Annotated in this window: 52 protein-coding genes, 1 other RNA gene and 1 pseudogene (1 of these 54 cut by a window edge); 21 read left to right on the top strand and 33 right to left on the bottom strand. The window is 65.3% G+C overall.

Annotated features, from left to right (window positions below):
* The 5 genes from Y887_RS10515 to Y887_RS10495 form a co-directional block, all read right to left on the bottom strand.
* Positions 1 to 259: the start of an NADP-dependent isocitrate dehydrogenase gene (locus Y887_RS10515; RefSeq protein ID WP_046964280.1), read on the bottom strand. It extends 1973 nt beyond the left edge of the window; 259 of the gene's 2232 nt are visible here — the first part of the coding sequence; its start codon is at positions 257 to 259; the stop codon falls past the left edge of the window.
* 372 nt (positions 260 to 631) lie between these two features.
* The gene (locus Y887_RS10510) at positions 632 to 1186 is read right to left on the bottom strand and encodes a hypothetical protein (RefSeq protein WP_046964279.1); all 555 of its coding nucleotides are present in this window, start codon (positions 1184 to 1186) and stop codon (positions 632 to 634) included.
* A gap of 102 nt (positions 1187 to 1288) precedes the next feature.
* Positions 1289 to 1582 carry a LysM peptidoglycan-binding domain-containing protein gene (locus Y887_RS10505; RefSeq protein WP_046964278.1) on the bottom strand — a complete coding sequence of 98 codons (294 nt, stop codon included), beginning with the start codon at positions 1580 to 1582 and terminating at the stop codon, positions 1289 to 1291.
* A gap of 103 nt (positions 1583 to 1685) precedes the next feature.
* Positions 1686 to 2501, bottom strand: coding sequence for an NADPH-dependent 7-cyano-7-deazaguanine reductase QueF (gene queF, locus Y887_RS10500; RefSeq protein ID WP_046964277.1), 816 nt, complete (start codon positions 2499 to 2501; stop codon positions 1686 to 1688).
* A 186-nt stretch (positions 2502 to 2687) separates the two neighbouring features.
* Positions 2688 to 4004 (bottom strand): M20 family metallopeptidase, encoded by a 1317-nt coding sequence (locus Y887_RS10495; RefSeq protein ID WP_046964276.1) that lies wholly within the window; start codon positions 4002 to 4004, stop codon positions 2688 to 2690.
* A 257-nt stretch (positions 4005 to 4261) separates the two neighbouring features.
* Here Y887_RS10495 and Y887_RS10490 point away from each other — a divergent pair, with 257 nt between their 5' ends.
* From Y887_RS10490 to Y887_RS10475, 4 genes are all read left to right on the top strand, one after another.
* Complete coding sequence (locus Y887_RS10490) at positions 4262 to 5503, top strand: efflux RND transporter periplasmic adaptor subunit (protein WP_046964275.1); 1242 nt, start codon at positions 4262 to 4264, stop codon at positions 5501 to 5503.
* Positions 5504 to 5597: 94 nt separating this feature from the next.
* Positions 5598 to 8846 (top strand): efflux RND transporter permease subunit, encoded by a 3249-nt coding sequence (locus Y887_RS10485; RefSeq protein ID WP_046964274.1) that lies wholly within the window; start codon positions 5598 to 5600, stop codon positions 8844 to 8846.
* 166 nt (positions 8847 to 9012) lie between these two features.
* The gene (locus tag Y887_RS10480) at positions 9013 to 12153 is read left to right on the top strand and encodes an efflux RND transporter permease subunit (protein WP_046964273.1); all 3141 of its coding nucleotides are present in this window, start codon (positions 9013 to 9015) and stop codon (positions 12151 to 12153) included.
* Between the two features lie 103 nt (positions 12154 to 12256).
* Positions 12257 to 12655 (top strand): VOC family protein, encoded by a 399-nt coding sequence (locus Y887_RS10475; protein ID WP_046964272.1) that lies wholly within the window; start codon positions 12257 to 12259, stop codon positions 12653 to 12655.
* A 221-nt stretch (positions 12656 to 12876) separates the two neighbouring features.
* Here Y887_RS10475 and Y887_RS18280 read toward each other — a convergent pair whose 3' ends face one another.
* The 10 genes from Y887_RS18280 to Y887_RS10425 all read right to left on the bottom strand — a co-directional run bounded on the left by Y887_RS18280 (position 12877) and on the right by Y887_RS10425 (position 20179).
* Entirely contained in the window at positions 12877 to 13308 is a 432-nt protein-coding gene (locus Y887_RS18280) for a DUF3592 domain-containing protein (RefSeq protein ID WP_052764990.1), read from the bottom strand.
* Between the two features lie 234 nt (positions 13309 to 13542).
* Complete coding sequence (gene hglS, locus Y887_RS10465; protein ID WP_046964271.1) at positions 13543 to 14910, bottom strand: 2-oxoadipate dioxygenase/decarboxylase HglS; 1368 nt, start codon at positions 14908 to 14910, stop codon at positions 13543 to 13545.
* Between the two features lie 148 nt (positions 14911 to 15058).
* A complete protein-coding gene (locus tag Y887_RS10460; RefSeq protein WP_046964330.1) occupies positions 15059 to 15676 on the bottom strand; it encodes a hypothetical protein in 618 nt (205 codons plus the stop codon).
* A gap of 29 nt (positions 15677 to 15705) precedes the next feature.
* On the bottom strand, positions 15706 to 16281 hold the full coding sequence (locus tag Y887_RS10455) for a hypothetical protein (RefSeq protein WP_046964270.1): 576 nt from the start codon (positions 16279 to 16281) through the stop codon (positions 15706 to 15708).
* Positions 16282 to 16538: 257 nt separating this feature from the next.
* Positions 16539 to 17297 carry an HAD family hydrolase gene (locus Y887_RS10450; RefSeq protein WP_046964269.1) on the bottom strand — a complete coding sequence of 253 codons (759 nt, stop codon included), beginning with the start codon at positions 17295 to 17297 and terminating at the stop codon, positions 16539 to 16541.
* A gap of 36 nt (positions 17298 to 17333) precedes the next feature.
* A complete protein-coding gene (locus Y887_RS10445; RefSeq protein ID WP_046964268.1) occupies positions 17334 to 17771 on the bottom strand; it encodes an EF-hand domain-containing protein in 438 nt (145 codons plus the stop codon).
* A 202-nt stretch (positions 17772 to 17973) separates the two neighbouring features.
* Positions 17974 to 18333, bottom strand: a complete 360-nt coding sequence (locus Y887_RS10440) for an EF-hand domain-containing protein (RefSeq protein ID WP_046964267.1) — start codon at positions 18331 to 18333, stop codon at positions 17974 to 17976.
* Between the two features lie 224 nt (positions 18334 to 18557).
* Complete coding sequence (locus tag Y887_RS10435; RefSeq protein ID WP_046964266.1) at positions 18558 to 18935, bottom strand: hypothetical protein; 378 nt, start codon at positions 18933 to 18935, stop codon at positions 18558 to 18560.
* 190 nt (positions 18936 to 19125) lie between these two features.
* Positions 19126 to 19320 carry a CPXCG motif-containing cysteine-rich protein gene (locus tag Y887_RS10430; RefSeq protein ID WP_046964265.1) on the bottom strand — a complete coding sequence of 65 codons (195 nt, stop codon included), beginning with the start codon at positions 19318 to 19320 and terminating at the stop codon, positions 19126 to 19128.
* 133 nt (positions 19321 to 19453) lie between these two features.
* On the bottom strand, positions 19454 to 20179 hold the full coding sequence (locus Y887_RS10425; RefSeq protein ID WP_245879419.1) for a M15 family metallopeptidase: 726 nt from the start codon (positions 20177 to 20179) through the stop codon (positions 19454 to 19456).
* Between the two features lie 155 nt (positions 20180 to 20334).
* Between Y887_RS10425 and Y887_RS21330 the strand changes: the two are divergent.
* A pseudogene (locus Y887_RS21330) lies at positions 20335 to 20745 on the top strand (hypothetical protein); the annotation flags it as partial.
* 206 nt (positions 20746 to 20951) lie between these two features.
* On the opposite strand, the gene Y887_RS20980 reads toward Y887_RS21330, so the two are convergent.
* From Y887_RS20980 to Y887_RS10405, 3 genes are all read right to left on the bottom strand, one after another.
* A complete protein-coding gene (locus Y887_RS20980) occupies positions 20952 to 21503 on the bottom strand; it encodes a lysozyme inhibitor LprI family protein (RefSeq protein ID WP_169749484.1) in 552 nt (183 codons plus the stop codon).
* 106 nt (positions 21504 to 21609) lie between these two features.
* Positions 21610 to 22527, bottom strand: coding sequence for a hypothetical protein (locus tag Y887_RS10410; RefSeq protein ID WP_046964262.1), 918 nt, complete (start codon positions 22525 to 22527; stop codon positions 21610 to 21612).
* Between the two features lie 167 nt (positions 22528 to 22694).
* Positions 22695 to 23495, bottom strand: a complete 801-nt coding sequence (locus Y887_RS10405; protein WP_046964261.1) for an N-acetylmuramoyl-L-alanine amidase — start codon at positions 23493 to 23495, stop codon at positions 22695 to 22697.
* Between the two features lie 485 nt (positions 23496 to 23980).
* Here Y887_RS10405 and Y887_RS10400 point away from each other — a divergent pair, with 485 nt between their 5' ends.
* From Y887_RS10400 to Y887_RS10375, 6 genes are all read left to right on the top strand, one after another.
* Complete coding sequence (locus Y887_RS10400; RefSeq protein WP_046964328.1) at positions 23981 to 25387, top strand: SH3 domain-containing protein; 1407 nt, start codon at positions 23981 to 23983, stop codon at positions 25385 to 25387.
* Positions 25384 to 26481: a dipeptide epimerase gene (locus Y887_RS10395; RefSeq protein WP_046964260.1), complete on the top strand. Its 1098-nt coding sequence runs from the start codon at positions 25384 to 25386 to the stop codon at positions 26479 to 26481. Before Y887_RS10400 ends, Y887_RS10395 begins: the two co-directional genes overlap by 4 nt.
* Positions 26482 to 26784: 303 nt before the next feature.
* Complete coding sequence (locus Y887_RS10390) at positions 26785 to 27561, top strand: L,D-transpeptidase family protein (RefSeq protein WP_046964259.1); 777 nt, start codon at positions 26785 to 26787, stop codon at positions 27559 to 27561.
* Entirely contained in the window at positions 27558 to 28865 is a 1308-nt protein-coding gene (locus Y887_RS10385) for an APC family permease (protein ID WP_046964258.1), read from the top strand. The genes Y887_RS10390 and Y887_RS10385 overlap by 4 nt, the downstream gene beginning before the upstream one ends.
* Before the next feature lie 86 nt (positions 28866 to 28951).
* Positions 28952 to 29449, top strand: a complete 498-nt coding sequence (locus Y887_RS10380; RefSeq protein WP_046964257.1) for a hypothetical protein — start codon at positions 28952 to 28954, stop codon at positions 29447 to 29449.
* Between the two features lie 161 nt (positions 29450 to 29610).
* Complete coding sequence (locus Y887_RS10375; RefSeq protein ID WP_046964256.1) at positions 29611 to 29943, top strand: hypothetical protein; 333 nt, start codon at positions 29611 to 29613, stop codon at positions 29941 to 29943.
* A 50-nt stretch (positions 29944 to 29993) separates the two neighbouring features.
* On the opposite strand, the gene yiaA is transcribed toward Y887_RS10375, so the two are convergent.
* Positions 29994 to 30428, bottom strand: a complete 435-nt coding sequence (gene yiaA, locus Y887_RS10370) for an inner membrane protein YiaA (RefSeq protein ID WP_046964255.1) — start codon at positions 30426 to 30428, stop codon at positions 29994 to 29996.
* Positions 30429 to 30610: 182 nt separating this feature from the next.
* Here yiaA and Y887_RS10365 point away from each other — a divergent pair, with 182 nt between their 5' ends.
* Positions 30611 to 31789: a PQQ-dependent sugar dehydrogenase gene (locus Y887_RS10365; RefSeq protein ID WP_046964254.1), complete on the top strand. Its 1179-nt coding sequence runs from the start codon at positions 30611 to 30613 to the stop codon at positions 31787 to 31789.
* Between the two features lie 419 nt (positions 31790 to 32208).
* On the opposite strand, the gene Y887_RS10360 is transcribed toward Y887_RS10365, so the two are convergent.
* The 3 genes from Y887_RS10360 to tsaD form a co-directional block, all read right to left on the bottom strand.
* Positions 32209 to 34380, bottom strand: coding sequence for a glycoside hydrolase family 3 N-terminal domain-containing protein (locus Y887_RS10360; RefSeq protein ID WP_046964253.1), 2172 nt, complete (start codon positions 34378 to 34380; stop codon positions 32209 to 32211).
* A gap of 214 nt (positions 34381 to 34594) precedes the next feature.
* Positions 34595 to 34951 (bottom strand): dihydroneopterin aldolase, encoded by a 357-nt coding sequence (gene folB, locus Y887_RS10355; protein ID WP_046964252.1) that lies wholly within the window; start codon positions 34949 to 34951, stop codon positions 34595 to 34597.
* 73 nt (positions 34952 to 35024) lie between these two features.
* On the bottom strand, positions 35025 to 36089 hold the full coding sequence (tsaD, locus tag Y887_RS10350; protein ID WP_046964251.1) for a tRNA (adenosine(37)-N6)-threonylcarbamoyltransferase complex transferase subunit TsaD: 1065 nt from the start codon (positions 36087 to 36089) through the stop codon (positions 35025 to 35027).
* A 278-nt stretch (positions 36090 to 36367) separates the two neighbouring features.
* Between tsaD and rpsU the strand changes: the two genes are divergently transcribed.
* The 3 genes from rpsU (at position 36368) to Y887_RS10335 (ending at position 38666) form a co-directional block, all read left to right on the top strand.
* Entirely contained in the window at positions 36368 to 36583 is a 216-nt protein-coding gene (gene rpsU / locus Y887_RS10345; RefSeq protein WP_002808376.1) for a 30S ribosomal protein S21, read from the top strand.
* Between the two features lie 241 nt (positions 36584 to 36824).
* A complete protein-coding gene (locus Y887_RS10340; RefSeq protein ID WP_046964250.1) occupies positions 36825 to 37271 on the top strand; it encodes a GatB/YqeY domain-containing protein in 447 nt (148 codons plus the stop codon).
* 432 nt (positions 37272 to 37703) lie between these two features.
* Positions 37704 to 38666 carry a YihY/virulence factor BrkB family protein gene (locus Y887_RS10335; RefSeq protein ID WP_046964327.1) on the top strand — a complete coding sequence of 321 codons (963 nt, stop codon included), beginning with the start codon at positions 37704 to 37706 and terminating at the stop codon, positions 38664 to 38666.
* A 50-nt stretch (positions 38667 to 38716) separates the two neighbouring features.
* Here Y887_RS10335 and Y887_RS19020 read toward each other — a convergent pair.
* A non-coding RNA gene (locus tag Y887_RS19020) (sX9 sRNA) lies at positions 38717 to 38792 on the bottom strand.
* A gap of 75 nt (positions 38793 to 38867) precedes the next feature.
* Here Y887_RS19020 and dnaG point away from each other — a divergent pair.
* From dnaG to Y887_RS10315, 4 genes are all read left to right on the top strand, one after another.
* Complete coding sequence (gene dnaG / locus Y887_RS10330; protein WP_046964249.1) at positions 38868 to 40616, top strand: DNA primase; 1749 nt, start codon at positions 38868 to 38870, stop codon at positions 40614 to 40616.
* Positions 40616 to 41113, top strand: a complete 498-nt coding sequence (locus Y887_RS10325; RefSeq protein ID WP_046964248.1) for a fused DSP-PTPase phosphatase/NAD kinase-like protein — start codon at positions 40616 to 40618, stop codon at positions 41111 to 41113. Before dnaG ends, Y887_RS10325 begins: the two co-directional genes overlap by 1 nt.
* A gap of 64 nt (positions 41114 to 41177) precedes the next feature.
* Positions 41178 to 42224 carry a bile acid:sodium symporter family protein gene (locus Y887_RS10320; RefSeq protein ID WP_046964247.1) on the top strand — a complete coding sequence of 349 codons (1047 nt, stop codon included), beginning with the start codon at positions 41178 to 41180 and terminating at the stop codon, positions 42222 to 42224.
* Positions 42225 to 42392: 168 nt separating this feature from the next.
* The gene (locus tag Y887_RS10315) at positions 42393 to 43973 is read left to right on the top strand and encodes a thioredoxin family protein (RefSeq protein WP_046964246.1); all 1581 of its coding nucleotides are present in this window, start codon (positions 42393 to 42395) and stop codon (positions 43971 to 43973) included.
* Between the two features lie 242 nt (positions 43974 to 44215).
* On the opposite strand, the gene cyoE is transcribed toward Y887_RS10315, so the two are convergent.
* Genes cyoE through Y887_RS10295 form a run of 4 tightly spaced genes read right to left on the bottom strand, consistent with a single transcriptional unit; the run spans position 44216 to position 47617 of the window.
* Positions 44216 to 45112 carry a heme o synthase gene (gene cyoE / locus Y887_RS10310; RefSeq protein ID WP_046964245.1) on the bottom strand — a complete coding sequence of 299 codons (897 nt, stop codon included), beginning with the start codon at positions 45110 to 45112 and terminating at the stop codon, positions 44216 to 44218.
* Between the two features lie 2 nt (positions 45113 to 45114).
* Positions 45115 to 46278, bottom strand: coding sequence for a COX15/CtaA family protein (locus Y887_RS10305; protein ID WP_046964244.1), 1164 nt, complete (start codon positions 46276 to 46278; stop codon positions 45115 to 45117).
* A 10-nt stretch (positions 46279 to 46288) separates the two neighbouring features.
* Positions 46289 to 46864: a redox-active disulfide-containing membrane protein gene (locus Y887_RS10300; protein WP_046964243.1), complete on the bottom strand. Its 576-nt coding sequence runs from the start codon at positions 46862 to 46864 to the stop codon at positions 46289 to 46291.
* A gap of 27 nt (positions 46865 to 46891) precedes the next feature.
* Positions 46892 to 47617 (bottom strand): SURF1 family protein, encoded by a 726-nt coding sequence (locus tag Y887_RS10295; protein WP_046964242.1) that lies wholly within the window; start codon positions 47615 to 47617, stop codon positions 46892 to 46894.
* 60 nt (positions 47618 to 47677) lie between these two features.
* Between Y887_RS10295 and Y887_RS10290 the strand changes: the two genes are divergently transcribed.
* A complete protein-coding gene (locus Y887_RS10290; RefSeq protein ID WP_005996896.1) occupies positions 47678 to 47896 on the top strand; it encodes a twin transmembrane helix small protein in 219 nt (72 codons plus the stop codon).
* Positions 47897 to 48007: 111 nt separating this feature from the next.
* Here Y887_RS10290 and Y887_RS10285 read toward each other — a convergent pair whose 3' ends face one another.
* From Y887_RS10285 to Y887_RS10260, 6 genes are read right to left on the bottom strand one after another with little or no spacing between them, the layout of a single operon-like run.
* The gene (locus Y887_RS10285) at positions 48008 to 48883 is read right to left on the bottom strand and encodes a cytochrome c oxidase subunit 3 (protein WP_046964241.1); all 876 of its coding nucleotides are present in this window, start codon (positions 48881 to 48883) and stop codon (positions 48008 to 48010) included.
* A gap of 37 nt (positions 48884 to 48920) precedes the next feature.
* Positions 48921 to 49517 (bottom strand): cytochrome c oxidase assembly protein, encoded by a 597-nt coding sequence (locus tag Y887_RS10280; protein ID WP_046964240.1) that lies wholly within the window; start codon positions 49515 to 49517, stop codon positions 48921 to 48923.
* Positions 49514 to 49648 carry a hypothetical protein gene (locus tag Y887_RS21440; protein ID WP_260287821.1) on the bottom strand — a complete coding sequence of 45 codons (135 nt, stop codon included), beginning with the start codon at positions 49646 to 49648 and terminating at the stop codon, positions 49514 to 49516. Before Y887_RS21440 ends, Y887_RS10280 begins: the two co-directional genes overlap by 4 nt.
* A gap of 19 nt (positions 49649 to 49667) precedes the next feature.
* Positions 49668 to 51272, bottom strand: a complete 1605-nt coding sequence (gene ctaD / locus Y887_RS10270) for a cytochrome c oxidase subunit I (RefSeq protein ID WP_046964238.1) — start codon at positions 51270 to 51272, stop codon at positions 49668 to 49670.
* A gap of 41 nt (positions 51273 to 51313) precedes the next feature.
* Entirely contained in the window at positions 51314 to 52270 is a 957-nt protein-coding gene (gene coxB, locus Y887_RS10265; protein WP_046964237.1) for a cytochrome c oxidase subunit II, read from the bottom strand.
* 16 nt (positions 52271 to 52286) lie between these two features.
* Positions 52287 to 52763 carry a DUF2244 domain-containing protein gene (locus Y887_RS10260; protein WP_046964236.1) on the bottom strand — a complete coding sequence of 159 codons (477 nt, stop codon included), beginning with the start codon at positions 52761 to 52763 and terminating at the stop codon, positions 52287 to 52289.
* Between the two features lie 278 nt (positions 52764 to 53041).
* Here Y887_RS10260 and putA point away from each other — a divergent pair, with 278 nt between their 5' ends.
* Positions 53042 to 56242 carry a bifunctional proline dehydrogenase/L-glutamate gamma-semialdehyde dehydrogenase PutA gene (gene putA / locus Y887_RS10255; protein ID WP_046964235.1) on the top strand — a complete coding sequence of 1067 codons (3201 nt, stop codon included), beginning with the start codon at positions 53042 to 53044 and terminating at the stop codon, positions 56240 to 56242.
* Positions 56243 to 56893: the final 651 nt, after the last annotated feature.

Genomic DNA, 56893 nt, shown 5'->3' with positions numbered 1-56893 from the left:
TGTTGGGCAGCTTGATGATGTTGGCTTCCGGCGTGGTGGCCAGCTCGCCCAGTTCGGCGAGGTCGTCGGCGATCTTCTGCTCCTCGCTCAGGCTTTCGGGAAACAGCGCAAGGATGCGACCGGCGAGCGAGATGTCGCGCGTTTCGACCACGATCCCGGCGGTATCGGTGTAGGCATCGATGATCGGCAGCAGCGACTGCGTGGCCAGGAAGGGAGCTTCGTCGGTGAGCGTGTAGAGGATCTTCGGTGTCTTCGACATGAGGTGCGATGGCTCTTGTGGTCGGGAGGAGCGCCGATGCCCAGCAACGTTGACGTTGGCGTGCGCGACGGGGGTCGCTGGCGGCACGCCGATTGGCCAGCGCGATGGACGCGGCATTGGATCAGCACGGCATTGTCGCGTCTGAGCCGCGCCCGGGTAAAGCGACCACAGGCGGACGCTTCATCCCGCCACACGGCCAATCGACATGGATGCAGCTGTAACGAATCCATTGCCGAATCGACGCACAGCAAAAAGGCGCAACCACGTGGTCGCGCCTTATCTGCAACGTGATGCAAGCAGACGTCACCAATTGCAGATGGGACGATGCCAGGACGAGGCGTCGTCGCTACCGATGGCGACCGCCTACGCCAGCTACTTGACCGTAATGGTCTGTGGACTGCCCGCAGGCTTACCGTCGACCATGGCCTGCGCGGTGTAGGTCCCGGCAGGCCAGCCGTCGGGCTTGCTGAAGCTCAGGTTGGTGGTTTCTGCGCCAGTGGTGGTCAGCGTGGCGTTCTGCTCGCCGGCAACCTGACCATCCTGATAGGTGAGCTTGGCCGACACCGACACATTGCTCGCACTGCCCTCGGTCTTGACCGACACGATGATGGTGTCCTTGCTGCCGATGGTGGCGGACGGGGTCACTGTCTTGTCGACGGCGGCACGGGTCCCGACGGCGACGCTGGACACGCTGACGGCAGAACCCGTCGCCGCAGCGGTGTCGGTGCTGGCCGCGCCGGTCGCAGTGCTCTGGCCAGCCTGATCGCTGGCCGGCGGCGTGGCGGCCGGGCCTGGCATCGCCTCAGTGGCAGCGCCGGAGGTAGGGTCTTTCGACACGCTGGCGTCTTCGTCCTTCTTGCAACCGGACAGAGCGAGTACGCCGGCAAGCGCAATCACGAGCGTGCTTGAAACGGATTTGGTACGCATGGATCAATCTCCGACTATCCAAAAGGGCATTGTTTCTGAGGTGTCCTGCAAGGTCCCCACGCGGTGCGCCACGAGCCTTGCAAGATAATGACTCGCCCGCAGCTAGGCTTTATGCGGCAAACGCAGCACCTGACCCGGAAAGATCTTGTCCGGGTCCTTGAGCGTTTCGCGGTTGGCTTCGAAAATGCGCGGCCACAGTGCGCCATCACCCAGATGACGTTTGGCGATGCTGGACAGGCTGTCGCCTGCCTGCACAGTGACCGATTCCTCGACCAGTTCTGCGGTGCTCTGCACACCGGTGCGCACGTTGGAAAAATCCGCAGCGGGCGTCACGTCGGCGGTAGTCTCCACCGATGCGCTCACATTGGAGAAATCTGGCTTTTTATCGGCACTCATTGCTGCGTTCCTTCGTGCATCACGAAGGTTGCAGGGTGCGTGCAGCGCTGTTAAGCATGGATCGCGCCGCCGTGAAGCTGGCGCGATACTTCCATACGACGACTTACTGGCGCAGGTCGCGAAAGATCGACAGCGGGGTGGGCACGCTGGGGGAGCTGCGCAGCGGATTGATATCCAGCCCGCCACGCCGGGTATAGCGCGCTTCGACCACCAGCCACTCGGGCGCGCAGCGGAGAAGCACGTCACTGAAAATGCGCTCCACGCATTGCTCATGAAACTCGGCGTGGTCGCGGAAGCTCACCAGATAACGCAGCAGACCCTCGCGATCGATCGGCGCGCCGCGATAACGCAACGTGACGCTGGCCCAATCCGGCTGACCGGTGACCGGGCAATTGGATTTGAGCAATGCCGAGGTCAGCACTTCTTCCACGACGGGTTGTGCGTGCGCCGACAGGTACGCGGCATTGGGCGGGCCGTAGTCGTCGATGCTGACATCCAGCGCGTCGATCGATTCGCCCTCGCCCACCGCATCGATCGGCGGCAGGCCGAATTCCACCGCCACATCGGCGCCGGCGCGCGTGGACAGGTCGGTGGCGATGCGCGTGCGCACTGCTTCGGCACTGTTGAAGCGCGTGGCATTGAGCGAGTTGAGATACAGCTTGAGCGACTTGGATTCGATCAACGACGGCGACTCGCAGGGCACATGCAAGGTGGCCGTGGCCACGCACGGCTTGCCCTGTGCATCGAGCCAGCTCAGCTCGTAGGCGTGCCAGCGGTCGCGCCCGATGAAGGGCAAGGCGCCGGTCAGGCCGATCGCCTCGCGCCCGGCCGCGCGCGGAATCGGAAACAGCAGCGAGGGGTCGTAGCCGCTGGGATAGGCAACCTCACGGCCGAGGGTGGACTCTTCTGGGGTATTCATCGCGCCATTTTAGGCCGAGCCGACTGGCCGTGAGCTATATGGCGGACGCTGGAGCGAGCTGGCGACAGAAGCAGGGGGCCGTCAAGCGGCCCGCCGCCCCATACGATCACCAACGCTCAGCGGAACAGCGCAACTACACACGATTCCCAATTCCCAATTCCCGATTTCCAATTCCCGATTCCCGAATCAGCCAGCCTCGCCCTGATGCAGGTAATCCAGCGACACCTGCAACAACGCGCGCAAGCCCACATCCAGCGACGATTCGTCGAGCAGGAACTGCGGCGAGTGATTGCTGGGCGCGGTGGCCGGGTCGATGCCCTTGGCGGTGGAGCCGACGAAGAAGAACATCGACGGCACCTGCTGGGCGTAGAACGAAAAGTCTTCGGCGCCCATCTGCAACGGCGGCTCGTAGACATTGTCGGCGCCCACCACGGCCTGCAGGCTGGGCAGCATCTTCGCAGTCAATGCAGGGTCGTTGACGGTGGCCGGATTGCCGGGCTGATCCGGCACCTGCGCCTGGACCTTGGCGCCATGCGCGGCGGCAGTGTGTTCGGCCACGTTCTTGAGATCGGCAAAGATCTGCTGGCGCATGGTTTCGTCGAAGGTGCGGATGGTGCCGACCATTTCCACGTCGTCGGGGATGATGTTGTAGCGGATGCCGCCCTTGATCGCGCCGAAGCTCAACACCGCCGGTTGCTTGGACAGGTTGGCGCGGCGGCTGATCACGGTCTGCGCGGCACCGATCATGTCGGCACTGGCCACGATCGGGTCGATGCCGTTCCACGGCGCCGAGCCATGGGTCTGGCGCCCGATCATCTTGATCGCAAAGCGATCCGACGCTGCCATCAGCGGGCCGCTGCGCACCGCGATCTTGCCGGCCTGCACGCTGGAGAACACATGCAGGCCGAACACCGCCTGCGGCTTGAAGTCGGCAAACAGGCCTTCCTTGAGCATCAGCGACGCGCCGCCTTCTTCGTTGCCGGGTGCACCTTCTTCGGAGGGCTGGAAGATCAGCATCACCTCGCCGGGCAGCTGCTCGCGCATGCCGACCAATGCCTCGGCCACGCCGAGCAGGATGGCGGTGTGGGCATCGTGGCCGCAGGCGTGCATCACCCCGACCTGCTCGCCGCGGTACTCGGCAGTGGCCTTGGAGGCGAACGGCAGGCCGGTCTGTTCGGTGACAGGCAGCGCGTCCATGTCCGCACGCAGGGCGATCTTCGGACCGGGCTTGCCGCCCTTGATGATGGCCACCACGCCGTGATGGGCAATGCCCGTGCGCGGCTTGAGGCCGAGCTTGCGCAGCTGCGCGGCCACCGTGGCGGCGGTGCGCTCCTCGCGGTTGGACAGTTCCGGATGCTGGTGGAAGTCGCGGCGCCACTGCACCACCTTGGGCTGCAACGGCGCGGCAGCGGCCTGCACTTCCGGCCGGGGCGTGGCCTGGGCGGCAGCGAGCGTGGGCAGGGCGAGCAGTAACGCGCTGGTCAGCAGGCGGGAGTGGCGCATCGAGAATCCTCTAAAGATGGTTGCTTAATGTAGTGCACCCGCGCAGCTGGCGGGTTGCGGTGGGGCCCGATTCAGTCCGGCGGTCAACCGCCGTCGCAGTGATACGTTGCCGCTGCACTGCGCCCATGAATGGCGCAGATGTCGCGTCCGACGGCCCGTTACTTCAGTAACGTTCAATCCGTCAGGCACGACGATATGCTTCGCATAGCCGCCCCACGGTCGCCCCAGGCGCCCGGCCCGCCCTCAGGAGTTGTCGCATGTCGCGTTTTTGGAAGATCACACTGCTGGTCGTAGCGGTGCTCGTCGTGGTGTTTGTCGCAATGCGGATGATGGGCGGGGGCAATCACGGCAAGCGGGCGGATGCACCGGACGGCAATGGCACCGAAAACAGCGGCCCGGTGCCGGTCACGGTCGTGGCTGCCACCACCCAGGACGTACCGGTCTATGCCAGTGCGCTGGGCACGGTCACCGCGCTCAATACGGTCACGGTCAGCCCGCAGGTCGGCGGCCAGCTGATGAGCCTGAATTTCAAGGAAGGCCAGGAAGTGAAGAAGGGCGAGCTGCTGGCGCAGATCGACCCGCGCACGCTGCAAGCCAGCTACGACCAGGCGCTGGCGGCCAAGCGCCAGAACCAGGCGCTGCTGGCGACCTCGCGGGTGAACTATCAGCGCTCCAATGACCCGGCCTACAAGCAGTATGTCTCACGCACAGACCTGGATACCCAGCGTAACCAGGTGGCGCAGTACGAGGCGGCGGTGTCGGCCAACGATGCGCAGATGCGCTCGGCGCAGGTGCAATTGCAGTTCACCCGCGTCACCGCGCCGATCGACGGCATCGCCGGCATCCGCGGGGTGGACGTGGGCAACATCGTCAGCGCCAGCTCGACCATCGTCACCCTGACCCAGATCCGCCCGATCTACGTGTCCTTCAACCTGCCCGAACGCGAGCTGCAGGCCGTGCGCAGCGGCCAGGCGGCGGCGCCGCTGGGCGTGGCGGCACTGGATCGCGGCGATGCGCATGTGATCAGCGGCGACGGCAAGCTGGATGTGATCGACAACCGCATCGCCGCCGACAGCGGCACCTTTGGCGCCCGCGCGATCTTCGACAACACCGACAACGCCTTGTGGCCGGGGCAGTTCGTCAACGTGCGGCTGCAGCTGCGCACCATCGCCGGCGGCACCGTGGTGCCGACCCAGGCCGTGCAGCGTGGCCCGGACGGCGACTACGTCTACGTGGTGGGCAACGACAACACCGCGCAGATGCGCACCGTGGTGCAGGGCGTGGAGGTGGACGATAGCCATGTGCAGGTCACCAAGGGCCTCAAGCCCGGCGAGCGCGTGGTTACCGAAGGCCAGTTCCGGCTCAAGCCGGGCAGCAAGGTCAGCGCGCTCAAGCCGGGCGAAACCCCGCCCGAGCCCACCGAGGCCGAGCTCAAGGCAGCGCAGGACAAGCAGAAGGGCGGCGGCGGCGGTGGCCGTCGCGGCGGCGGCCCGCGCTAATGCCTGACCACTGGCGGCGGGACATCCCGCCGCCAGTGCGCGTCGGCGCCCTGCGCGCCGGCACCGATTGACGTCTTCAGCAAGGATTCCCCCCGTGGGCTTTTCGACCATCTTCATCCGCCGCCCCATCGCCACCTCGTTGTTGATGGCGGGCGTCCTGCTGCTGGGCATCCTGGGCTACCGGCAATTGCCGGTGTCGGCGCTGCCGGAAATCGACGCGCCCAGCCTGGTCGTGACCACCCAGTACCCCGGTGCCAACGCGACCACCATGGCCTCGCTGGTGACCACGCCGCTGGAGCGCCAGTTCGGGCAGATCTCCGGCCTGCAGATGATGACCTCCGACTCGTCGGCCGGCCTGTCGACCATCATTCTGCAGTTCTCGATGGACCGCGACATCGACATCGCGTCGCAGGACGTGCAGGCGGCGATCCGCCAGGCCACCCTGCCCTCGTCGCTGCCGTACCAGCCGGTCTACAACCGGGTCAATCCAGCCGATGCGGCGATCCTCACGCTCAAGCTCACCTCCGACTCGCTGCCGCTGCGCGAGGTCAACCGCTACGCCGATGCGATCCTGGCCCAGCGCCTGTCGCAGGTGCCGGGCGTGGGTCTGGTGTCGATCGCCGGCAACGTGCGCCCGGCCGTGCGCATCCAGGTCAACCCGGCGCAGCTGTCGAACATGGGCCTGACCATGGAGTCGCTGCGCAGCGCGCTGACCCAGACCAATGTCAGCGCGCCCAAGGGGTCGCTCAACGGCAAGACCCAGTCCTACAGCATCGGCACCAACGACCAGCTCACCGACGCGGCGCAGTACCGCGAGACCATCATCAGCTTCGCCAACGGCCGCCCGGTGCGCCTGGCCGATGTGGCCAACGTGGTGGACGGGGTGGAAAACGACCAGCTCGCCGCCTGGGCGGATGGCAAGCCGGCGGTGCTGCTGGAAATCCGCCGCCAGCCCGGCGCCAACATCGTGCAGACGGTGGAGCAGATCCGCAGCATCCTGCCGCAGCTGCAGGCGGTGCTGCCTGCCGACGTGCATCTGGAGGTGTTCTCCGACCGCACCGAAACCATCCGCGCCTCGGTGCACGAGGTGAAGTTCACCCTGGTGCTGACCATCGCGCTGGTGGTGGCGGTGATCTTCGTGTTCCTGCGCCGGCTGTGGGCCACCATCATTCCCTCGGTGGCGGTGCCGTTGTCGCTGGCCGGTACCTTCGGGGTGATGGCGTTCGCCGGCATGTCGCTGGACAACCTGTCGCTGATGGCGCTGGTGGTGGCGACCGGGTTCGTGGTCGACGATGCGATCGTGATGATCGAAAACATCGTGCGCTACATCGAACAGGGCAAGAGTGGGCCGGAAGCGGCCGAAATCGGCGCCAAGCAGATCGGCTTCACCGTGTTGTCGCTGACCGTGTCGCTGGTGGCGGTGTTCCTGCCGCTGCTGCTGATGCCGGGCGTGACCGGGCGGCTGTTCCACGAGTTTGCGTGGGTGCTGTCGATCGCGGTGGTGATCTCGATGCTGGTGTCGCTGACGCTGACGCCGATGATGTGCGCCTACCTGCTCAAGCCCGACGCACTGCCCGAAGGCGAGGATGCGCACGAACGCGCAGCAGCGGCCGGCAAGCGCAATCTGTGGACACGCACGGTGGGCACCTACGAGCGCAGCCTGGACTGGGTGCTTGCCCATCAGCCGCTGACCCTGGCGGTGGCGATCGGCGCGGTGGCGCTGACCGTGGTGCTGTATGTGGCGATCCCCAAGGGCCTGCTGCCCGAACAGGACACCGGCCTGATCACCGGCGTGGTGCAGGCCGACCAGAACGTGGCCTTCCCGCAGATGGAAGAGCGCACCCAGGCGGTGGCAGCAGCGCTGAAGAAGGACCCGGCGGTGACCGGCGTGGCCGCCTTCATCGGTGCCGGCACCATGAACCCGACGCTCAACCAGGGCCAGTTGTCGATCGTGCTGAAGACGCGCGGCGACCGCGATGGCCTGGATGAGGTATTGCCGCGGTTGCAGAAAGCCGTGGCCGGCATTCCGGGCGTGGCGCTGTTCCTCAAGCCGGTCCAGGACGTCACCCTGGACACCCGCGTGGCGGCCACCGAATACCAGTATTCGATCTCGGATGTGGACAGCACCGAGCTGGCCACCTGGGCCGGGCGCATGACCGAGGCGATGCGCAAGCTGCCCGAGCTGGCCGATGTGGACAACAACCTGGCCAACCAGGGGCGTGCGCTGGAGCTGAGCATCGACCGCGACAAGGCCAGCATGCTCGGCGTGCCGATGCAGACCATCGACGACACGCTGTACGACGCCTTCGGCCAACGCCAGATCTCCACCATCTTCACCGAGCTCAATCAGTACCGGGTGGTGCTGGAAGTGGCGCCGGAATTCCGCAGCAGCACCGCGCTGATGAACCAGCTGGCGGTGGCCAGCAACGGCAGCGGCGCGCTGACCGGCACCAATGCCACCAGCTTCGGCCAGGTGACCTCGTCCAACTCGTCCACCGCCACCGGGGTGGGCAACCAGAACACCGGCATCGTGGTCGGCGCCGGCAGCATCATTCCGCTGGCCTCGCTGGCCGAAGCCAAGGTCACCAACACGCCGTTGGTGGTGAGCCACCAGCAGCAGCTGCCGGCGGTGACCATCTCGTTCAATCTGGCGCCGGGACACTCGTTGTCGCAGGCAGTGGCGGCGATCGAGAAGGCGCGCGAAGACCTCAAGATCCCGACCCAGGTGCATGCGCAATTCGTCGGCAAGGCCGCCGAATTCACCGGCAGCCAGACCGATATCGTGTGGCTGTTGCTGGCCTCGATCGTGGTGATCTACATCGTGCTGGGCGTGCTGTACGAAAGCTACATCCACCCGCTGACGATCATCTCCACGCTGCCGCCGGCCGGCGTCGGTGCGTTGCTGGCGTTGATGATGTGCGGGCTCAGCCTGTCGGTGGACGGCATCGTCGGCATCGTGCTGCTGATCGGCATCGTCAAGAAGAACGCGATCATGATGATCGACTTCGCCATCGACGCACGCCGCGAAGGCGCCAACGCGCACGAAGCGATCCGCCGCGCCTGCCTGCTGCGCTTCCGCCCGATCATGATGACCACCGCCGCCGCGATGCTGGGCGCGTTGCCGCTGGCGCTGGGCACCGGCATCGGCTCGGAATTGCGGCGCCCGCTCGGCATCGCCATCGTCGGCGGCCTGCTGCTGTCGCAGCTGGTGACGCTGTACACCACCCCGGTGATCTACCTGTACATGGAACGCGCCGGCGAGCGGCTGCGTGCCTGGCGCGCGCAGCGTGCGGCACGCCGTGACGGCCTGAACCCGGCGCCGACCTCGGAGCGCCCGGCATGAGGACCGCTAGCGGCATCGCAGATCGGCGCGCAGGCCCGCGGCTTAGCTGGCGCGCCTGCGCCAGTGGCATCTGCTTTGGCTTTGGCTTTGGCTTTGGCCTTTACCGATTCCCGATTCCCGAATCCCAATTCCCGAATCCCGAATCCCGACTCCCGGCCCCGCAGCCATGAACATCTCCGCGCCCTTCATCAAGCGCCCGATCGGCACCTCGCTGCTGGCGATCGGTTTGTTCGTGATCGGACTGATGTGCTACCTGCGGCTGGGCGTGGCGGCGTTGCCGAACATCCAGATCCCGGTGATCTTCGTGCACGCCACGCAGTCCGGTGCCGATGCCAGCACCATGGCTTCCACGGTCACCGCGCCGCTGGAACGCCACCTGGGCCAGTTGCCCGGCATCGACCGCATGCGCTCGTCCAGCTCGGAGAGCAGCAGCCTGGTGGTGCTGGTGTTCCAGAGCAATCGCAACATCGATTCGGCCGCGCAGGACATCCAGACCGCGATCAACGCATCGCAATCGGACCTGCCTTCCGGGCTCGGCACGCCGATCTATTCCAAGGCCAATCCGAACGACGACCCGGTCATCGCCATCGCCTTGACCTCGGACACCCAGTCGGCCGATGAGCTCTACAACGTCGCCGATTCGCTGCTGGCGCAGCGCCTGCGCCAGATCACCGGGATCAGCTCGGTGGACATCGCCGGCGCCTCCACGCCGGCGGTGCGCGTGGACGTGGACCTGCGCGCGCTCAACGCGCTGGGCCTGACCCCGGACGATCTGCGCAACGCGGTGCGCGCGGCCAACGTCACCTCGCCGACCGGATTCCTGTCCGACGGCAACACCACCATGGCCATCATCGCCAACGATTCGGTGGCCAAGGCGGCGGATTTTGCGCAGCTGGCGATCTCCACCCAATCCAACGGGCGCATCGTGCGGCTGGGCGATGTGGCCACCGTCTACGACGGCCAGCAGGATGCCTATCAAGCGGCCTGGTTCGACGGCAAACCGGCCGTGGTGATGTATGCCTTCACCCGCGCCGGCGCCAACATCGTCGAGACCGTGGACCAGGTCAAGGCGCAGATTCCCGAGTTGCGCGCGTATCTGCAGCCCGGCACCACGCTCACGCCGTACTTCGATCGCACGCCCACCATTCGCGCCTCGCTGCACGAGGTGCAGGCCACGCTGATGATCAGCCTGGCGATGGTGGTGCTGACCATGGCGCTGTTCCTGCGTCGCCTGGCACCGACCCTGATCGCCGCAATCACCGTGCCGCTGTCGCTGGCCGGCTCGGCGCTGGTGATGTACGTGCTGGGCTTCACCTTGAACAACCTGAGCCTGCTGGCGCTGGTGATCGCCATTGGCTTCGTGGTCGACGATGCGATCGTGGTGATCGAAAACGTCATGCGGCATCTGGACGAAGGCATGCCGCGTCTGGAAGCGGCCCTGACCGGTGCGCGCGAGATCGGCTTCACCATCGTCTCGATCACTGCGTCGCTGGTGGCGGTCTTCATTCCGATGCTGTTCGCCAGCGGCATGGTCGGCGCGTTCTTCCGCGAATTCACCGTGACCCTGGTGGCGGCGATCGTGGTGTCGATGCTGGTATCGCTGACCTTGACCCCGGCGCTGTGCAGCCGCTTCCTGTCGGCGCATACCGAGCCGGAAAAGCCCGGCCGTTTCGGCGCTTGGCTGGACCGCATGCACGAACGCATGCTCGCCGTTTACACCGTGGCGCTGGACTTTTCGTTGCGCCACGCATTGTTGCTGTCGCTGACGCCCTTGCTGTTGATCGCCGCCACCATTTTTCTCGGCGGTGCGGTCAAGAAGGGCTCGTTCCCCGCGCAGGACACCGGCCTGATCTGGGGAAGGGCCAATTCCAGCGCCACGGTATCGTTCGCCGACATGGTCAGCCGCCAGCGCCGCATCACCGACATGCTGATGGCCGACCCGGCGGTGAAGACCGTCGGCGCACGGCTGGGCTCCGGCCGTCAGGGGTCGAGTGCGTCGTTCAACATCGAGCTGAAGAAGCGCGACGAAGGCCGCCGCGATACCACCGCGCAGGTGGTCGCGCGCCTGAGCGCCAAGGCCGACCGCTACCCGGACCTGGACCTGCGCCTGCGCGCCATCCAGGACCTGCCCAGCGACGGCGGCGGTGGCACCAGCCAGGGCGCGCAGTACCGTGTGTCGCTGCAGGGCAACGACCTGGCACAGTTGCAGGAATGGCTGCCCAAACTGCAGGCCGCGCTGAAGAAGAACCCGCGCCTGCGCGATGTCGGCACCGATGTGGATACCGCCGGCCTGCGCCAGAACATCGTGATCGACCGCGCCAAGGCCGCGCGCCTGGGGATCACGGTCGGTGCGATCGACGGCGCGCTGTATGGCGCGTTCGGCCAGCGCTCCATCTCCACCATCTATTCGGATCTCAACCAGTACAGCGTGGTGGTCAATGCGCTGCCCTCGCAGACCGCCACGCCCAAGGCGCTGGACCAGATCTTCGTGCCCAACCGCGCCGGGCAGATGGTGCCGATCACCGCGGTCGCCACCCAGACCCCCGGCCTGGCGCCGCCGCAGATCATCCATGAAAACCAGTACACGACGATGGATCTGAGCTACAACCTCGCCCCGGGCGTGAGTACCGGCGAGGCGGACCTGATCATCAAGTCCACCGTGGAGGGCTTGCGCATGCCCGACGGCATCCGTCTCAGCGGCGACGACAGCTTCAACGTGCAGCTCAGCCCCAACTCGATGGGCGTGCTGTTGCTGGCGGCCGTGCTCACCGTCTACATCGTGCTGGGCATGCTCTACGAGAGCCTGATCCATCCGGTGACCATCCTGTCCACGCTGCCGGCGGCCGGTGTCGGCGCGCTGCTGGCATTGTTCCTCACCAACACCGAGCTGTCGGTGATCTCGATGATCGCGCTGGTGCTGCTGATCGGCATCGTCAAGAAGAACGCCATCATGATGATCGACTTCGCGCTGGTGGCGCAGCGCGTGCATGGCATGGACGCGCGCGCGGCCGCACGCGAGGCCTCGATCGTGCGCTTCCGCCCGATCATGATGACCACGATGGTGGCGATCCTGGCGGCAGTGCCGCTGGCGGTCGGCCTGGGCGAAGGCTCCGAGCTGCGCCGCCCGCTGGGTATCGCGATGATCGGCGGGCTGGTGTTCTCGCAGAGCCTGACCCTGCTCAGCACCCCGGCGCTGTATGTGATCTTCTCGTGCCTGAGCGAACGCTGGAAGGCGCGTCGCGCCCGCAAGCGCGCACAGCGCGCCGAACGCGCTGCGGCGCGGCGCCCGGCGGCGTCGGCGCACTGAGACAACTGCAGCACTCGCACCGGCCTGAGTGGGCCGGTGCGAGCCATCGTCAGCCGTCTCACGCAGAACCGCCCATCGATCCTCATATCAAGGACGCCACCGAATGATCACGCAAATCTTCGTCAACCTGCCGGTCGAATCGCTGCCACGCTCGGTCGCCTTCTTTACCGCGCTGGGCTTCCAGTTCAATCCGGTCTACACCGACGAAAATGCCACCTGCCTGATCCTGGGCGAGAACATCTTCGCGATGTTGCTGGTCAAACCGTTCTTCCAGGGCTTCAGCCACAAGCCGGTGTGCGATACCGCCCGCGCGGCCGAAACCATTACCGCACTCGCCGTGGACAGTCGCGACGAGGTCGACACACTGATCGACAAGGCACGCGCCGCCGGCGCGCAGATCAGCAGCGAGGCGAAGGACTACGGCTTCATGTACCAGCACGGCTTCGCCGATCTGGATGGGCACCTGTGGGAGATCTTCCACAGCAGCGGCACGCCGGGCTGACGCGTCGGGCAACGCTGCTCTCCCATCCCGCCTCGCCGCCGTGGAGCACAGCGGGGGGTAGCAGCGAGGGAGCGCCGGCCGCTGCCCGCATCGCGCGCAATGGTTTGATCGACGCTGGCTGGCGTGCTGGCCGAACATAACCGCCATGCCAACGCCCAGGCTGCCTTGCTCGACACCGCGGCACTGCCAGCGACAAGGCTTGCTGCCAGCGCGCGCCTACCTCAATGCACACGCCGGAACAGGCCGAGTGGAGTCAAGCCGCAACGGGAGCGCGCTCGGTACCGCCAAGCCGCGACGACACCGGCAACCCCAAGCACCAACAACGCCAGCGCCGCGGCCCACGTGGACAGGAAGCCGGCGACATAGGCCATGGCCGGGTTCGACGGCAGGTAACGAACGGTGACGCGCGTGCCCACCGGCAGGCGCCGGCCCCATCCGCATGCCGCGGACGTGAATCGATGCGTCCGTCCTGCCGCGTCGGTGAAGGACACCGCCGGCAAATGGAAAACGGCACCGTCGGACTCGCGTGTCTCATGGCCTCGGACGGTTCCGGACGCCATTGCGCCCGACCACACGACATGCAATCGACGGATGCCGAGCCAGGCAGCCAGTACGACGCAGATCATCCCGATCGCTGCGAAATAGGTCCCCATCCGCGCATCCTCATTCCGTCATGCACTTCAAGCAAGCCGCGCTGACAGCTGGCGTCGATTCACCGAAGTACCAAGCAACACGCTGATCATGCAGAGCGCACCGTTCGCTAAAACAGATAGCAAAGCCCGGTCAGCGAAAGCGCCGACACAGCATCACCTACCTGCCTGTTGAGCCTGTATGCGGTAATCGCCTCAACAGGCTCCCGGCTACCCCGGTCTGATGCCAACCACGCGCTAGCCCAGCAATCCCTGCAGGGAGTCGCGTTCCAGCTGCGCATACAACGCGAACTCGTCGTGCACCTGCGCGCCCAACGCCTGCTCGAAACTGCGCTTGCTCGAATGTGCGGCGTAGGCGCGTTGCTCGGCGCCGCCAAGATTGGACTGGAAGATGCCGGCCGCACTGACCGGCAGGAAGTCTTCGTAAATGATCGGATCGGCACTGACCAGGCCGAGCGCGATCGCCGTTTCTGCCGGCAGTGCGCCCACCTGCGCCGGATCGGCACGGCCGGCATCGGTCAACGCGTAACGGAAGTAGCCCAGTCCTTCCTGACGCAGCAGCGCCTCGTCGTCTGGAAAGGCCACGAACGCGGTCTGCAGGCGGGTGGCGTAATCGGCACCGGTGCTGCCGGCGCCATCGGCGTCGCGTGCCTGCGCCAGCAGCGCGTCGTACAGCGCGCGGCCCTTGGGCGTCAGCGCGAGTCCGCGCTGTTCGATTTCGCCAAAGCGCGCGGTATGCGTGCCGTGCTCGGGCTGCCCGCCGTCGCCGACAAAGCGCACCGGCTCTTCCAGTGCCTTGAAACTGGTCTGGCGCAGCAGGATCGGCACGCGCCGACGCGGCGGCCCTTCGATCACCGCCTTCGCATCGATGCCGGCACGCTGCATCTGCGCCTGCGCCGCATCGATATCCAGCGTGCGCGGGGTCAGATGGTTGATATGCGGGCCGTGGAAACTCACCACATCGGCGATCAACTTGTGCGCATCGCTCAGCGCGCGGTAGGTGGGCAGCGACACCGTGGCATCGCCATGCCAGCGGAAGGTTTCCAGCGCTTCGGCCACGAAGCGCTGCGCCTGCCCGGCATCGAGCCCGCCGACACGCTCGCAGTGTTCGATCAACTCCACAACAGCGTCGGTGAAGATCTGCCGCTGCTCCAGGATCTGCGCAGCCTGCGCACGTAGCGCGGCATCCTCGATCAGTTCCAGCCGCAGCAACGAGGTGAACACGCGGAACGGATTGGCCGACAGCGCGGCCTCGTCGATCGGGCGGAACGCAGTGGAATGCACCGGCACCCCCGCCACCGAGAGGTCGTAATAGCCCACCGGGTGCATGCCCATCACCGCAAACAGGCGCCCCAGGGTGGCCAGTTCCGCCGCCGTGCCGACCCGGATCGCGCCGTGCCGCTCCAGATCCAGCCGTGCGCGCTCGTCGTTGCGCTGCAGCCGCGCCGCCAATGCCGGATCGGCTTCCAGCGTCTGCGCGTTGACCTGCGCCACCAGCGTCATCAGGTCGCCGTACAACGGCACCTCGGCGCGATACATGTCCGACATCGCCTGCGCGAACAGGCTGCGGATGTGATCGGAAGAGACAAACACGGTATCGCGCATGGCGTGGTCTTGGCAGAGGCCGGCCGATGCCAGCGTTACCGCATTCTCGCCGACCACGCCCCTTAGCGACCAGCTGCACGGCAGCATCGTGCCCGCGCGTTGGCGCGCAGACAGCCGCTGCGCCTGCGGAGCTGCGACATGCCTTGCGTTACAACCCCGCCTGCGCTGCAGCGTCGGCCGCTTCGCTGGCCTCGCGCGCGGCCTCCAGCCGCTGCGCATGATCGCCAAGCTGGCGGCGCAGCAGCGCGTCGAGGGTGATCGGCCGTTCCCAGCGGTCGTAGCTGGCGACGATGGCGTGCCGCAGCGCGCGCAGATGCGCGTTGTCCGGCGCCACCGGTAGCCGCGTGATCACGCCTTCCCATCCATCGCGATGGTCGCGCGTGTAGGCGCGCACGCTGTCGCGGCACGACAGCTGCACCGTGTGCGCCCATGCGCAGGCAAAGTAGATGTCGCCGGCATGCCAGCCATGCACCTGCAGCAGCGCCTGCACGTAGCCGCGCGGGGTCTCGGTATAGCGGGCAACCTCATCGATGAAACTGTCGGGGTAGCGCTGCGCATAGCTGCCCATGTCGGCCAGATGCTGGTCCACCCACGCATCGCCGGTGCCGGGTGCCACCGCCGGCGCGGCCTCCTGCGCCTGGGGGCCGGCAGCCGGCGCAGGCACGCCCTGCGCCACCGCCAGCACCGGAACCAGCAGGACAACCAGCAATGGCAGCGATCGCAACCGGGGTGAGCGTAAGACGGGCATGCCCCGATGATGCCGCATGCCCGCGCCGGTGTCAGGCCACACGCGTGTCAGCGCAGATCGTAAAAGCCGATGGAATGCACTTCGCGGCAGCCGCTCAGATCGCAGGAGCCCACGTAGCCGGGACCGATGTAACGCTGGCGCGCATCGCGGTTGTGCGGGCTGCTGTACGGGTCCGGCCCATACAGGCCGTTGCCGTAGTAGATCTGCCCATACGGACGATTGCGTGATGCACCAAACCGCAGTTCGCGGCCGTCGCCATAACCGCCATAGGCACCGCCGTAGCGAACGCCGGAATATCGATCGGGCGAAAACACAGAACCGCGATCGCTTGCAGTCGGGCGGGACTGCAATTTTGCGATGCTCTCGCCGTGCGCATCCACATAACCTTGCTCACGGTCGAAGCGGACGGTGCGGAAATACACGATCTCCCCACCCACCTTGCGCGTGCGCAGACGCACGTAGTCGCCCGCATCGTCGTAGTACGGCTGCCCGTCGCGAAAGATCACCTCGCTGGGGTTGATGATTTCCTCCTCCAACTCGGCAGCCGCAAGCGGCGTGGTGCCGACGAGCAGCCCAAGCGCGATGGCCAGCGCTGCACGATGGGTGACGGACAACATGTTCATGGGTAATCCCTCCAAGGTCGGCATGCATGCGTGCGGGCCGGAACGTCCTGTTGGCGGGCACTGCGATGCGCCCGCATGTCGATTTTCACTGCATCCGCGATGCGCGCCTGGGTAGCGACCGCCCTGGCTCCCGCAATGGAAGACCCCGCCATGACCACGGCGGTGCAACCATTCAAAAAGGCGGGTCGGCACGGAGCAAGCATCCCAAGCGGCCGCAGCCGCTCCCCATGCCGGCCGGCGGACGCGTGACGCGGTACTTAGCTTAGCGCGTGCTGCCTGGCCAGCGCATCCAGCGCCTGCACGGCGGCCGGCCAGCCTGCGGCATCTGGCACTTCGCGCATGCGCGGTTCGTCTGCGGCGACACCGTGTTCCTGTTCGTGCGCCCAGGTCACCGCGTAAGGGGTGTAGATGCCCCAACCGCCGATCGCCAGCACCGGCTCCACGTCCGAGCGCAACGAGTTGCCGATCATGACGAAGCGCTGCGCCGGCAGGTCGAATTCGCCGAGTACGCGCGCGTAGGTAGTGGGATCCTTCTCGGACACCACCTCGACCCGCGGGAACAGGTCGGTCAGGCCGGACTGGGCGATCTTCTGCTCCTGATGGAACAGATCGCCCTTGGTGATCAGCACCACCGCATAGTCGGCGGCGATGGCGCTGACCGCCTCACGCACTCCGGCAATCACTTCCACCGGATGTTGCAGCGTGGCCCGCCCGATCTCGACGATGCGTTGGATGTCGCGCGCGTCGATGCGGGCCTCGGTCAGTTCGATGGCCGTTTCGATCATCGACAGCGTCATGCCCTTGGCGCCGTAGCCGAACACCTTGAGGTTGCGTCGTTCCACTGCCAGCAGATGCTGCTGCATGCGGCTGTCGCCCAGGTCCAGATAACCGGCCAGGATCGCTTCGAAATCCGCTTCGGCGCTGCGGTAATAGTCCTCGCTTTTCCAGAGGGTATCGTCGCCGTCGAAGCCGACCAGTTGGATCGCCTGGCCGTCGCGCTGTGCAAGAGAGGTCATCGCATAAGTCTAGCAGCGCGTGGATGCGTCGCTGCGTCAGTCGCCCGCAGCGTCGCCCGGGCCGGGCTGGTAACTGGCGAACTCGTCGCGCGACAGGCGCCCATCGCCGTTGCTGTCGAAGTGGGCGAAGTTCTCGCGCAGGATCGGGTCGGCCCCGGCTTCTTCCGGCGTCAGCGAGCCGTCTGCATCGCTATCCAGGCTGCGGAAGCTGCGCGGCGCCAGCGTCCCGGCCGGCGCCGCGACCGAGGACTCGGCGCCGCTCCTGGGACGCACCGAACCAGCGGGATCGGTGGGAAGCAATGGCGTCGTTGCAGGTGGTGGCGGCTCGATCGGCAGGGGCGACATGGCCGGGGCACTGGAGCCCGGCGGCGCAAGCGGCTGCTGCGTAGACGCCGGCGGCAGCTCCGGCGGCGCAGCGAGCGCCGACAGCGGGCTGCATAGACCCGCCAGCAAGATAACGCGCAGCTGCACCATGGAAGAAAACCGGAGTTGGAGCGCTTCACCGTAGCGCGCGCGACGTAAAGAAAACGGGAGCGACCTTGGAAGGCCGCTCCCGTGTCTCCATCCCGATCCCGCGCGCACGACGTGGTCGGTTTGCCTTACCTAAACATGCTCCTCTTCGATCGTTGAAAGCGGTCTGTAGCGATGCGGCCTGATGATTGCGGCGCGATGCCGGTCAGTTCCCCTGCGAGCCGCTGGCACCGCCGCCGCTCTGCTGGGTAGCGACGAAGGCTTTGTACTCATCCGGGGTCAGCTTGCCGTCGTGATCGCCGTCGGCCTGGTCGAAGATCTGCGCCAGCCCGGCATTGACCTGCGCTTCCGGCTTGCTGATTGCGCCGTCGCTATCGGTATCGACACTGGCCCAGGTCTGCCCGCCGCCACTGGACCCGGAGCTACCGCTCTGGGCACCAGTGGCCGAACTTCCCGACTGCGCTGCAGCATCCTGGGAGGTGCTTTGCGCCATGGCCGGCAGCGCAAGAGCAGCGGCAAGAGCGGCGGTGGCAGCAAGCAGCGAGGTGCGGTTGCGATTCTTCATTGGGTGGTCTCCTTGGCTTGGGAATGCGCGGTATCGCCGCACATGGCTCCACCCTACCCATCGCAAATGAACGTCCAACCCGGCGTAATTTCGCGCAAAACGTCCTCTTAACCATCGCGCGGAACGTTGTGCTTAGCCGCCTGTTAGCGGCTGGTGAGTCAAACAGAAGCAGCGCATTCAACAGCGCGGTTTTTGAGAACCAGGCCGCGCTTTTCCGCCATCGTCTACGCGCCCGGCGCCTCGTCATCCCAGCTTCCGGAGCTGAACAGTTTCCAACCCACGACGACGCCCGCGATTGCACCGGCCACTTGCAGGATGACGCGCGAACCTAATTCGTTGGGGTCGTGAATCTTTGCCAGCGCCAGGCGCGCATACAGCGGCGACTCCAGCCGCACGATGCTGGTGTAGACGAGATTCCAGATGTCGTAGCCAGCACCGATGGCCACGGCAAGCAGGCAGGCAATTCCCAGCGTGTGGCCGTGGGTGAACTGCAGCCGTCGGCCGATGTGTTCGACCGCGGCAAACAACAGCACCCCAAGCACCAGCGCAATCAGGCCGGCCTCCAGCGAACCGAGCAGGCCGAAATGCAGGGGCAGATTCATCGTGACGATCCAGGCAGCAGGCGTGCCAGTCTAGCGGCTAAGGGCAAGGGATCCGGAGGCGTCGCCGAATCGGTGGACGAGCACGCGAACACGGCAGCGGCGATGGCATGCCAGGCGCGAGCATGACTGGGCCTGGCATGTTCCGCGGCCTGCTGCAGCGCTGTACGAAGACCGGCTCCGCACGCTCGCCTCAATCGTCCTGACCACGCGCGGTCACCTGCGCCTCGCCATCCTCGTCCCATTGCACGCTGACCGAGATCGGCTTGCAGCACACCTGGCAATCTTCGATGTACTGCTGATCGCCACCGGTGAGATCCAGCGTCAGCGTGATCCACTCCCCGCAATACGGGCAGGCGACATCCAAAAAGCGTTCCGGGTCGGACATGACGATTCCTCAGGCAGCGGGCACACCGTGGCCAGTAGACGGCGACGCGGCAAGCGCGGCGCCAAGGGGTGCAGTGTACGAGCGTTCGAACGACTGCACGCCTGGAACCAGCGCAGCTCGCACATGGCCGCGCTCACTCTACCGGCACATCGTAGGCGGTCTGTGGTGTGGGCTCGGGGCGGAAGGTGAAATGCCACCACTCCATCGGGTAGTTGGCAAAGCCTTCGGCCGCCATGGCCCGCAATAGGTGCTGACGATGCGCACGCTGCGCACCGCTGATATCGGGTGCATCGGTATGCGCACGCGGATCGAAGAAATCGAAGTCGGTCCCCATATCAACCGCGTGGCATGCACCGTACCGGCAGTCCAGCAATCCCAGGTCCAGGGTGGCGCCGCGGCTATGTCCCGAGGTCTCGGCAATGTAGTCGCCCAACAACGCCTGCTTGTCCACACGCGGGTAGTACTGCGGCTTGGTCGCCTGATCCTGTAGGTCCGCCGCCCACGCCACAAATGCATGCACCGCCCGCACCGGCCGATAACAATCGAACACCTGCAGGCGATAGCCCGCTGCCTTGAGCGTATGCGCCACCCGTGTCAACGCCTCGGCCGCCGGCCGCAACAGATAACACCGCGGTGCGAGATACCCGGGCACCACGCGCCCGGTGAAGTTATTGCTGCCTGCATAGCGCATGTCGACGGCGATCTCCGGCGCGAGCGTGCCCACGTCGATCAGACCCGCCTCGGCAGCAGTGGTCGCCGGCGAAATGACCGGCGCTGCGGTGGCAGCAAAGCATGTGCTTGCCAACGACGCTGCAAGTAACAGCCAGCCCAGCACGGGCTTCTGGCGGCTCGAAGGCATTGCGGGACTGCGGGCTGGGCGTGGATGCGTCATCTGCGAAGCATAGGCGATCGGCGCGGCAAGAAGCGCCGAAGCAATCTTTGTGTGAGGCGCCCCATGCATCGTCCGATGGATCGCGAAGATTGCACCTGGGCTCCGGCATTTCCTTATTCCCGGATATCATCACGATGCACCGTTTCGCCAAGCCTGGCGGGTTGGACTAGGCGCCGGGCCAGACCACGATTCTAGATCTCGGCTGGTTGCTGAAGACGCATGATCAGGCGCGCAAGCTGTTTAACAGGGTCAACGCGCGCCTGTCGCACAAGGGTCAGAGCCTGCGCGGCGGAACCATCGTGGACGCCAAGATCCATACCGCGCCCGGTTTGGCCAACAACAAGGACGGTGAGCGCGACCTGCAGACGCACCAGACCAACAAAGGCGACCGGTACTAGTTCGGGACAAAGACCCACAAGGTGCGCCATCGCGACCTGGCGAAGAACACTGTGCAGGTACTGATGCTGTTTGCACTGTCGAGCCCGTGGCTGAAACGACAGCAGTTGATCCCCGTCGGGGTGATGGTGTGTCTGCAAAATGCTCCAGAAGCGGCAACCATCGAGGGTTTGAGCATTGTCGGTGTGGTCGATGTGGCCTGCCCCATACTCCGACCGCATCGATCAGAGCATGTTTGATTCAGTCTCCTTGCGGATCATGGCCGTACCTCCCCGATACCGGATTCACCGGCACGTCCGGCACGTCCGGCAAGTCCGGCAAGTCCGGCAGACAATTCAACAAGTCAGCGCAATCCCAAATACGTCGCTCGATGTGCTGTCATTTCAAGGCGACACTGCGCCGCATCCACTAGGCCGGCCTGCCCGCTATCGGGGTCGTAGAAACATTTCTCGTCGCGATCAGCAATCCACTGACGCTGCTGATCCCTCAGCTTGATCTTCTCCTCATCACCAAGTCGCTTAATCAAGGCCTTGTAGACCTTATTAAGTTTTGCATCCTGATACTCATGCTCGGTCGCAATGCAATCCTGCATTGCGGGAGTCGCACCTGCAGCGGCAGTAATACAGTCATCATAGGAAGGTCTTAGCGCAGGAGAATCTTCCGTTGACGGTGAAGATGTGGACTTGTGAGCTTGGCTAGCGGACGAGCCGGACGTTGGTTGTTTTGAGGTAGACCTGGACTCTATGCCGTCCGTTGAGGGTGCCGACGCATTTGCGGAAGTCGCAGCAGCGGAGTAGACGGATGTATCGAGCGACGGCGATTGCCCGCCACAGGCAGCGGTCAGTACGCACAACGTCATCACACACAAAAGGGGCAGAGGTTTGAGAAGAGGCATCGTTGAGACTATTCCTTGAGAGGAAAGATACTGACGGAAAGCATTTGAAGGCCTAGCGCCACGCAACGGGATAAGAATGAAAGGCACGAAGGTGCTCGAATAGTGCTCACTGATCCAACGGCGGGGTGTACTGCTGCTTGGAAGCATCGAAGGTATAGCTCACCGTGTCGGAGGCGTCCAGGACACGGACCTTGCCTGGACCGGAGACGGCAGTGCCTTTCATGACAACCCGCAGTGTCGGCATCGCACCAGTCTGGTCCGGCTCGAAGCTCAGCGTTCCGGTGCTGGAGGCGCACTTCATCGTCCCGCCGTCGTCGCACGCTGCACTGTTGTCTTCACCGGTCGCAACGGTACCCAGGTAAACCCAGCCCTTGTAGTCGCCCAGATCGTTCTTGTTCGGATCGAAGCTGAAGAGGGCCAGGCCCAGGCTGCTGACGCCGGTTGCAAACCGAGTGGTCGGCACCGCCAGCAGCAGGTGACCGTCCTTGGTTTCGGTACGTTGCGGCTCGCGCTTTTCATCGAGCGGATCGGCCTGCTCGTTCGCGCCGAAATCGCCAGCCCACTGCTGCGCGTGAAACAGCGTCCATGCTGGCTTGCCGCCAACATCGCCGAGCACATAGGTCGCCTGGCTAATGGCGACGCCAACGCCGGGGTCTGGGCCGTCGCTTTCCTCTGCCTTGCCATACTTTCCCGGCCCGGCATTGGCGAAACCGGTGTAATAGTGCTTGCCACCCAAGTCGAAGCGATAGCCATACCAGAAGGTGGCCAGCGCACCGTTGTCGACGGTGTAGGACGCTGACCCGTCGCCCTTCATTCCATAGATGTCATTCAGCACCTGCCCGGGGGCCGGCACTTCGACGGCGATCTGCTGGGGCTGCGCTGCGAGCGACGTCGCCGGTGTTGCGGGTGTCGTCTCGGTAGGCGCCGGCGGCGTGCCGGCCTGCGCGGCATCGCTGGCCTTATCCGAGCAACCAGCAAGGACCAGCATCGCTGCCGCCCATAGCGCTGTCTTCCTGAGATTCATCACGCGACATCCTTCTATTTTTGTCAGGGGAAAATCCTATCAAGAATGCGATGCAGGTCCAGTGGATTGACCCAAAGCGCCTCGATCACGGAAGGCAGCGAACTCCTCCCCTACAGAACGCGGCCCGCCCTACCGCCGATTGAATCCGCTCAACGCGATGCACCGTGTCACCTGGCTCCGAGCTCGCCCGGAGTAAGCGGTACAGCCGGCGACTGCGTCGGTCGTGTCAACGCATGCAAGATCCGCAGATCCTCGGCATCCAGCGTATCAGCGCTGTTGCCGCGATAGTGGTGGTGGAAGGCCTGCAGCGTGGCGGCGGGGTCGTCGAGGCTGTAGCCCAGCAGGGCCAGCGCCTGCCAGGGATCGAAATCCGCCGGTGCCGGTGGCGTATCGGGTGCGGGCCAGCGGCCGAAGCCGGCATCGGCCAGGCGTTTCCACGGGAACAGCGGCCCTGGGTCGTTCTTGCGTGTGGGAGCGACGTCTTCATGACCGACGATCTGGGTGCGCGGGATGCGCAGCCGCGTGCACAGGTCATCCAGCAATACCAGCAGGCTGTCGATCTGCGCTGGCGCGAACGGTTCGCTGCCGTCGTTGTCCAGTTCAATGCCGATCGAGGCCGAATTGATGTCGGTGATGGTGCCCCAGCGGCCGGCACCGCCATGCCAGGCACGCTGCGCATCGCTGACCAATTGGTAGCGCTGCCCATCCTCGCCGATCAGGTAATGCGCACTGACGCGGCCGCCGCTGTTGCGCCCACGCAACGTGCTCAGGCTCTGCTGCACCGAGTGCTGGTCGGTGAAGTGCAGCACGATCAGGATCGGCCGCCGCGTGTCGTAATTGGGCGACGGCACCCACTGCGCAAGCGGGTTGCGCTGCGGCGCGTGCGCGCAGGCACCCAGCGACAGCGCGGCCATGCAGACCATGGCCCGCAGCCATGTCGAAGAACACGAAAGTGGAACAAGCGGCATCGGATTTCTCTTGAAGGCACTCGGAGCGGCTGACTCCATCTGGCGAATCGACGCCAGCGCGATACAGATGCTGACGGCTGCAGTGTACGAGAGGAAACGCGGACTCCGGGTCATGGCCGTGTCCGCTGACGGTGACTGCGGTGGCTTGCGACCGGTCACAGGTGGTTCGCCACCTGACAGGGGTCCGGCGAGTCCGCCTGGCTGTCGACCATGCGGATCGCAAAGCGACGTGCCAACCTGGGCCCCGACGCGCGGTCCGCAGCAACGCCCAATCGATCGAAGCATCCCCCTGGCGGCAGCAGGTCATCACACCACCACAACTCACCCGACGCTGGGGAGCGATGACCGCTTGCGGCCTGCGCACCGCGAGGCGTCCCGCGTACACTCATCATCATGCGTGCAGCCGCAAGGGGGGGGAAGGTCGGTGCGCCGTTCTTCCATCCATGCTGCATCGCTGCCCACGTGTACTCACCCCCGAGATGTTCATGCCCTTGTCGCGCCGCCTGCTGACGTTGCTGTTGATGGCACTTGCGCTGCCCGGAAGCGCAACGCCCACGCGCACTTCAGCTTCGCCAGTAGCCCCTTTTGCGGTCAGCCAGGCGCAGCTGACAGCGGACTACTGGATCCAGCGCAGCGGCAATGCACAGGTGCCGCATCTGAACGCGACACAGATCGCCGCCTTCAATGCCCGCCTGTTGCGCGACGATGCGTCCATGCACGATCTGTCGCAGCTGCCCGAGGTCATGCCCGGCGACGCGGTACGTGCGCGAATCGAAGCACTGTCGGCGCCGCCGACGCGTGCGCTCTACGGCGCCGATGGAGATGTCATCGACCCAGTGCGCCTGTCGGCGTTGCGCCGCACGCTGGCATTGGATGCCCTCCCCGCAACGGTGGCGCCGCACTTTGCGCTGGTGGTGCAGCGCGCGGCATTGCGCACCTTCCCCACCACCCAGCGCGTGTTCACCAGTCCCGACGATCGCGATATCGACCGCTTCCAGGAATCGGCCCTGTCTCCAGGCACGCCGGTCGCGGTGCTGCACACCAGTGCCGATGGCGCGTGGCGGTTCGTGCTTGCGGCCAATTATGCAGCGTGGATCGCTGCCGACCGGGTCGCTGAAGGCAGTCGCGAGCAGGTGTTGCGGTACGCACAACGCGGTCCACGCATGCTCGTCACCGGCGCCCGCGTGCAGACTGCCTACACCCCGGAGCTACCCGCCGTCTCGGCACTGTGGCTGGACATGGGCACCAACCTGCCCCTGGATACCGACTGGCCATCGCAGCAGCCGGTCAACGGACAACTGCCGCTGGCTGCCCACGTGGTGCAACTGCCACTGCGCGATGCCGATGGTCGCTTGCAGTTGGTGCCGGCCTTGGTCCCGCGCGGTGCGGATGTGCAAGCCGGTCCCTTGCCGGCAACCGATGCCGCGTTGCTGCGGCAGGCCTTCAAGTTCCTCGGCGAACGCTATGGCTGGGGCAACGATTACGATGCGCGCGATTGCAGCGGTTTTGTGCTGGATATCTACCGCAGCCTGGGGATTGCGCTGCCACGCAACACCGGCGATCAGGCGCGCAGCCCGACCCTGCGCAAGGTTGCATTCGATGCACGCGCACCGCAGTCGCAACGTCTGCAGCAGCTGGCGCAGCTGCGCATCGGCGACCTGATCTATATCCCTGGCCACGTGATGCTGGTGATCGGGCATGAGCGTGGCGCGCCCTGGGTGATCCACGATGTGGCCGGCGCCAACTATCGCGCCGCCGATGGCAGCGTGCAGCGTGCGCGCCTGAACGGCGTAACGGTGACGCCGCTGTTGCCGTTGCTGACCACCGATGGCACACCCTTCGTCGATCACATCACCCGCATCCAGCGCATCGCGCCAATTGATTCCCCATGAAGATCACCGGCTTCCGCCTTGGCATGCTACGCGTGCCATTGAAAACTCCGTTCAAGACCGCGGTACGCACCGTACAGGCGATCGAAGACGTGGTGGTGCTGCTGCAAACCGATAGCGGCCATATCGGTTATGGCGCCGCGCCGGCCACCGCGCCGATCACCGGCGATACGCACGGCAGCATCATCGCCGCAATCGGTCACTGCATCGCACCGCAGTTGATCGGCCAGGACGTGGCCGAACTCAATCGACTGTGCGGGCTGGTGCAACATGCGCTGGAACGCAATACCAGCGCCAAGGCCGCAGTGGAGATCGCACTCTACGATCTGTGGGCGCAGACCTTCGGTGCGCCGCTCTATCAGCTGCTTGGGGGTGGCGCCCCGCGCATCACCACCGACATCACCATCAGCGCCGATACCATCGACATCATGGTCGCGCAGGCGCAGTCGGCATTGGGGCGCGGCTATCGATCGCTGAAGATCAAAGTGGGTAAGGACAGCGCGTCGGATGTCGAACGCGTCAAGGCGATCCACGCAGCCGTCGATGGGCGCGCATCGCTGCGCCTGGATGCCAACCAGGGCTGGACACCCAAACAGGCCGTGCGCAGCATGCGCCTGCTGGAAGACGCCGGCATCGTGCTGGAATTACTCGAACAGCCGGTCAAGGCCGCCGACATCGATGGACTCGCCTTCGTCACCGCGCGCATCGACACCCCGGTGATGGCTGACGAAAGCGTGTTCTCGCCATTACAGGTGATCGACATCATCCAGCGCCGCGCGGCCGACATCGTCAACATCAAACTGATGAAGACCGGTGGCCTGTCCAATGCCATCCGCATCGCCGATATCGCGGCGCTGCACGGCGTCCCGTGCATGATCGGTTGCATGATCGAATCCAGCATCAGCGTCGCCGCCGCCGTGCATCTGGCGGTGGCCAAGGCCGACAGCATCACCCTGGCCGACCTGGATGCACCGGTGTTGGGGCAGTTCGACCCCACCGAGGGCGGCGTGCAGTTCGATGAGGCGCAGATCCATATCGATGACTCGCCAGGCCTGGGCATCCGCCGCATCCGCGGGTTGGAACTGCTGCCCGACTGACCTGGCCATCGCAGCCGGCATGTCGGGCGACAGGCCACGGAGCGCTTGAGTAGCGAGGCATGCATACTCTTGCCGCCTGCGTAAGCCCTCCGCACGGCAAGAACGACGTATGCAGCGATGGCGATTCCAGCGCATCGCCCTGGCCCGCATCTGCAGTCGTCATCGCCATGCGCCATACACCCGCATTGCTGGGTACAGTAGGCCTGCCGCACCCGATGCCATCGGGTGCGGCAGGCGTGCCGTCGTCCACACTAAAGACACCGCATTCCTCACCAGCTCGTCCCCCTGCCGTCCGGAGCCCGCATGCGCCTTGCCATCCTGTTGCGATCCACCCTGCTGCTGGCGCTTGCACTGTGCAGCAGCGGCGTCCAGGCAGGCGAACCGATCCAGGCGCTGCAGCAGGCACGCGCGCTGATCGTGGTGACCACGCCGGACTGGAACAGCACCCAGGCACGACTGCAGACCTTTGCGCGTGTGGATGGCAGATGGGTACCGGCCGCACCGGGATTTGCGGTGGCACTTGGCCGTCACGGCAGTGCATGGGGCGAAGGCCTGCACCCGGCACAGTCGCAAGGTCCGCACAAACGCGAAGGCGATGGCCGCAGTCCGGCCGGGGTGTTCGCCATTGGCCCGGCATTTGGGTATTCCGCCAGCATCGACAGCGCCATGCCGTATCAGGCGATGAGCGCCACGCATTACTGCATGGATGTGCCCAGCTCGCCGCTGTACAACCGCATCGTCGATGCGGCGCAGGTCGGTGAAGCGGCGGTCGCCGGCTCCACCGAGCCGATGCGCCTGGACCTGCGCCATCCCGGCGATGCACGGTATCGCGAAGGTTTCGTCATCGCGCATAACCCCAACAACATCGCCGGGCGCGGCAGCTGCATCTTTGCGCATCTGTGGCGCACGCCGGGGCAGTTCACCGCTGGCTGCACGGCGATGGAGCCTGCCGACATGCAGCGTCTGCTGGCCTGGTTGAAACCTGCCGACACGCCGCTGTTCGTCTTGTTGCCGCGTGCCGACTATGCGCGCCTGCAAGCGCAATGGCAGCTGCCCGACCTGCGCGAGGCCGCGCCATGAGCACGCCAACGCCGCCGCCCGATAGCACCGGCCTGATGCGTGTCGTCAGCCGCTGGCAGATCGTCGGCTTGTCGATCAACGATGTGATCGGCAGCGGCATCTATCTACTGCCTGCGGCCACCGCTGCACTGCTGGGGCCGATGAGCCTGTGGGCGGTGATGCTGGCCGGGCTGGCGGTGGCCTTGCTGGTGCTGTGTTACGCGCAGGCAGCAAGTTATTTCGACACGCCCGGCGGCAGTTATCTCTACACGCGCGAGGCGTTTGGCCCGTTTGTCGGGTTTCAGATCGGCTGGATGATCTGGCTCACCCGTATCAGCTCGGCGGCGGCTTTGAGCAACGGGCTGGCCGATGCGGTGGCGCGGTTCTGGCCCACCGCCTCCACCGATGCCTGGGCGCGAACCTTGGTGGTGGTCGGCTCGCTGGGTGTGCTGACAGCGATCAACGTGATCGGCGTGAAGTCGGCCGCACGCACCGGCATCGCCCTGGTGATCGGCAAGCTGGTGCCGTTGCTGCTGTTCGTGGCGATCGGGTTGTTCTACGTGGACTGGTCGTGGGCGTTTGCCGGCACGTCCCCGGACCTGCGCGACCTGGGCAATCTCGGCGAAGCCGCGCTGCTGCTGCTGTTTGCCTACGCGGGTTTCGAAAACATTCCCGCAGCTGCCGGCGAATACCGCAACCCGCGCCGCGACGTGCCATTTGCGCTCATCACCATGATCGTGACGGTGACCTTGATCTATGCCGCAGTGCAGGTCGTCGCGCAAGGCACACTGCCCAATCTCGCGGCCTCGCCGACACCGTTGGCGGATGCGGCCAGCGGCTTCGGCGGCGAAGCGCTGGCGCTGATTCTCACCGTGGGCGCCACCATTTCCATCCTGGGCACGACCAGCAACACGGTGATGCTCGGGCCGCGCTTTCTGTTTGCGCTTGCGCAGGACGGTTACGGGCCGGCGTTTCTGGCGCGCGTGCATCCACGTTTTCATACCCCGGCGGCAGCGGTGCTCACCCAGGGCGTGTTGTCGCTGGCGCTCGCGTTGTCCGGTTCGTTCACCCAGCTGGCGCTGCTGTCGATGGTCACGCGCCTGTTCGCCTACATCGGCACGGCAGCGGCGGTGATCGTGCTGGCGCGCCGCTATCGGCAACGCACCGATACGTTGCGGTTGCCGGGAGGCCCGCTCATTCCCATCGCGGCATTGCTGCTGTCGCTGGGCTTGCTGGCCAGTGCCAGCTGGCAGAATCTGGCGGCGGCAGGCGTGGCATTGCTGGTGGGCTGGGCGTTCTACCTGTTTCCGCGCAAGCCGGTCTAGCGGCTTCGCAACGCGCTCGCGCCGCGCTCACGCACGTCTAACCGGGCACGCCCAACGCTGCGCGCTCACCTGCATGGGAGCTTGCGATGAAACTGCGCCGCGTCTACAGCACACCCGATCTTGAAAGCGCGCAGCGCGTGCTGCAGTCCGCGCGCAGTGCCGGCATCGACAATGAGGCGTTGTCGCTGATCGCACGCTCGGATATCGAACTGCACGATGTGCCGGACGAGCGCAAGGATGCCAAGACCGATTTCGTGCCCGCCGCAGCGCGCGGTGCAGCCACCGGTGGCGCGGCCGGGTTGGTGGCAGGCCTGGTGGCAGTGGCGGTGCCGCCGATCGGCCTGACCCTGGCTGGCGTGGGCGTCATGGCACTGGCCGGCGCCCTGGTGGGCAGCTGGTCGTCGGCCCTGGTTGGTGCCACCGTGCCCGACCCGGTGCGTCGTCAGTTCGAAGACGAAATCGAGGCCGGCCGCGTCCTGGTCGTCATCGATGCCGACGAACAGGCACTGCAGGCGGCGGAGTCGTCAGTCGTCGCCGCTGGCGCCAAACCGCTGCCATACCAGTCAGCCTCGGCAGCGGTATGAAATGCATGGCCTGCGGTGAGCGCAGCACGCCTGTTCCCGGGCGCCGAGCGATGTACACCTGCACGTGCGGCGGGTCTTGACCCAACCATCACCTGGCGTGCCGCGCTGTTAACACCGCGCTGCTTAGGTTGGTCCGCACATTCGCAACGACGGAGACGAGCATGAACGTGCCGTACCAGATTCCAGGCCGCGCACCGGACGAAGACCGCAGCCAGAACGTATCCAATTACTGGCGTGAGCGTTTCACCGAAGAGCCGTACTACACCGAAGGCGAACGTTACGAGGATTACGAAGGCGCCTATCTCGTAGGGCACGAAGCGCGCATTCGCGAAAACGCGCGCGCCTACGATCAGGTCGAGGCCGAACTGCATCGCGACTGGGAAGCCAAGCGCGGCACCGATGGCCTGAGCTGGAGCAAGGCGCGCCACGCCGTCAAGCGTGCGTGGGAAAACGCCACCGATTTTGTCGCTGGCGACAGCAAATCCAAGCCGTAACCAACAACGCCACCGTCACGGTGACGTTGTTGTCTCGGTGCCGCTGCCGGTCAGTCCAGTGGTGGCGGCACGACGCGGGAGGTGTACGCGGTCGCATCCGCTTCCATCGCATCGCGCGTGTTCTTCTGCACGGCCACTGCGCCAAACAGACTCAATGCATACGCCATTGCATAAAAGCCTTTTTCGCTCAGTAGCAAGGTGGCGTTGAACAAGCCGATTGCCAGCAGCACCAGCGCGATGATCAGCGAAAACCAGCAGATGGCGTAGTAAAGACCTGTCACCGGAATCCCATCGGCGCGGTCACGCACGCTCTTCTGCAACGACACCGATGCGAACAGGCCAAACAACAGCAGCGTGAAGTAGTAGCCCTTCTCGTTGAGCAACATCTGCGCGTTCCATAGACCGATCAGATATGCAGCGCCGCCGGCCAACAAGGCGGCCCACGACGCAGCGATGAAGGCAGGCGAGGTTTTTTGCGTGGCCATGGAAACTCCTTTTCATGGTGAAACTGCATGATGAAACAACGATGTGAGACGCGGCCGGCCTGCGGAGAGTGACCTGCGACAAGGGCGGCCCCGGTAGCGTCGTGTAAGGTACTTGAAAACCCGACGCGGAACACGTTGCGGGAGGGCTGCAGCGTGGCCGTGCCTATCCCCTGGAGGACCTCATGTCTATCCGTCGTCTGCTCGCGTTGGCCTGTTCGGCCACCTTGTTCACCACCGGTGCCGCCCTGGCCGCACCTGCCGCCGCTCCCGCGGCCTCCATTCCCAAGGCGCAATGGCCCTTTCAGGCCGCCACCGTCGCCGACTTCGACGAGCCCTGGGCAATGACCTTCCTGCCCGATGGCACGCTGCTGGTCAGCGAGAAGCGCGGCGCCTTGATGCGTCTGGACCCCAAGACCCAGCGCAAGAGCGCGGTGACCGGCGTGCCGGCGGTCGCTTACGGCGGCCAGGGTGGATTTGGCGATGTGCTGGCCCATCCACGTTTCGCCAAGAACGGCCTGGTCTATGTGAGCTATGCCGAACCCGGCCAGGGTGACACCCGCGGTGCGGCGGTCGCGCGCGCCAAGCTCACGCTGGATGCCACCGGTGGCGGCACCTTGTCCGACCTCAAGGTGATCTGGCGTCAGAACCCCAAGGTCTCCGGCAACGGCCACTTCGGCCATCGCCTCGCGTTCGGCCCGGATGGCAAGCTGTGGATCACCTCCAGCGAGCGCCAGAAGTTCGATCCGGCGCAGGACATGAAAGCCAATCTCGGCAAGTTGATCCGTCTCAACGACGACGGCAGCGTGCCGGCCGACAACCCGTTCGCCGCGCAGGGTGGCGTCGCCGCGCAGGTGTGGTCGCTGGGCCATCGCAACATTCTGGGCATCGCGTTCGACGGCAAGGGCCGGTTGTGGGAGCACGAAATGGGCCCGGCGGGCGGCGATGAGCTCAACCTGATCCAACGCGGGGCCAACTATGGTTACCCGATCGTTTCCAACGGCGACCACTACGACGGCAGGCCGATTCCCGACCACAACACGCGCCCGGAATTTGCCGCACCCAAGATCAGCTGGACCCCGGTGATTTCGCCGGCAGGTTTTGTGATCTACAACGGCGCGCAATTCCCGGCATGGCGCGGTCAGGGCTTTATCGGCGGCCTGTCGTCGATGGCGCTTGTGCAGGTCTCGCTGGGTGATCAGCCACGCGAAGTGGCCCGTTACGACATGGGCGCACGCATTCGCGAAGTGGAGCAAGGCCCCGATGGCGCGTTGTGGCTGCTGGAGGACGAGGCCAGCGGCAGCACCGGCCGTCTGCTCAAGCTCACTCCCAAGAGCAAGGCTGCAGTCGAAAACGACGCATAGGCGGCGTGATCTAGCCATTGTCGGCACTGCCTGCGCATGCAGATGCGCAGGCAGTGCACAGCGGTCTACCGGTATGCGCTCTGTCGTGCATCCATCGATGCGTTACGGACGGCAATTTCCTCTCGCCGACGCGGCTCAGCGGCCACGCACGCGATCTGCTGCGGGCCGTTGAAGCCTGTCTGCTGTCGCGCGCAACCGCGCTTGCACCAACGATGCCATCAACGCATGCATGTACCGATGACGACAGGTACCTGCGGTGCGGCGACGGCGAGACTACGCTCACCCTGCCCCGTCACACGCTCACTGCCCCTGCCAGCGCACGCGACAGCCAGCGGCATCTTGATCACGTCTTGCACCTGATCGCATTGCAGCCGACGGCCTATCGCCGCGGCGGCGCTCCACCGCCCTGGTCAGCGCACTCAGGCGCCAAGCAACTCGAAGGTTGCCGCTTCGCCACTCTTGGCCGATGCGCACACCCAGAGATCGAACAGACCGGGCTCGGCACCGAACACGCCCTTCGGATTGGTAAACGCCAGCGCCTCGCGCGTCAGCGCGAACACCACATCCATGTGCTGGCCGGGCTGCAGCAAGACCTTGCGGAACCCCTTGAGCTCGCGCACCGGGCGCACCCGGCTTGCCACGCGATCGTGCAGATACAACTGCACCACTTCTTCGCCGGCAACGGTTCCGGTATTGGTCACGCGCGTGGTGATGGTCAGCGTGTCGTCCCAGCCAAGTTGCGCGGCGCTCAACTGCGGCTGCGCATACGCAAACGTGGTGTAGCTCAGACCGTGCCCGAACGGATACAGCGGCTCGTTGGGCATTTCGCGCCAACGCGCCTTGTATTCGGACAGCGTCGGCAGCTCGGGACGGCCGGTGCGCAGATGATTGTAAAAATACGGCTGCTGGCCGGTGACCTGCGGAAAGCTGATCGGCAGGCGCGCGGACGGGTTGTAATCGCCGAACAGCACATCGGCCACACCGGTGCCGGTCTGGGTGCCCAGATACCAGGTCACCGCAATCGCGTCGGCATCGCGCACTGCACCACTCAAGGCCAGCGCGCGGCCATTCCGCAGCAACACCACCATCGGCGTGCGGGTCGCTGCAACCGCTTCGGCCAGCGCCTGCTGCGCCGGCGGCAAGGTAATCTCGGTACGCGACTGCGCCTCGCCACTGAAACGCTGCGGCTCGCCGAGCGCCAGCACCACCACGTCGGCAGCCTGCGCGGCATCGATGGCCGCGGAAATGCCGCCCGGCAGCGCCTCCTCAAGGCCACAGCCCTGCACAACGCTCACATAGTCGGAGCCGACCACGGCACGCACGCCCTGCTCCAGGGTCACGTAACGTGCCTTGTCGCCGAACAACGTCCAGCACCCTTCGATGTTCTCGCGGTCCTGCACGAACGGGCCGATCAACGCGATCCGCTGACCGCTCTTGCTCAGCGGCAGCACCGCGCCGTCGTTCTTCAGCAACACGATCGAACGCCGCGCCGCATCGCGCGACAACGCATCGTGTGCAGGCAGGTGGGCGTTATCGGCTTCGCGCGCCGGGTCCAGCGAGCGATACGGGTTGTCGAACAGGCCGATCGCCTCCTTCAGCTGCAGGATGCGGCGCACGCTGGCATCCAGCGTGGCCATCGGCACCTCGCCGCTTTCCACCAGCGAGGGCAGATGCGCGGCATAGAAGCCGCTCTGCATGCTCAGGTCCAAGCCAGCCAGGAAGGCTTTCTTGGTCGCGTCGCGCTCATCGGCCGCGTAGCCGTGCGCGATCAATTCCATATCGGCGGTGTAGTCGGAAATCACCACCCCCGGGAACTGCCATTGCCCGCGCAGGATCTCGGTCAGCAGTTCGTGGTTGGCGCTGGCCGGCACGCCGTTGATGTCGTTGAACGAGGACATCACCGTCAATGCACCGGCATCGAAGGCGGCCTTGAACGGCGGCAGATGCACATCGCGCAGCGTCTGCGGCGCGATGTCCACGGTGTTGTATTCCATGCCCGCCGCCACTGCGCCGTAGGCGGCGAAGTGCTTCGGGGTGGCCAGCAACGCGTCGTCGGCTTTCAGATCGCTGCCCTGGAAGCCACGCACGCGCGCGGCGGCGAACGCCATGCCCAGCACCACGTCTTCGCCGGCGCCCTCGGCGCCACGGCCCCAGCGCTGGTCGCGGGCGATATCCACCGCCGGTGCGTAGGTCCAGTGCAGGCCGGCGGCGGTGGCTTCGATCGCGGTGGCGCGCGCGGTGCGCTCGGCCAGTTCCGGCTCGAAGCTGGCCGCTTCGCCCAGCGGGATCGGGAACACCGTGCGCATGCCATGGATCACGTCGGCCGCCAGGATCACCGGGATGCCCAGGCGGCTCTCTTCCACCGCCACTTTCTGGATCTGCACGCCCAACGCGGCGCCCACGCCGTTGAACAGCGAGCCGACCCGGCCTTCGCGCACCTGCTGCAGCACCTCATCGGCATTGCGCACGTTGGCTTCGGGATTCACGTCCGGCGCGAACGGCCGCACCATGTCGGCGAACACACCCAACTGGCCGACCTTCTCTTCGACGGTCATCCGGGCAATCAGGGTTTCGATGCGATCAGCAGCCATGAGATCCTTGAGAAAACGTTTACATGGCCGTCAATTCTAGCCTGCGGCGGCCGCCGGGGTGCAAGTCTTTGACGCCGGGATTCGAGATTCGGGATTTGTAGGGGCCGGTTCACGGCATGTTGCGGGCCAGCGTGGCGGCGGTTCCCGGCGACCCTCGATACTCCCGGTTCCCTGCATGCAGCGAGAAGCCGGAAAGGCGAGTGGTTGGCGACACTCAGGCCGCCCGCTCCCGTTCGATGATGACGCCGACTGCCTGTGCACCGCGCACCGCACCGGGCTTGCTGAGCTTCAGCCGCAGCCAGCGCACGCCGAACTCATCCAGCACGATCGCCGCGCAGCGCTCGGCCAGCGTTTCGACCAACCCGAAGTCGGAGGCCTGCACGAACTCGATCAGCCGCTTGCTCACCGCCTTGTAGTTCAAGGTCTGGGCAATGTCGTCGCTGGCCGCCGGAATGCGGTTGTCGAACCCCATCTCCAGGTCGAACCGCAAGGTCTGCCGGATCCGCCGCTCCCAGTCGTAGATGCCGATCAGCGCATCGATTTCCAGGCCTTCGATAAAAACTTTGTCCATTGGGAGCCGTGATTGGGGATTCGGGATTGGGGATTGGCAAGAGCGCGACAGACAGCGGTAGAGAGACTAGCTTCTACGAATCTCCAATCCCGACTCCCGAATCCCGCGCCGCCGCCAGCGGCGGCAAGCCCGCCATATCCCAGCGCGGCGTCACATGCACCTCGGCGCCGGCGCGCTGCCCGGCTTCCAGCCGTAGCGCACCGGCGAAGGCGATCATCGCGCCGTTATCGGTGCACAGGGCGGGCCGCGGGAAGCACACCCGGCCGCCCCGACGCTGCGCGGCCTCGTGCAGCTGCGCGCGCAAGCGCTTGTTGGCGCCCACCCCGCCGGCCACGACCAGCGTGTTGCAGCCGGCCGCGTCCAGCGCGCGCAGGCATTTGATCGCCAGGGTCTCCACCACCGCATCCTCGAAGCCGCGCGCAATGTCCGCCCGCGTGGTGTCGGACTGGTCGCTGGCGCGCCACGCCAGCAGCACCTGGGTCTTGAGTCCGCTGAAACTGAAATCCAGACCCGGCCGATCGGTCATTGGACGCGCGAACCTGTAGCGCCCCGGCGTGCCGGTTTCGGCCAGCGCCGCCAGCTGCGGGCCCCCCGGATACGGCAGGCCCATCATCTTGGCGGTCTTGTCGAAGGCCTCGCCGGCCGCATCGTCCAGCGTCTCGCCGAGCAGTTCGTACTGGCCCAGAGCCTTCACCGACACCAACTGGGTGTGGCCGCCGGAAACCAGCAGCGCCACGAACGGCGGCTGCGGCGGGTCGTCTTCCATCAACGGTGCCAATAGATGGCCTTCCATGTGGTGCACCCCGATCGCCGGCACATCCAGCGCCCAGGCCAGCGAACGCGCCACACCGGCCCCGACAAGGAGTGCGCCGACCAGGCCCGGGCCGGCGGTATAGGCCACTCCATCGAGTTCGTCGATACGCAACCCGGCCTCACCCAGGGTCTGGCGGATCAGTGGCAACAGCTTGCGCACGTGGTCGCGGCTGGCCAGTTCCGGCACCACCCCGCCGTACTCGGCATGCAACGCGATCTGGCTGTAGACCGCATGGGCACGCAGCGCCGGCACCCCGGACAAGGCGGTGTCGTAGACCGCTACGCCAGTCTCATCGCACGATGATTCGATCCCAAGGACTTTCACGGCAGCTCGGCAGAGAGAACAGGCGCCTATTTTCGCAGTTTTTGTACTGCGCAGATGCGCCGGCGGCGATATGCTGCGCACCCGCATCCGCAGCGCCGGATCGGGCGCAAACGCACGCTCTGACGGGCTTGTCGAGGTAAATATCGGCAGGGGCTTGCAGGTCGTTGGCAAGTCGTTATAATGCGCGGCTCGCCGGGGCAACCCGGAAATTCCGTCACGCGAGTCCGCTCGCACCCGCCCGGGGCTCCCGGACGGAAATCCCATTATCTGGAGAACCCATGCCCAGCGTTAAAGTCCGCGAGAACGAGCCCTTCGAATTTGCGCTCCGCCGTTTCAAGCGCACCTGCGAAAAGGCCGGCGTGCTGGCCGAAACCCGCAAGCGCGAGTTCTATGAAAAGCCGACCCAGGAGCGTAAGCGCAAGGCTGCCGCTGCTGTGAAGCGTCAGTTGCGTCGTTCCTCGCGCGACGTCACCAAGCGCCAGCGCTTGTACTGATCGAACGCGGTTCTTGCCGGTGGGTCTGCGCTGTAGGCGCGGCCCATCGAAGAGAGCCCAAGAGCCGGCACGCGCAAGCGTCGCCGGCTTTTTGTATTGGTCCGTCGACCGGATCGAACTACCTCATGGGCGATGCGACGCCGCCGGCTCCCGCCGCGCAGCGCCATCCCGCCCATTCAGCCGATGCACGTTGCCACCGCAGCGCGCCGGCCTCCCTCACTACGTAACCAGGAGTTACCGCATGCCCCTCAAGCAGCAGCTCACCGATGACATGAAGGCCGCCATGAAGTCCGGCGACAAGCACAGCCTGGGCGTGATCCGGCTGATCAACGCCGCGATCAAGCAGAAGGAAGTGGACGAGCGCATCGAGATGGACGATGCTGCGGTGATCGCCGTGCTCGACAAGATGGTCAAGCAGCGCAAGGACTCGGTCACCCAGTACGAGGCCGCCGCACGCGAGGACCTGGCGCAGATCGAGCGCGAGGAGATCGTGGTGATCGAGCGCTACCTGCCGGCCAAGATGGGCGAAGCCGACATCGTCGCCGCCATCCAGGCTGCCATCGCGCAGACCGGCGCCAGCAGCCCGGCCGACATCGGCAAGCTGATGGGCGCGCTCAAGCCCAAGCTGGCCGGTCAAGCCGACATGGGCCTGGTCTCGACCTTGGTCAAGCAGCACCTGGCAGGCTGATTGGTCCGCCCTGCCCTGCGCCAAACGCCAGGGCACTGCGGGCAGCGGGGGGTGCATGACTGCAGTGCGTCGGTGAGTCGTCATCGGCGCCGCCTTCGTTGTAGATGCTGGGCGGTTTGTGTTGCCGCAGTGCGTGCTCACGCCATAGCGCAACACCGCCGTACGCAGGACCTTCAAACACGCTTGCACGCCGAAGACGCGACGCCTTATCCGAAGGCGCCAGACAGCAGCCGCATCGTGCACTGCCCAAGCGCAGTGTCCGCCGATTGACATAGGCACAGCCCGCCGCACGCGCGCGCTTTCACCCCTCCTTCGATTTGGCCCTGCTAGAACGGGTACGCCAGCGCAGGCGTGGGCAAGGTCTTACCGCATACCAACCTTGCTGCGACCCACCTGCGCGCACAACGGTATGCGCCAAGGATGTTCCCGACGGTGACGACGCTTTCAACCGCCTATCTGCATAAGCACGTGAGCCGTCTGCAGCGCAGCGTGCCGATGGCGCTGCTGAACCGCTTTATCGAAATCGACGTCATGACGCAGGCTGCGTCGTTGTCGTTTTACGCCCTCTTGTCGCTGGCACCGTTGCTGGTGCTGCTGTTGTGGCTGACGGCTTCGCTGTATCCGCCCGCGCAGGACGCGTTGGTGCAGCAGGTTGCACAACTGGCGGGGGGCAGCGCTGCCGAAGTCGCCCAGACCATCATTCGCAACGCCACCGCCCAGCCCGGCGTTGGCTCGCTGGCAGGCTTGTGGAGCACGCTGCTGCTGTTCATCGGTGCCACGGCGGTGTTTGCGCAGCTGCAGAACGCCTTGAACCTGATTTTTCGTACCGACAAGCAGCGCCTCGACGGCCTGATGGCGTGGCTGAAGAAGCGCGTGTTCTCGTTCGGCGTGATCCTGGCACTGGGCTTTTTGCTGATCGTGTCGATGATCGCCACCACTGCGTTGCAGGTGGTGTTTGCGCGCCTGCCGTCGGTGCTGCCGGCCGTGGGCTATGTCACCACGCTGGCCCTGTATTCGTTGGCGTTTGCCTTCCTGTATCGCTATCTGCCCGACCGCACCGTGGATTGGCGCCAGGCGTTTCTGGGGGGCGTCATCACCGCGCTGCTGTTTGCGCTGGGCCGCTATGCCATTGGCGTGTACATCGCCACCGCGGCGCCCGGCAGCGCATACGGTTCGATGGGCACATTGGTCATTCTGCTGGTCTGGATGTACTACGCTTCGGTGGTGTTCTTCGTCGGTGCATTGATCACCGCGGTGATCGACGAACGGGTGCGCTCGCACCGCAAGTTGCGCGAGGCCGGCGTGGATCCGGAGCATCCGCCGGTGCTCGCGCCGGCAGCCGATGCGCCGGTCGCGTCGGCAGCCCCGCAGCCGACATCGCCGCCACACAGCTGAGCGTGAGCTGATGCGGGCAGCGGCAACGCAGGCGCGCGCCCTCTAAGAGTGGCTAACAAAACGTAGCGAGCAGTCGTCAGGCGGGTGTGGACGGCGCGCAGGAACCGCAGTGTACGAGTGGTACATGCCGATTCCGAGCACCNNGTTTTGTTAGCCGCTCTAAAGCAAGGCGGCCGCCGGCCGCTGCGATATCCTAGCGGGATGGCCCGCATCCCCGACGCATTCATCGACGAACTGCTCGCACGCACCGACATCGTCGAGGTGGTGGGCGGCCGCGTGCCGCTCAAGCGCCAGGGCAAGGAATATTCGGCACGTTGCCCGTTCCACGACGAGCGCTCGGCCTCGTTCACCGTATCGCCAACCAAGCAGTTCTATCACTGCTTCGGCTGCGGCGCGCATGGCACGGCGATCAGCTTTTTGATGAATTACGACCGCCTCGAGTTTCTCGATGCGGTCGACGAGCTGGCCAAGCGCGCCGGCATGGAGATCCCGCGCGACACCCAGCAGCGTACGCCGCAGCAGCAGGACGACAGCCGCGAGCTGTATTCGGCACTGGAAGCGGCCACCAAGTTCTTCCAGCGTCAGCTCGAAGGCAGCGCGCGCGCGGTCGAGTATCTGGATGGGCGCGGTGTGGATGCGGAGAACCGTGCGCGTTTCCAGATCGGCTATGCGCCCGATGGCTACAGCGCATTGAAGGACACCCTGGGCACCGATGCGCGTCGCATGAGCGTGCTCGAACGCGCCGGGCTGTTTTCCAAGAACGATCGCGGCCACGTCTACGACAAGTTCCGCGACCGGGTGATGTTTCCGATCTTCGACCGCCGTGGCCGGGTGATCGCCTTCGGCGGTCGCATCATGGGTGTGCCGGCCGATGGCCGCGACCCGGGGCCGAAGTACCTCAATTCGCCGGAAACCGCGCTGTTCCACAAGGGCCGCGAGTTGTACGGCCTGTGGCAGGTGCGCCAGGCCAACCAGAAGATCGAGCGGCTGATCGTGGTCGAGGGCTACATGGACGTGGTCTCGCTGTTCCAGTTCGGCGTGACCCAGGCGGTGGCCACGCTGGGCACCGCCACCACGCCCGAGCATGCCGAACTCTTGTTCCGCAATGCGCCGGATGTGTACTTCTGCTTCGATGGCGACAACGCCGGGCGCAAGGCCGGTTGGCGCGCGCTCGAATCGGTGCTGCCGCGCATGAAGGACGGCCGCCAGGCGTTCTTCCTGTTCCTGCCCGACGGCGAGGATCCGGACACCATCGTGCGCAAGGAAGGCGCGCAGGCCTTCGATCAGCGCCTGAAGCAGGCCACGCCGCTGTCGCAGTTCTTTTTCGACGAGATGTCGCGCGAGATCAACCTGCACACGCTGGACGGCAAGGCGCGGCTGGCCGAACGCGCAAAGCCGATGCTGGCGCAGATTCCCGAAGGCGCGTTCGGCGATCTGATGAAGCAGGAACTGGCGCGCATGACCGGGGTGGGCGCGAGCACATCCGCGCCACAGTCCTCGCCAAAGGCACGGCCGCCCGCGCGCATGGGGGCGCCCACCCAGAAACGCAGCCTGGTGCGCGCATCGATCGCCATCCTGTTGCAACAACCCTCGCTGGCGATGAGCCTGGAAGGCGACCACGATTTTTCCGGTCTGCGCCTACCCGGCATCGAGTTGTTGATGGAGCTGCTCGCGCTGGTACGGCAACGGCCGGAAATCAGCACCGGCGCGCTGCTGGAGCACTTCGCCGAGCGCGAGGAACTGGTCGCGCTGCAGAAACTGGCCGCACAGGAGCTTCCCGGCGACGAACATAGCTGGGCGATCGAGTTGCACGACGTCGTCGCCCAGCTCGACAAGCAATTGCTGCGTCAGCGCGTGGAAGAACTGCAGGCCAAACAGCGCGCGCAGGGCCTGGACAACACCGACAAATACGAAATGCGCGAGCTGCTCAAGGCGCTCGCCGCGTTGTGATGCACCACCGCCTGCGCCATGCGGCCTGGTGCGTCGCGCTGCTCGGCGGCGCCGCGCTGGCGCAGGCAAGGCCCACAGACACGGTCCGCGATCTGGTCAGTTCCGGCCAGCCCACGCAGGCGCGCCTGCGAGAAGCCGCGGCCCAGGGCGTTACCACCGTGATCGATCTGCGTGCCCCGGAGGAGCCACGCGGCTACGACGAGATCGCAGCCACCGACGCACTGGGCCTGCGCTATGTCCGCCTGCCGATCCGCAATGCCGATGCACTCACCCCGGAGGCCGTACGCACGTTGCAGCGGGTGCTCGATCAACAGCAGCACGGCGCGGTGTTACTGCACTGCGCCACCGGCAATCGTGCGGGCGCACTGCTGGCCCTGCTCGCCGCACGCGAGGGAGCCAGCAGCGAACAGGCCTTGCAGGTCGGACGCGATGCCGGCATGCAGCCGTCGCTGGAAGCGGCGGTGCGCAAGCAACTCGGCGTCCAACCGCAGCGCTGAGAAGCTGCGCAAGCCCGGCAGCCACGACGACACAGGCTTAGGCAGCGCCCGCACGCGTCGTAGAATGGTCCGCTCCAGGCGCACAATCGCGCGATACCGTCGGATCTCGATGAAGAAGCTGCTGGCGCGGTTGCGCATTGACCCCTTCACCCTCGCGCTGCTGTGCACGGTCACGCTCGCCTCGTTGTTGCCGGTTTCCGGCGCTGCCGCCGCGATCATGGACGATGTCACCGATGTGGCGATCGCCGCGCTGTTCTTCCTGCACGGCGCACGGCTGTCGCGCGAAGCGGTCAAGGCCGGCGCGCTGCATTGGCGCCTGCATCTGGTGATCCTGGCCTGCACGTTCGTGCTGTTTCCGCTGCTCGGCCTGTTGTTCAAGCCACTGGCGCATATCGCACTGACGCCGGAGCTCTATATCGGCGTGCTGTTCCTGTGTGCGTTGCCGTCCACGGTGCAGTCGTCGATCGCCTTTACCTCGATGGCGCGCGGCAACGTGCCGGCCGCGGTGTGCGCGGCCTCGCTTTCCAGCCTGCTGGGCGTGTTTTTCACTCCGTTGCTGATGGGCGCCATGGTCGGCAGCCAGGGCGCGATGGCACACCCGGCCGAGGCCATCGGCAAGATCCTGCTGCAGCTGCTGGTGCCATTTCTGGCGGGGCATTTCATGCGCCCGTGGATCGGCGGTTGGGTCGAGCGCCATCGCGCGGTGCTGCGCTATACCGACCAGGGCACCATCCTGCTGGTGGTCTACACCGCCTTCAGCGCGTCGGTGAACGAAGGGCTGTGGCAGAAGACGCCACTGCCGGCATTGCTCGCAGTGCTGGGCGCGGCGGCGCTGTTGCTGGCAGTGGCCATGCTGTCGATCACCTTCATTGCGCGCCGGCTGGGCTTCAACCGCGCCGACGAGATCGCCATCGTGTTTTGCGGCTCGAAGAAGAGCCTGGCCACCGGCGTACCGATGGCCAAGGTGATGTTTGCCGGTGGCGGTCTGGGCGCGATCGTGTTGCCGATCATGCTGTATCACCAGTTGCAGCTGATCGTGTGCGCGTTTGTGGCCGCGCGTTATGCACGCAATGCACCAGACGAGCCGCAAGGCGCGCCCGGGGCGCATTGACGGTGCACCATCAGCGCCCAGCCGCTGCGCATCGCGTGACAGCAGTTCGCATCGCCGGAAGGTCCGGGTTGTAAGCAGATATACAACGGTTATCACGCACGTCCGCATGCGCGCGCCAGCGCTCGCTAGAGTGCTCGATCGACCTCCTGCCGCCCCACGGTGACTGTCATGACGCTGTCGTTTCGACGCCCCTCCCCGTCCTTGATCGCGCTGCTGGCGGTGCTGGCCACGCTGACTGCCTGCAACAAGCCCGCCCCGCCCGCGGCTCCCGCGCAGACCAAGGCTGCATCCACGCCAGCGCCCGCTGCCAGCATCGCCTGGCGCGAGGGCGACGTGGAAGACGCCTTCGCCGAAGCGAAGGAAAGCGGCAAGCCGATCCTGCTGTACTGGGGCGCGGCCTGGTGCCCGCCCTGCAATCGACTGAAGGCCACCCTGTTCAAGGACCCAGCCTTCATCGCGCGTACCCAGCAATTTGTCGCCGTGCACCTGGATGGCGATTCCGAAGGCGCGCAGGCCTGGGGCGAGCGCTTCGGGGTCAAGGGCTATCCCACCATCATCGTGCTGCGCCCGGATCACAGCGAAGTCACCCGGCTGGCCGGCGATGCCGATAACGCGCGCCTGGTCGATGTGTTGCGGGCCGCCGCCAAGAGCACCAGTACCGCCCAGCAATTGCTCGATAAGGCGCTGCACACGCCGCAACAGCTCAGCGCGGACGACTGGGCCGTGCTCGGCAACTATGCCTGGGGCACCGACGACCGGCTGGTCAAGCCCGCCGACGCCGCCAATGTCCTGACCCGGCTCTCCAAGTCGGCGCCGCAACCGGCGCTGCAACGCAGCTTTGCCCTGGCCGCCATTAGCGCCGCAAAGGACCCGCCAGCTGCCAACCCGGCCAATCGCACCTTGCTGGAAGCGGTGCTGGCCGACCCGGCCGAGGTGCGCGCCAATCTCGGTACCCTGAGCTATGTGCCCGCACGCCTGATCACGGCCGCCAGCAACGAGGCGGGCGTACGCGCTACGCTCTCCAACGCACTGAATCAGGCCTTGGACAAGGTCTACGCCGACACTTCACTCCCGATCTCCGACCGGCTCGGCACAGCGTATGCCCGCATCCAGCTGGCACGCCTGGCGCAAGGTCAGCCCACCGAGACGCAAGCCAAAGGCCCGCAGCCGCCGCTTCCAACCGAGGTGTCCGATCTCGTGCGCCAGCGCGTGCAATGGGCCAGCGACGCGGCCAACACCGATGAGGAGCGCCAGTCCACCATCAGCACCGCCGCGGCGTTGCTGGGAGAAGCCGGCGATGCCAGCGGTGCCGAGCAACTGCTGCTGGCGGAGCTGTCGCGCAGCAAGACGCCCTACTACTACATGCCCGAGCTGGCGGATCTGGCCGAACAGCGGGGCGACAAGAAGACTGCGCTGTCCTGGCTCAGGAAGGCCTACGAAAGCGCGCAAGGCCCTGCCACCCGGGTGCAGTGGGGCGTGATGTACGTGGATGGGCTGATCCGGCTCAGCCCCGACGACACCGCTGGCATCGAGAGCGCCGCCACGCGGGTGATCGGCGAGCTGGCTGGCCAACCGGATGGCTACCGGCAACGCACCCGGCAGCGCTTGGCCACGCTCGGCACCGCACTGAAGACCTGGAGCAAGCAGCATCGCCGGGAAGGCAGCGCAGTGCTGACGCGACTGCAACAGAAAATGCAATCCAGCTGCGATAGCAAGAACACCACCGAGTGCGCCAGCTGGCTGAGCTGAGCTGAGGTGGCGCGGCGCAGCGTGGCTGTTGCTGGCAACGCGTGATGGATCAATCAACCGGGCGAAGCTGAAATCGCGGCGTCGGCTGACGCTGACGCCGCGATTGGCTTGGACGCAGCGCAGTGGGCCCGTCTGTTCAACGCCCCCTCGCCATGTTCGGCATGCGCTGCAGGGATGCGCTGGTTTGTACAAGCGTGCTTGGCGGCGGATCTACAGCGCTGCCGCTCGCGCCACCGCGGCGACTAGCGCACCCAGGGCAACAGCAGGTGATCGACCATCAAGAAGGCGAACAGCGCCATCAGATACACGATGGAATAGCCGAACATCTTCATCGAAAACAGTTCGTCCGGCGGGTCCAGCATGCGCCACGCATACCAGAGGAACACCGCGTTGAGCACCACCGCGCCGCCCAGATAGAACACCCCGCTCATGCCCACCGCCACCGGCAGCAGGGTCACGATGGCCAACACGATCGTGTAGATGAAGATCTGCTTGCGCGTATGCGGCACACCGTGGGTCACCGGCAACATCGGGATCGCCGCCTTGGCGTAGTCGGCGCGCCGGAAGATCGCCAGCGCCCAGAAATGCGGCGGCGTCCAGATGAAGATGATCAGCACCAGGATGGAGGCATTGATCCAGTCGGCCGTGGTCGGCAGCCCGGTCACCGCCGCCCAGCCAAGCATCGGCGGCGTAGCGCCGGCCAGCCCGCCGATCACGATGTTCTGCGAGGTCGCCCGTTTCAGGTAGACGGTGTAGATCACTGCATAGCCGATCATCGAGGCGAAGGTCAGCACCGCGGTGATGACATTCACCCAGACCACCAGCATGGTCATGGAGATCGCAATCAAGACGCTGGCAAAGACCATCACCTGCCACGGCCGCACCTTGCCCACCACCAACGGACGCCAGGAGGTGCGCGCCATCTGCGCGTCGATCTTGGCATCGAGCAACTGATTGATCGCCGCCGCCGCCGAGGCGGCCAGCCAGATCCCCACAAACCCCAAGGTGCCCGCGCGTACCTGTGCCCAGGTGGGGACGCCGGGAATGGCCAGGAACATGCCCACCAACGCAGTGAACACGATCAGTGCCACCACCTTCGGTTTGGTCAGATCCCAATAATCGCGTGCGCTGACAGCCATGCTCACTCCGGCGCGCGCAGCCGCGCCAATAACGACACCAGCACGAACAGCAAGGCCACCGCGCCGCCGTTGTGCAGCACCGACACCTCCAGCGGCAAGGCCAGCTTGACGTTGAGCATGCCCAGCGTCACCTGCACCGCCACCAGCACCGCCAGCGCACTCGCCCACACGCGCATGCCCGGCGAACGCGACAGACGCCACGCCAGCCACCACAGGTACAACGCGGTCGCGATCGCCCACAACCGATGCGCCATCTGGATCGCGATGCGCGCTGCGCCATCGAGCACGCCGCCCTCGTAATCCACCCCGATCCCGCGCCACAGCGTGAAGCCTTCGCGGAAGTCATGCGGCGGCCACCACTGGCTGACGCAACGCGGGAAGTTGTCGGCAGACCAGCTGCCGCCGCCGCAGGCCAGCGCCGCGTAATTGGCACTGACCCAGCCGCCCAGCGCGATCTGCAGGCCCAGCACCGCCACACCCAGGCGCAGCAGCCACTTCAGCCGCGAAGCGTCGGCCAGCGTGATCGGCAAATGGGTCGCCCGCCATGCCATCCACACCAGCAACGAGAACATCAGCATGCCGCCGAGCAGATGGCCCATCACCACGATGGGCTTGAGCAGCAGCGTCACCGTCCACATCCCCAGCAGCGCCTGGAAGATCACCACCGCCAGCGTCAGCACCGCCGCACGCGCCAGATCGATATTGCTCCAGCGCAGCGCCGCCAGCAGCAGGATCGCCTCGCCGGCGAGCGCTACACCCATTGCCGGCATGTGCCAGCCGGACATGTACAAGGGGATCGAGAGCGCCACCAGCGCCGCTGCCGACACCACCTGCGCAATGCCCATGCGCCGGCGACGCGCGGCCAGCAGCGACAGCACCAGCACTTCCACCCCCAGCGCGCCGGCCAGGAAGCGGTGCACCTGCTCGCGCCAGGCCTTGTGCGATTCCAGCGGGCGGATCTTGCTGGCCACGTGCGTGTTGGCTTCGTCGGTGGTCTGCGGCCAGGTGACGCGGCCATAGCAGGTCGGCCAGTCCGGACAGCTCATGCCGGCGTCGGACAGGCGCACGAACGACCCGAACAGAATCGTGCTCGCAGTGAACAGCGCCGCAAGCCAGGCCATGCGGTGGAAGTGGCGGAACAATACCGGTGGCGCAAACAGATTCATCGAGACGGGCTCACATCAATTTCAGCAGCTTGACCAGATCCGCACGCAAGCCGGCCGGGTCGAACCCCGGGGCATAGCGCAGGATCACGAAGCCGTTGGGGTCGATCACATACACCGGCACGCCAGCGGCATCGTTACCACGCGGCAGTGCGCCCCGCAGCGAGGCGTCGTCGCGCAGCACGCGCAAGGCCGGCATCGGCGGCAGACCGGCCGGCGGCGTACCGATCCACAGCACCTCCACCTTGTCGGCGCGATGCCCCAGCAGTTGCCAGACCTTGTCCAGTTCTGCGGCCAATGCCACGCAGCGCTGCGCGCAGTCTGCCGGCGGCGCCAGCGCGATCCGCCAGATGCGTTCGCCAGGCGCCCACGCGTACGGCTTGCCGTCCGCGCGTACCGGCACCAGCGCACGCAGGTCGGCGGGCGGATTGAGCAATTGTCCGTTGTTGCGCATCGACGCCGGCTGCCAACCGGCAAAGCGCAGCACGCCGGCCAGCAACATCGAGCCGAAGAACAGCACTGCCAGGGCAATCAGCATCCTGCGGCCGCGTTTGACCGAGTGCGGCGTGGCCGATGTAGGAGAGGTCATGCCGGCGATTTTCTCATGCCGCGCGGGTCAGTGCCCGCGCCGCCGACGGCGCCGCGCACGCCACGTCAGCAGCGTCGCAGTGGCCAGCACCGCTGCGGCCAGGCCGAACCATTGCACCGCGTAACCCAAGTGCCGCGCGGGCGGCAGCGTGTTCGGCAGCATCTCCAGATCACGCGCATAACCGACCGGCACGGCTGGATCCAGGCGCAATACCTGCGACGAAATGTCGCGCCTTCCCAGCGCGCTGCGCACCGCCTGCGCATCCAGCCGCGTCGCCAACCAGGCGTCGGACGTGGCGGTGGGCGCCAGCGCCGGCCCGATCGCCAGGCCGGACGACGGCGGCGCGCTCAACAGCCCCCGCACCTCGCGCGTACCTTGGAGGGCAGCGATGTTCGGCAGTTGCCGGTTCGCCGGCAACGGCAGCCAGCCCAGGTCGACCAACAAGGTGCGCGATGTCCCCTGCGCGGCGGCAAGCTGGTAGACACGCACACCGGCACGCCCGGCATGCAATTGATTGTCCAGCAGCACCTGCTGCGGCAAGAACTGCACATCTCCGCTCACCCAGGCCAGCTGCTGCCGTGCGGCCATTGCCTGCGCCAGCGTCAACGGCGTCTCACGCACATGCGCTGCGCGTTCCAGCAACGCCTGCTTGCTGTGCATGCGCTGCAGTTGCCATTGCCCAAGCGCAGCAAACCCCGCGCTCACCAGCACTGCCAACGCCCACCCCAGGATCGCCGTGTGCTTGCGCGTCATGACAAGCGACGCAAAAAAGCGTGCAATGCCCGGACCACGTCGACGACCACCGGGGCTGCTGTGAACGATTCGCTCAAGACGCTGCTGATTGTCGCCTTCCTGATCGTGATCCTGTGGAACCTGGGTGCCGGTCTCTACTACCTGCTGACCGACCGCGGCCAGACCAAACGCACCGTCAACGCACTGACCTGGCGCATTGGATTGTCAGTTGCACTGATCGCCATCGTGATCATCGGCATCTACACCGGCTGGATCAAGCCACATGGCATCGGCCGCTGACGCGGCCGACGGGATTGGGGATTCGACATCAGGGATTCGTAAAAGCAAAAGCGGATTGCTCTTGCGGATCGCTCTTGCCAATCCCCAATCCCGAATCCCGAATCACTGCCCTTAAAGCACATACACGAACAGGAACAGCGCCAGCCACACCACGTCGACGAAGTGCCAGTACCACGCGGCCGCTTCGAATGCGAAGTGATTGTCGCGAGTGAAGTGACCCTTGGCCGCACGCAGCCACATCACCGCCAGCATGATCGTGCCCAGCAGCACATGCATGCCGTGGAAGCCGGTGAGCATGAAGAACGTGGAGCCGTAGATGCCCGAACCCAGTGTGAGATTGAGTTCGGTGTAGGCGTGGATGTATTCCTCCGCCTGCAGGAACAGGAACACGCAACCCAGCAGCACGGTCAACCCCAGCCACAGCAGCAGCGCACCGCGCCGACCGCCCTTCAGCGCGTGATGGGCGATGGTCAGCGTCACGCCGGAGCTGAGCAGGATCAGCGTATTGATCAGCGGCAATCCCCAGGCCGGAATGGTCTGGAATTGGCCGCCGATCGTGCCCGGACCATTGGTCGGCCAGGCAGCGGAATACCCGTTCCACAGCAGCTCGTTGGTCATGACGCCATCGCCTTCACCACCCAGCCAGGGCAGCGTCAGCACGCGCGTGTAGAACAGCGCACCGAAGAAGGCACCGAAAAACATCACCTCGGAAAAGATAAACCACACCATCCCCATGCGGAACGAGCCGTCCACCTGACGGTTGTAGTTGCCTGCATTGGACTCGCGAATGACGTCGCCAAACCACATGAACAAGGTCGCCAGCAACATCGCCATGCCGGCAAAGAATGTCCAGCGCCCCCATGCCGCGTCGTTGAGCCAACTGGCCACCCCAATCATCATCACGAACATCGCAATCGACCCGACGAAGGGCCATTTGCTCTGCGTCGGGACGAAATACGCATCGGCGTTGGGACTGTGATCGGCCATGGCGTTGCTTCCGTGTCGTGGTGCGGGTGGATGAAGGTTACGGCGCCGCGCGCGGCGTGCCGGACACGGCACCGCCCTGCAGTTCCGAGGTCAGCGCGTCATTGCGATAGAACGTGTACGACAACGTGATTGTGGTGACTTCCGCAGGCAGCGCAGGGTCCACGATGAAACGTAGCGGCATGTCGCGTGTCTCCCCGGCCTGCAGCGTCTGCGCGGTGAAGCAGAAGCATTCGGTCTTGTTGAAATAGCCGGACGCTCGCGCCGGCGCAACCGATGGCACCGCGCTCCCCACCACTGCGCGCTTGCTGTCGTTGCGCGCGAAATACAGCGCCTCGTTGAGCTCGCCCGGCACCACGTCCATCGTCATCTGCTCGGGATGGAAGGTCCATGGCAGTTTCGAATTGACCCCGGCATCGAACTCCACGCGCACGGTGCGTTTGCCACCGCCCACCGCATTGGACGTACCTTCGCGGGCGCTCCCCGGTGCGCGTTCCATGCGAATACCGAAGACTTTTTCGCACGCGATGCGATACAGCGGCACCAGCGAAAATGTCAGCACGAACACGCCCAGCACCACGCCCAGCAGCTTGAACAAGCCAGCGGTCGGCGCATGCGTGGGCGCGCGTGCGGTCATCGGCCGATGACGCCCGAGGCAATGAAGCCTGCATAGATCAGCAGCGCAACGATGCCCACCGTGATTGCGGTGCGGCGTACTGCACGCCGCTGCTGCGCCTGCCGCTCCGCAGCGGAGAGTAGACGCGTCACCGCCGGCTCCGACGCCGACTCAGTGGCCGATGTCTTCATGCGCAAGATCTCCAGGCTTGATGACCGGCGGCACGGTAAAGGTGTGCGCCGGCGCAGGCGAAGGCACCGTCCATTCCAGCCCCTTTGCGCCTTCCCAGGCCCGCGCATCGGCACGGGCGCCGCTGCGCAGCGATGCCAACAGAATGGCAGCCATCAGGAATGGCGTTGCGAACATGCCGAACGCACCGATCGAGCTGACCAGATTCCAGTCGGCAAACACCACGTTGTAGTCGGGGATGCGCCGCGGCATGCCGGCCAGCCCGAGGAAGTGCTGCGGGAAAAACAACAGGTTGACGAAGATCATCGTCCACCAGAAATGGAACTTGGCCCAGGCCTCGTTGTACATGCGCCCGGTCCACTTGGGCCACCAGTAATACACCGCGGCAATCAAGGCGAACACCGCACCGGTGACCAGCACGTAATGGAAATGCGCCACCACAAAATAGGTATCGTGATACTGGAAGTCGGCCGGCACGATCGCCAGCATCAGCCCGGAGAAACCACCAATGCTGAAAAGGATCACGAACGCCACCGCCCACAGCATCGGCGACTCGAACGTCAGCGAGCCCTTCCACATCGTGCTGACCCAGTTGAACACCTTCACCCCGGTCGGGATGGAGATCAGCATCGTGGCGAACATGAAGTAGATTTCGCCACCGAGCGGCATGCCCACGGTGAACATGTGGTGCGCCCACACGATGAAGCTCAAGAACGCGATCGCCGCGATCGCATAGACCATCGCCTGATAGCCGAACAGCGGCTTGCGGCTGAAGGTGGGGATGATTTCGCTGACCACGCCAAACGCCGGCAGGATCATGATGTAGACCTCCGGGTGCCCGAAGAACCAGAAGATGTGCTGGTACATCACCGGATCGCCGCCGCCGGCCGCATTGAAGAAGCTGGTGCCGAAGAACTTGTCGGTCAGCAGCATGGTGACCGCACCGGCCAGCACCGGCATCACCGCGATCAGCAGGAAGGCAGTGATCAGCCACGCCCAGCAGAAGATCGGCATCTTCAGCAGATCGATGCCTGGCGCGCGCATGTTGAGCACGGTGGCGATGATGTTGATCGCCCCCATGATCGAACTGACGCCGGCCACGTGGATCGCGAACACGCTGAAGGCCACGTTGTAGCCGCCCTGCAGCGACAGTGGCGGATACAGCGTCCAGCCGCCGGCAGGCGCGCCGCCGGGCAGGAACAAGGTCAGCAGCAACAAGGTGAAGGCGACCGGCAACAACCAGAACGACCAGTTGTTCATGCGCGGCAGCGCCATGTCCGGCGCGCCGATCTGCAGCGGAATCATCCAGTTCGCCAGGCCGACGAAGGCCGGCATCACCCCGCCGAAGATCATCACCAGCGCGTGCACGGTGGTCATCTGGTTGAAGAATTCGGGCTTGACGAACTGCAGGCCCGGCTGCATGAGTTCAGCGCGGATCACCACGCTCATCGCCGCACCGATGATGAACATCACGAAGGAGAACAGCAGATACAGCGTGCCGATGTCCTTGTGATTGGTCGAAAAGAACCAGCGCTCGACGAAGCCGGGCTGGTGGTGTCCGTGGTGATCGACTGCGGTATGCGCCATGACGGAACGACCTCTGCGAAGCGGTACGGTTGCGAGCGGTGTTAGAGAGCGGCGGTCGGTGCGGCAGGTGGTGCTGCCGGTGCTGCCGCAGACGCAGCCTCACCGGTGGGTGCTGTCGCTGGTGCAGCCGGCGTGGGAGTCGCTGCCGGCGATGCAGCGGGCACGGTGCTGGCAGCGCTGCGACGCGACGCCAGCCAACGCTGGAACTCGGCCTTGGGCAACGCTTCGACCACGATCGGCATGAAGCCATGATCCTTGCCGCATAGTTCCGCGCATTGTCCGCGGTACACGCCCGGCTGCTCGATATTGGTCCATGCCTCGTTGACGATGCCGGGGATGGCGTCCTGCTTCCAGCCAAGGGCCGGCACCCACCACGCATGGATCACGTCGTCGGCGGTGATCACGAAACGGATCTTGGTATCGACCGGCAAGACCAGGCGATTATCGACGTCGAGCAGATAATGCGGTTGCGACGCTACCGTGGGACGTTCGCCGCTTTGCCGGATGCGGTCCGATTCGCGCGCAAGACGGCTGGTGAATTCCACACCCTGGCCCAGATATTCGTATTTCCACATCCACTGGTAACCGGTGACCTTAACGGTCATTTCCGACTCGCGCGTGTCGTACATCGCAATCAGCTTGGCCGTCGCCGGCCATGCCATCGCAATCAGCACCACTACCGGAATTACTGTCCACAGCACCTCGGCCCGCGTGTTGTGGCTGAACTGTGCAGCCACCGCGCCCTTGGACTTGCGGAACTTGAAGATCGCGTAGCCCATCGCCCCGAACACCAGCGCACCGATCACCACGCAGACCCACAGCGCCACCATGTGCGCCTCGTAGGCCATACGTGCGGTCTGGGTGACGCCGCGGCCCATATTGAGCTGCCATTCCTTGGGATCGGCCGATTGCGCCCACGCGAGCGGCGTGCCGACCAGCGCTGCCATCGCCAGGCCCACCCTTGTATACGTCGACTTCCAGCTGCTGCGTTGCGTCATTGCCTAGACCCTTACGTCATCGGTGACGGCCATTGGCGGCCGCGAGCAAGCGTTTCAGCGTATCTGCCAGTTCCACACGTTCGGCCGGCCCGAGAAAACTTCCGATCTCGATCTGCCTGCCGCTGCTTACCAACAGCACCCTGTCGTCGCGTTCCATGCATAGCCGCACCCAGTGCGGATGTGCCTGAAACGCTGGTGGCGCATGCCCGGACGGAAACACCTCAACGGCGGTCTCCCCTACCTGGATCGCTTCTTCGCGCTCGCCACTTCGCCATAACTGCCGTAGCGCCAACGCCACCACACCACTGTGCAACAGGGCGAACACCGGCGCGAATGCATTGCCGGTCCACCACCCCAGGCCCGCAAATAACCACATCGTTCCTGCAAGAACTGCAAACAACAGCACGAATTGCCTGGCCGACAGCGCCCGCGGAGGCCGCAACCGCAATTGCGTCCCAACCCCTTCGGACATCAACGGCAGCACTTCAATCATTGGCAACACGCAGCGTACTGCGGGAACAGCCCGATGGTAGACCCGCGCCAACGCATGCGGCAAGCGTTTCCGACGATCGACGCTTTGCTGCAGTGCAGCTAAAAATGCGTGGAAATCAATTACTTCACCGAAGTGGCCGACCGTGCACGCCCTGAAACGCGCACGCCAGCACACGCGTGGGCGACCTGCACAAAACGGCGGGAAAGCTGCCGCTTCCACACAAGTGTGCCGGTGCCCGCTCTCTCTAGAATGCGCAAGGATTCCCAGGCACCTCTCGTATGAACGCTCAGCTCGACCCGCTTGCCTCTACCACCCCAGCGCCGCCGCTGCTTGCGCCCGAATTGCCGGTCGCGCCCGGTGCATTGCGCGCGGCCATCACCGCTGCCTGGCTCAAGGACGAAGCCGAACACGTGCACGAACTGCTCGACCAGGCACGCTTGCCAGCTGCAGAACAGGCCAAGGTGCAGGCACTGGCCGCCGACTTGGTCACCCGCGTGCGTGCCCGCGCGCAGGACCAGGGCGCGATCGAAGCCTTCATGCGTCAGTACGACCTGGGCAGCGAGGAAGGCGTGCTGCTGATGTGCGTGGCCGAAGCCTTGCTGCGCATTCCCGATCAGGACACCGCAGACAAGCTGATCCGCGACAAGCTCGGCGATGCCGACTGGAAAAAGCACATGGGCGGCAGCGACTCGGTGCTGGTCAACGCATCGACCTGGGGCCTGATGCTCACTGGCAGGCTGGTACAACTCAACGACCTCACCCGTGCGGATGTGCCCGGTGCCTTCAAGCGCCTGATCGGCCGCGTTGGCGAGCCGGTGATTCGTCTGGCCGTGCGGCAGGCGATGAAGATCATGGGCCACCAGTTCGTCATGGGCCGTACCATCGGCGAGGCGCTGTCGCGTTCGCGCAAGGGCGACAACGCCGACTACCGCTATTCGTTCGACATGCTCGGCGAAGGCGCGTTGACCATGAAGGACGCGCATCGCTATCTGCAGGCCTATCGCGATGCCATCCATGCGATCGGTCGCAGCGGCAGCTTCGTCGGCACCGATGTGTTCGCCGCCCCCAGCATTTCGATCAAGTTGTCCGCGTTGTATCCGCGCTATGAACACGCCAAGCGCGCACGCGTGATGGCCGAACTTGCGCCCGGCGTGCTGGAGCTCGCGCAGCTGGCCAAGTCCTACGGCATTGGCTACACCGTCGATGCGGAAGAGGCCGATCGTCTGGAGCTGTCGCTGGATATCATCGAAGCCACCTTCTCCGACCCGTCGCTCGATGGCTGGGAAGGGTACGGGCTGGCAGTGCAGGCATACCAGAAGCGCACGCCTTACACGATCGATTTCCTGGCCGACCTGGCGCGGCGCGTCGGACGTCGTATTCCGGTGCGCCTGGTCAAGGGCGCGTACTGGGATGCGGAAATCAAGCGCGCACAGATCGAAGGTCATCCGGGCTACCCGGTGTTTACGCGCAAGCAGAACACCGATGTGTCCTACCTGGCCTGCGCACGGCGCATGTTTGCGCACAGCGACGCGCTGTATCCGATGTTCGCCACCCACAACGCGCAGACCATCGCCGCGGTACGCGCGATCTCCGCCGGCAAGACCTACGAGCACCAGAAATTGCACGGCATGGGCGACGACCTGTATGCCGAGGTGATCCCCGCCGATCGTCTGGGATTGCCATGCCGCGTGTATGCACCGGTGGGGTCGCACGAAGATCTGCTGCCCTACCTGGTGCGTCGCCTGCTCGAAAACGGCGCCAACTCCAGCTTCGTCAATCGCATCACCGATGAGGACGTCGCCATCGAAGACCTGATTCGCGATCCGGTCGAGGCGGTGTCATCGTTCGCTTCCATCCCGCATCCCAAGATCCCGCTGCCGACCGACCTGTTGCGCAGCCAGAACCAGAACAGGAAGAACTCCATGGGCGCCAATCTCGCCAACGACAACGATCTGCGGCAGCTGGCCGAGCAACTCAATGCCGCCGTCAAACCATGGAAGGCGGCGCCGCTGGTACCGGGTGCGGTGATCAGCACGCCGAGCGAAGCAGTGCCGAACCCGGCCGATCGCCGCGAGACCGTGGGCCATTGGCAAGCGGCCGATCCGGCGACGGTGCAGAAGGCGCTCGCCTCGGCGGCTGCAGCCCAACCGGGCTGGAATCGCACTCCGGCGGCGAGCCGCGCCACCATCCTGGAACACGCCGCCGACCTGCTCGAAGCGCGCATGCCCGACTTCATGGCCATCTGCGTCAAGGAGGCCGGCAAGACGCTGCCTGACGCTGTGGCCGAAGTGCGCGAGGCGGTGGACTTCCTGCGCTACTACGCAGGCCAGGCACGCGCGCAATTCGGCGCACCCGAGCGTCTACCCGGGCCGACCGGCGAGTCCAACGAACTGCAACTGCACGGTCGCGGCGTGTTCGTCTGCATCAGCCCCTGGAACTTCCCGCTGGCGATTTTCCTTGGCCAGGTCGCCGCCGCGCTCGCTGCCGGCAACAGCGTGATCGCCAAGCCCGCCGAGCAGACCAATCTGATCGGCTACGCAGCAGTGAAGCTGCTGCACGAGGCCGGCGTACCGGAGGCTGCCGTGCAATTCCTGCCCGGCGAGGGCGCTACCGTGGGCACTGCACTGACCAACGACCCGCGCGTGGCGGGTGTGGCGTTCACCGGTTCCACCGAAACCGCACGCATCATCAACCGCACCCTGGCCGCGCGCGACGCCGCCATCGGCGTGTTGATCGCCGAGACCGGTGGCCAGAACGCCTTTATCGCCGACTCGTCGTCGCTGCCCGAAGCCGTGGTGAAGGATGCAATTTCCAGCGCCTTCATCTCCGCCGGACAGCGCTGCTCGGCGGCACGCGTGTTGTTCGTCCAGGACGACATCGCCGACAAGGTCATGACCATGCTCGCCGGTGCGATGGGCGAGCTGAAGATTGGCGACCCTGGCTTGCTTTCGACCGACGTTGGCCCGGTGATCGATGCAGATGCGCTCAAGATTCTCGACGATCATGCAGCCCGTATGGACCGCGAAGCGCGTTTGATCGGAACCACCCAGCTGGATGAGCGCGCCGCGCATGGCAGCTTCTTCGCCCCGCGCGCTTATGAACTGATGTCGCTGAGTCAGCTGCAACGCGAGGTCTTCGGTCCCGTGCTGCATGTGATCCGCTGGAAAGCCGATCAGCTCGATGCTGTCATCGACCAGATCAACGCAACCGGCTACGGCCTGACGCTGGGCGTGCATTCGCGCATCGACGAGACCATCGACCGCATTACATCGCGCGTCGCGGTTGGCAACGTCTACGTCAACCGCAATCAGATCGGCGCCGTGGTCGGTGTGCAGCCCTTCGGCGGCCAGGGCCTGTCCGGCACCGGTCCGAAAGCCGGGGGACCGCACTACCTGCTCCGCTTTGCCACAGAGAAGGTCGTCACCGTCAACACTACCGCAGCAGGCGGCAACGCATCGCTCCTGACGCTGGGCGACTAAACATCCCCGTCAACTGCCCTAGCGCGCCGAGAAGACAAAAACCCCGCTGAAGCGGGGTTTTTGTTGTGCCCGCACACCGAGTGGCGCGCGGTGTTTGGATGTCGGCACATTGGTAAGGCAAAGCGGGTGAGCCACGGCTGCACAGCGACAGCGCTGGCAGTTTGAGTTGGCATTGGTAATGGTGCCGAGAGCTTAAGGAGCCAGAGAAGCATTCACGTCTAAAGAGTGAATCACTTCAGCGCCTGAAAGTGCCGGGTGACTGGAAATGCTGGGTGGCTGGAGATACCGGAGCGTGATGCCCCGTGGACGTTGACGCCGCGGAACTTTCCTCAATGCGCCTGCAGCGGGTTGAGGACGTTGCTTTATGTCGACGATGGCTCATCGTTCTGCGGTGGATCGGCCTGCGAGGCGGCACTAACTCATCGTTTACGGTATGCGTCTGACAGCAGCCCGCGGCCCGCAGCTAACGCTGTCCATCAGAACCAGCCTAACCGTTCGGCGCGTGCGGCCTTCTCACTTATCTCGCGCACGTACGCATGCTTTGGCTTACGTAGGGCAACACTGACTTGCGGCCGTCAGCGCTGGCGCTTGCAGTGCTGTGACCGCGAAGTGCGACTCTCGCGCACGTGCGCATGGTTTGGCTTCCGCAGG

The organism is Xanthomonas pisi DSM 18956 (assembly GCF_001010415.1).
GTDB classification, from domain to species: Bacteria; Pseudomonadota; Gammaproteobacteria; order Xanthomonadales; family Xanthomonadaceae; genus Xanthomonas; species Xanthomonas pisi.
This window is presented reverse-complemented; position numbering and strand designations above follow the sequence as displayed.

Bases quoted from the DNA above. Each gene is read 5' to 3' on its own strand.
- Y887_RS10510 (WP_046964279.1), bottom strand. From the start codon at position 1,186: ATGCGTACCAAATCCGTTTCAAGCACGCTCGTGATTGCGCTTGCCGGC.
- Y887_RS10505 (WP_046964278.1), bottom strand. From the start codon at position 1,582: ATGAGTGCCGATAAAAAGCCAGATTTCTCCAATGTGAGCGCATCGGTG.
- queF (WP_046964277.1), bottom strand. From the start codon at position 2,501: ATGAATACCCCAGAAGAGTCCACCCTCGGCCGTGAGGTTGCCTATCCC.
- Y887_RS10495 (WP_046964276.1), bottom strand. From the start codon at position 4,004: ATGCGCCACTCCCGCCTGCTGACCAGCGCGTTACTGCTCGCCCTGCCC.
- Y887_RS10490 (WP_046964275.1), top strand. From the start codon at position 4,262: ATGTCGCGTTTTTGGAAGATCACACTGCTGGTCGTAGCGGTGCTCGTC.
- Y887_RS10480 (WP_046964273.1), top strand. From the start codon at position 9,013: ATGAACATCTCCGCGCCCTTCATCAAGCGCCCGATCGGCACCTCGCTG.
- Y887_RS10475 (WP_046964272.1), top strand. From the start codon at position 12,257: ATGATCACGCAAATCTTCGTCAACCTGCCGGTCGAATCGCTGCCACGC.
- Y887_RS18280 (WP_052764990.1), bottom strand. From the start codon at position 13,308: ATGGGGACCTATTTCGCAGCGATCGGGATGATCTGCGTCGTACTGGCT.
- hglS (WP_046964271.1), bottom strand. From the start codon at position 14,910: ATGCGCGATACCGTGTTTGTCTCTTCCGATCACATCCGCAGCCTGTTC.
- Y887_RS10460 (WP_046964330.1), bottom strand. From the start codon at position 15,676: ATGCGGCATCATCGGGGCATGCCCGTCTTACGCTCACCCCGGTTGCGA.
- Y887_RS10455 (WP_046964270.1), bottom strand. From the start codon at position 16,281: ATGAACATGTTGTCCGTCACCCATCGTGCAGCGCTGGCCATCGCGCTT.
- Y887_RS10450 (WP_046964269.1), bottom strand. From the start codon at position 17,297: ATGACCTCTCTTGCACAGCGCGACGGCCAGGCGATCCAACTGGTCGGC.
- Y887_RS10445 (WP_046964268.1), bottom strand. From the start codon at position 17,771: ATGGTGCAGCTGCGCGTTATCTTGCTGGCGGGTCTATGCAGCCCGCTG.
- Y887_RS10440 (WP_046964267.1), bottom strand. From the start codon at position 18,333: ATGAAGAATCGCAACCGCACCTCGCTGCTTGCTGCCACCGCCGCTCTT.
- Y887_RS10435 (WP_046964266.1), bottom strand. From the start codon at position 18,935: ATGAATCTGCCCCTGCATTTCGGCCTGCTCGGTTCGCTGGAGGCCGGC.
- Y887_RS10430 (WP_046964265.1), bottom strand. From the start codon at position 19,320: ATGTCCGACCCGGAACGCTTTTTGGATGTCGCCTGCCCGTATTGCGGG.
- Y887_RS10425 (WP_245879419.1), bottom strand. From the start codon at position 20,179: ATGCCTTCGAGCCGCCAGAAGCCCGTGCTGGGCTGGCTGTTACTTGCA.
- Y887_RS20980 (WP_169749484.1), bottom strand. From the start codon at position 21,503: ATGCCTCTTCTCAAACCTCTGCCCCTTTTGTGTGTGATGACGTTGTGC.
- Y887_RS10410 (WP_046964262.1), bottom strand. From the start codon at position 22,527: ATGAATCTCAGGAAGACAGCGCTATGGGCGGCAGCGATGCTGGTCCTT.
- Y887_RS10405 (WP_046964261.1), bottom strand. From the start codon at position 23,495: ATGCCGCTTGTTCCACTTTCGTGTTCTTCGACATGGCTGCGGGCCATG.
- Y887_RS10400 (WP_046964328.1), top strand. From the start codon at position 23,981: ATGCCCTTGTCGCGCCGCCTGCTGACGTTGCTGTTGATGGCACTTGCG.
- Y887_RS10395 (WP_046964260.1), top strand. From the start codon at position 25,384: ATGAAGATCACCGGCTTCCGCCTTGGCATGCTACGCGTGCCATTGAAA.
- Y887_RS10390 (WP_046964259.1), top strand. From the start codon at position 26,785: ATGCGCCTTGCCATCCTGTTGCGATCCACCCTGCTGCTGGCGCTTGCA.
- Y887_RS10385 (WP_046964258.1), top strand. From the start codon at position 27,558: ATGAGCACGCCAACGCCGCCGCCCGATAGCACCGGCCTGATGCGTGTC.
- Y887_RS10380 (WP_046964257.1), top strand. From the start codon at position 28,952: ATGAAACTGCGCCGCGTCTACAGCACACCCGATCTTGAAAGCGCGCAG.
- Y887_RS10375 (WP_046964256.1), top strand. From the start codon at position 29,611: ATGAACGTGCCGTACCAGATTCCAGGCCGCGCACCGGACGAAGACCGC.
- yiaA (WP_046964255.1), bottom strand. From the start codon at position 30,428: ATGGCCACGCAAAAAACCTCGCCTGCCTTCATCGCTGCGTCGTGGGCC.
- Y887_RS10365 (WP_046964254.1), top strand. From the start codon at position 30,611: ATGTCTATCCGTCGTCTGCTCGCGTTGGCCTGTTCGGCCACCTTGTTC.
- Y887_RS10360 (WP_046964253.1), bottom strand. From the start codon at position 34,380: ATGGCTGCTGATCGCATCGAAACCCTGATTGCCCGGATGACCGTCGAA.
- folB (WP_046964252.1), bottom strand. From the start codon at position 34,951: ATGGACAAAGTTTTTATCGAAGGCCTGGAAATCGATGCGCTGATCGGC.
- rpsU (WP_002808376.1), top strand. From the start codon at position 36,368: ATGCCCAGCGTTAAAGTCCGCGAGAACGAGCCCTTCGAATTTGCGCTC.
- Y887_RS10340 (WP_046964250.1), top strand. From the start codon at position 36,825: ATGCCCCTCAAGCAGCAGCTCACCGATGACATGAAGGCCGCCATGAAG.
- dnaG (WP_046964249.1), top strand. From the start codon at position 38,868: ATGGCCCGCATCCCCGACGCATTCATCGACGAACTGCTCGCACGCACC.
- Y887_RS10325 (WP_046964248.1), top strand. From the start codon at position 40,616: ATGCACCACCGCCTGCGCCATGCGGCCTGGTGCGTCGCGCTGCTCGGC.
- Y887_RS10320 (WP_046964247.1), top strand. From the start codon at position 41,178: ATGGTCCGCTCCAGGCGCACAATCGCGCGATACCGTCGGATCTCGATG.
- Y887_RS10315 (WP_046964246.1), top strand. From the start codon at position 42,393: ATGACGCTGTCGTTTCGACGCCCCTCCCCGTCCTTGATCGCGCTGCTG.
- cyoE (WP_046964245.1), bottom strand. From the start codon at position 45,112: ATGGCTGTCAGCGCACGCGATTATTGGGATCTGACCAAACCGAAGGTG.
- Y887_RS10305 (WP_046964244.1), bottom strand. From the start codon at position 46,278: ATGAATCTGTTTGCGCCACCGGTATTGTTCCGCCACTTCCACCGCATG.
- Y887_RS10300 (WP_046964243.1), bottom strand. From the start codon at position 46,864: ATGACCTCTCCTACATCGGCCACGCCGCACTCGGTCAAACGCGGCCGC.
- Y887_RS10295 (WP_046964242.1), bottom strand. From the start codon at position 47,617: ATGACGCGCAAGCACACGGCGATCCTGGGGTGGGCGTTGGCAGTGCTG.
- Y887_RS10285 (WP_046964241.1), bottom strand. From the start codon at position 48,883: ATGGCCGATCACAGTCCCAACGCCGATGCGTATTTCGTCCCGACGCAG.
- Y887_RS10280 (WP_046964240.1), bottom strand. From the start codon at position 49,517: ATGACCGCACGCGCGCCCACGCATGCGCCGACCGCTGGCTTGTTCAAG.
- ctaD (WP_046964238.1), bottom strand. From the start codon at position 51,272: ATGGCGCATACCGCAGTCGATCACCACGGACACCACCAGCCCGGCTTC.
- coxB (WP_046964237.1), bottom strand. From the start codon at position 52,270: ATGACGCAACGCAGCAGCTGGAAGTCGACGTATACAAGGGTGGGCCTG.
- Y887_RS10260 (WP_046964236.1), bottom strand. From the start codon at position 52,763: ATGATTGAAGTGCTGCCGTTGATGTCCGAAGGGGTTGGGACGCAATTG.
- putA (WP_046964235.1), top strand. From the start codon at position 53,042: ATGAACGCTCAGCTCGACCCGCTTGCCTCTACCACCCCAGCGCCGCCG.